At 69.9% G+C, this 53,825-nt stretch carries 64 protein-coding genes and 1 pseudogene (1 of these 65 running past the window's edge); 48 read left to right on the top strand and 17 right to left on the bottom strand.

The window, feature by feature from the left end; translation table 11 throughout:
* Both ACZ4XJ_RS34490 and ACZ4XJ_RS34485 read left to right on the top strand, forming a co-directional pair.
* Positions 1-287, top strand: partial view of an SLATT domain-containing protein gene (locus tag ACZ4XJ_RS34490; protein ID WP_468498514.1) — the 3' portion only. Its footprint begins 79 nt before the window's first position; only the last 287 of its 366 coding nucleotides appear in the window; its start codon lies beyond the left edge, outside the window; it ends in the stop codon at positions 285-287.
* 220 nt (positions 288-507) lie between these two features.
* A complete protein-coding gene (locus ACZ4XJ_RS34485; protein WP_468498513.1) occupies positions 508-1,245 on the top strand; it encodes a hypothetical protein in 738 nt (245 codons plus the stop codon).
* Between the two features lie 52 nt (positions 1,246-1,297).
* On the opposite strand, the gene ACZ4XJ_RS34480 is transcribed toward ACZ4XJ_RS34485, so the two are convergent.
* The 3 genes from ACZ4XJ_RS34480 to ACZ4XJ_RS34470 form a co-directional block, all read right to left on the bottom strand.
* A complete protein-coding gene (locus tag ACZ4XJ_RS34480; RefSeq protein WP_468498512.1) occupies positions 1,298-2,170 on the bottom strand; it encodes a DciA family protein in 873 nt (290 codons plus the stop codon).
* Between the two features lie 9 nt (positions 2,171-2,179).
* Positions 2,180-3,622 (bottom strand): helix-turn-helix domain-containing protein, encoded by a 1,443-nt coding sequence (locus tag ACZ4XJ_RS34475; protein WP_468498511.1) that lies wholly within the window; start codon positions 3,620-3,622, stop codon positions 2,180-2,182.
* Positions 3,623-4,535: 913 nt separating this feature from the next.
* Complete coding sequence (locus tag ACZ4XJ_RS34470) at positions 4,536-4,841, bottom strand: helix-turn-helix transcriptional regulator (protein WP_362740835.1); 306 nt, start codon at positions 4,839-4,841, stop codon at positions 4,536-4,538.
* 114 nt (positions 4,842-4,955) lie between these two features.
* On the opposite strand from ACZ4XJ_RS34470, the gene ACZ4XJ_RS34465 reads away from it, so the two are divergent.
* Positions 4,956-5,603, top strand: coding sequence for an HAD family hydrolase (locus ACZ4XJ_RS34465; protein ID WP_468498510.1), 648 nt, complete (start codon positions 4,956-4,958; stop codon positions 5,601-5,603).
* Positions 5,604-5,607: 4 nt separating this feature from the next.
* A complete protein-coding gene (locus ACZ4XJ_RS34460) occupies positions 5,608-6,447 on the top strand; it encodes an NAD(P)-dependent oxidoreductase (RefSeq protein WP_468498509.1) in 840 nt (279 codons plus the stop codon).
* Positions 6,448-6,454: 7 nt separating this feature from the next.
* Here ACZ4XJ_RS34460 and ACZ4XJ_RS34455 read toward each other — a convergent pair whose 3' ends face one another.
* The 4 genes from ACZ4XJ_RS34455 to ACZ4XJ_RS34440 all read right to left on the bottom strand — a co-directional run bounded on the left by ACZ4XJ_RS34455 (position 6,455) and on the right by ACZ4XJ_RS34440 (position 9,867).
* Positions 6,455-7,024, bottom strand: coding sequence for a phosphotransferase-like protein (locus ACZ4XJ_RS34455; RefSeq protein ID WP_468498508.1), 570 nt, complete (start codon positions 7,022-7,024; stop codon positions 6,455-6,457).
* The gene (locus ACZ4XJ_RS34450) at positions 7,021-8,058 is read right to left on the bottom strand and encodes an AAA family ATPase (protein ID WP_468498507.1); all 1,038 of its coding nucleotides are present in this window, start codon (positions 8,056-8,058) and stop codon (positions 7,021-7,023) included. The genes ACZ4XJ_RS34455 and ACZ4XJ_RS34450 overlap by 4 nt, the downstream gene beginning before the upstream one ends.
* Before the next feature lie 199 nt (positions 8,059-8,257).
* Positions 8,258-9,511: a helix-turn-helix domain-containing protein gene (locus tag ACZ4XJ_RS34445; protein ID WP_468498506.1), complete on the bottom strand. Its 1,254-nt coding sequence runs from the start codon at positions 9,509-9,511 to the stop codon at positions 8,258-8,260.
* Entirely contained in the window at positions 9,508-9,867 is a 360-nt protein-coding gene (locus ACZ4XJ_RS34440) for a putative quinol monooxygenase (protein ID WP_385585320.1), read from the bottom strand. Before ACZ4XJ_RS34440 ends, ACZ4XJ_RS34445 begins: the two co-directional genes overlap by 4 nt.
* 189 nt (positions 9,868-10,056) lie before the next feature.
* Here ACZ4XJ_RS34440 and ACZ4XJ_RS34435 point away from each other — a divergent pair, with 189 nt between their 5' ends.
* The 30 genes and pseudogenes from ACZ4XJ_RS34435 to ACZ4XJ_RS34290 all read left to right on the top strand — a co-directional run bounded on the left by ACZ4XJ_RS34435 (position 10,057) and on the right by ACZ4XJ_RS34290 (position 29,924).
* Positions 10,057-10,437: a hypothetical protein gene (locus ACZ4XJ_RS34435; RefSeq protein WP_468498505.1), complete on the top strand. Its 381-nt coding sequence runs from the start codon at positions 10,057-10,059 to the stop codon at positions 10,435-10,437.
* A gap of 610 nt (positions 10,438-11,047) precedes the next feature.
* Positions 11,048-11,833, top strand: a complete 786-nt coding sequence (locus tag ACZ4XJ_RS34430; RefSeq protein ID WP_468498504.1) for a hypothetical protein — start codon at positions 11,048-11,050, stop codon at positions 11,831-11,833.
* Between the two features lie 225 nt (positions 11,834-12,058).
* Entirely contained in the window at positions 12,059-12,316 is a 258-nt protein-coding gene (locus tag ACZ4XJ_RS34425; protein ID WP_468498503.1) for a WhiB family transcriptional regulator, read from the top strand.
* A gap of 257 nt (positions 12,317-12,573) precedes the next feature.
* Positions 12,574-12,777: a hypothetical protein gene (locus ACZ4XJ_RS34420; RefSeq protein WP_468498502.1), complete on the top strand. Its 204-nt coding sequence runs from the start codon at positions 12,574-12,576 to the stop codon at positions 12,775-12,777.
* 126 nt (positions 12,778-12,903) lie between these two features.
* The gene (locus tag ACZ4XJ_RS34415; protein WP_468498501.1) at positions 12,904-13,365 is read left to right on the top strand and encodes a hypothetical protein; all 462 of its coding nucleotides are present in this window, start codon (positions 12,904-12,906) and stop codon (positions 13,363-13,365) included.
* Positions 13,365-15,509, top strand: a complete 2,145-nt coding sequence (locus tag ACZ4XJ_RS34410; RefSeq protein WP_468498500.1) for a hypothetical protein — start codon at positions 13,365-13,367, stop codon at positions 15,507-15,509. The genes ACZ4XJ_RS34415 and ACZ4XJ_RS34410 overlap by 1 nt, the downstream gene beginning before the upstream one ends.
* A gap of 169 nt (positions 15,510-15,678) precedes the next feature.
* Positions 15,679-17,175, top strand: coding sequence for a hypothetical protein (locus ACZ4XJ_RS34405; RefSeq protein ID WP_468498499.1), 1,497 nt, complete (start codon positions 15,679-15,681; stop codon positions 17,173-17,175).
* Positions 17,172-17,354 carry a hypothetical protein gene (locus ACZ4XJ_RS34400; protein ID WP_468498498.1) on the top strand — a complete coding sequence of 61 codons (183 nt, stop codon included), beginning with the start codon at positions 17,172-17,174 and terminating at the stop codon, positions 17,352-17,354. Before ACZ4XJ_RS34405 ends, ACZ4XJ_RS34400 begins: the two co-directional genes overlap by 4 nt.
* A 151-nt stretch (positions 17,355-17,505) precedes the next feature.
* The gene (locus ACZ4XJ_RS34395; protein WP_468498497.1) at positions 17,506-18,009 is read left to right on the top strand and encodes a hypothetical protein; all 504 of its coding nucleotides are present in this window, start codon (positions 17,506-17,508) and stop codon (positions 18,007-18,009) included.
* On the top strand, positions 17,996-18,433 hold the full coding sequence (locus tag ACZ4XJ_RS34390; RefSeq protein WP_468498496.1) for an RRQRL motif-containing zinc-binding protein: 438 nt from the start codon (positions 17,996-17,998) through the stop codon (positions 18,431-18,433). The genes ACZ4XJ_RS34395 and ACZ4XJ_RS34390 overlap by 14 nt, the downstream gene beginning before the upstream one ends.
* A 127-nt stretch (positions 18,434-18,560) precedes the next feature.
* Entirely contained in the window at positions 18,561-18,704 is a 144-nt protein-coding gene (locus tag ACZ4XJ_RS34385) for a hypothetical protein (protein ID WP_468498495.1), read from the top strand.
* Positions 18,701-19,300 carry a hypothetical protein gene (locus ACZ4XJ_RS34380; protein WP_468498494.1) on the top strand — a complete coding sequence of 200 codons (600 nt, stop codon included), beginning with the start codon at positions 18,701-18,703 and terminating at the stop codon, positions 19,298-19,300. The genes ACZ4XJ_RS34385 and ACZ4XJ_RS34380 overlap by 4 nt, the downstream gene beginning before the upstream one ends.
* A 98-nt stretch (positions 19,301-19,398) precedes the next feature.
* Complete coding sequence (locus ACZ4XJ_RS34375; protein WP_468498493.1) at positions 19,399-19,863, top strand: Pycsar system effector family protein; 465 nt, start codon at positions 19,399-19,401, stop codon at positions 19,861-19,863.
* Entirely contained in the window at positions 19,860-20,000 is a 141-nt protein-coding gene (locus tag ACZ4XJ_RS34370) for a hypothetical protein (protein WP_468498492.1), read from the top strand. The genes ACZ4XJ_RS34375 and ACZ4XJ_RS34370 overlap by 4 nt, the downstream gene beginning before the upstream one ends.
* Positions 20,001-20,002: 2 nt before the next feature.
* On the top strand, positions 20,003-20,554 hold the full coding sequence (locus ACZ4XJ_RS34365) for a hypothetical protein (protein ID WP_468498491.1): 552 nt from the start codon (positions 20,003-20,005) through the stop codon (positions 20,552-20,554).
* Positions 20,555-20,662: 108 nt separating this feature from the next.
* Positions 20,663-21,043, top strand: coding sequence for a hypothetical protein (locus ACZ4XJ_RS34360; protein ID WP_468498490.1), 381 nt, complete (start codon positions 20,663-20,665; stop codon positions 21,041-21,043).
* A gap of 99 nt (positions 21,044-21,142) precedes the next feature.
* Positions 21,143-21,844, top strand: a complete 702-nt coding sequence (locus ACZ4XJ_RS34355) for a hypothetical protein (protein ID WP_468498489.1) — start codon at positions 21,143-21,145, stop codon at positions 21,842-21,844.
* Positions 21,845-21,941: 97 nt separating this feature from the next.
* On the top strand, positions 21,942-22,511 hold the full coding sequence (locus ACZ4XJ_RS34350; RefSeq protein WP_468498488.1) for a hypothetical protein: 570 nt from the start codon (positions 21,942-21,944) through the stop codon (positions 22,509-22,511).
* Positions 22,512-22,597: 86 nt separating this feature from the next.
* Positions 22,598-23,170: a hypothetical protein gene (locus ACZ4XJ_RS34345; RefSeq protein WP_468498487.1), complete on the top strand. Its 573-nt coding sequence runs from the start codon at positions 22,598-22,600 to the stop codon at positions 23,168-23,170.
* Positions 23,170-23,682: an AAA family ATPase gene (locus tag ACZ4XJ_RS34340; RefSeq protein ID WP_468498486.1), complete on the top strand. Its 513-nt coding sequence runs from the start codon at positions 23,170-23,172 to the stop codon at positions 23,680-23,682. Before ACZ4XJ_RS34345 ends, ACZ4XJ_RS34340 begins: the two co-directional genes overlap by 1 nt.
* Positions 23,683-23,720: 38 nt before the next feature.
* Positions 23,721-24,329, top strand: coding sequence for a hypothetical protein (locus ACZ4XJ_RS34335; RefSeq protein ID WP_468498485.1), 609 nt, complete (start codon positions 23,721-23,723; stop codon positions 24,327-24,329).
* A gap of 274 nt (positions 24,330-24,603) precedes the next feature.
* Positions 24,604-25,017, top strand: coding sequence for an NUDIX domain-containing protein (locus tag ACZ4XJ_RS34330; RefSeq protein WP_468498484.1), 414 nt, complete (start codon positions 24,604-24,606; stop codon positions 25,015-25,017).
* A 104-nt stretch (positions 25,018-25,121) separates the two neighbouring features.
* The gene (locus tag ACZ4XJ_RS34325; RefSeq protein WP_468498483.1) at positions 25,122-25,424 is read left to right on the top strand and encodes a hypothetical protein; all 303 of its coding nucleotides are present in this window, start codon (positions 25,122-25,124) and stop codon (positions 25,422-25,424) included.
* An 88-nt stretch (positions 25,425-25,512) separates the two neighbouring features.
* Complete coding sequence (locus ACZ4XJ_RS34320) at positions 25,513-26,193, top strand: GGDEF domain-containing protein (protein WP_468498482.1); 681 nt, start codon at positions 25,513-25,515, stop codon at positions 26,191-26,193.
* Positions 26,190-26,647, top strand: a pseudogene (locus ACZ4XJ_RS34315) (hypothetical protein). The gene ACZ4XJ_RS34320 and the pseudogene ACZ4XJ_RS34315 overlap by 4 nt, the downstream one beginning before the upstream one ends.
* Positions 26,644-27,204 (top strand): WhiB family transcriptional regulator, encoded by a 561-nt coding sequence (locus ACZ4XJ_RS34310; RefSeq protein WP_468498481.1) that lies wholly within the window; start codon positions 26,644-26,646, stop codon positions 27,202-27,204. Before ACZ4XJ_RS34315 ends, ACZ4XJ_RS34310 begins: the two are co-directional and overlap by 4 nt.
* Entirely contained in the window at positions 27,204-28,046 is an 843-nt protein-coding gene (locus ACZ4XJ_RS34305) for an Lsr2 family DNA-binding protein (protein ID WP_468498480.1), read from the top strand. Before ACZ4XJ_RS34310 ends, ACZ4XJ_RS34305 begins: the two co-directional genes overlap by 1 nt.
* A 2-nt stretch (positions 28,047-28,048) precedes the next feature.
* A complete protein-coding gene (locus ACZ4XJ_RS34300) occupies positions 28,049-28,540 on the top strand; it encodes a hypothetical protein (RefSeq protein ID WP_468498479.1) in 492 nt (163 codons plus the stop codon).
* Between the two features lie 7 nt (positions 28,541-28,547).
* Entirely contained in the window at positions 28,548-29,264 is a 717-nt protein-coding gene (locus tag ACZ4XJ_RS34295) for a hypothetical protein (protein WP_468498478.1), read from the top strand.
* 63 nt (positions 29,265-29,327) lie between these two features.
* Entirely contained in the window at positions 29,328-29,924 is a 597-nt protein-coding gene (locus ACZ4XJ_RS34290; protein ID WP_468498477.1) for a hypothetical protein, read from the top strand.
* A gap of 402 nt (positions 29,925-30,326) precedes the next feature.
* On the opposite strand, the gene ACZ4XJ_RS34285 is transcribed toward ACZ4XJ_RS34290, so the two are convergent.
* Positions 30,327-31,394, bottom strand: coding sequence for a ParB/RepB/Spo0J family partition protein (locus ACZ4XJ_RS34285; protein WP_468498476.1), 1,068 nt, complete (start codon positions 31,392-31,394; stop codon positions 30,327-30,329).
* Positions 31,391-32,536, bottom strand: a complete 1,146-nt coding sequence (locus tag ACZ4XJ_RS34280) for a ParA family protein (RefSeq protein WP_366148961.1) — start codon at positions 32,534-32,536, stop codon at positions 31,391-31,393. Before ACZ4XJ_RS34280 ends, ACZ4XJ_RS34285 begins: the two co-directional genes overlap by 4 nt.
* 149 nt (positions 32,537-32,685) lie before the next feature.
* Between ACZ4XJ_RS34280 and ACZ4XJ_RS34275 the strand changes: the two genes are divergently transcribed.
* The 5 genes from ACZ4XJ_RS34275 to ACZ4XJ_RS34255 all read left to right on the top strand — a co-directional run bounded on the left by ACZ4XJ_RS34275 (position 32,686) and on the right by ACZ4XJ_RS34255 (position 38,791).
* Entirely contained in the window at positions 32,686-33,627 is a 942-nt protein-coding gene (locus ACZ4XJ_RS34275) for a hypothetical protein (RefSeq protein WP_468498475.1), read from the top strand.
* A complete protein-coding gene (locus tag ACZ4XJ_RS34270) occupies positions 33,627-34,625 on the top strand; it encodes a restriction endonuclease (protein WP_468498474.1) in 999 nt (332 codons plus the stop codon). The genes ACZ4XJ_RS34275 and ACZ4XJ_RS34270 overlap by 1 nt, the downstream gene beginning before the upstream one ends.
* Positions 34,626-35,145: 520 nt before the next feature.
* The gene (locus ACZ4XJ_RS34265; RefSeq protein ID WP_468498473.1) at positions 35,146-36,306 is read left to right on the top strand and encodes a dsDNA nuclease domain-containing protein; all 1,161 of its coding nucleotides are present in this window, start codon (positions 35,146-35,148) and stop codon (positions 36,304-36,306) included.
* Entirely contained in the window at positions 36,282-36,866 is a 585-nt protein-coding gene (locus ACZ4XJ_RS34260; protein WP_468498472.1) for a hypothetical protein, read from the top strand. The genes ACZ4XJ_RS34265 and ACZ4XJ_RS34260 overlap by 25 nt, the downstream gene beginning before the upstream one ends.
* Positions 36,863-38,791 carry a hypothetical protein gene (locus ACZ4XJ_RS34255; RefSeq protein WP_468498471.1) on the top strand — a complete coding sequence of 643 codons (1,929 nt, stop codon included), beginning with the start codon at positions 36,863-36,865 and terminating at the stop codon, positions 38,789-38,791. Before ACZ4XJ_RS34260 ends, ACZ4XJ_RS34255 begins: the two co-directional genes overlap by 4 nt.
* 55 nt (positions 38,792-38,846) lie before the next feature.
* On the opposite strand, the gene ACZ4XJ_RS34250 is transcribed toward ACZ4XJ_RS34255, so the two are convergent.
* Both ACZ4XJ_RS34250 and ACZ4XJ_RS34245 read right to left on the bottom strand, forming a co-directional pair.
* On the bottom strand, positions 38,847-41,363 hold the full coding sequence (locus ACZ4XJ_RS34250) for a helicase associated domain-containing protein (protein ID WP_468498470.1): 2,517 nt from the start codon (positions 41,361-41,363) through the stop codon (positions 38,847-38,849).
* A gap of 5 nt (positions 41,364-41,368) precedes the next feature.
* Positions 41,369-42,229: a hypothetical protein gene (locus ACZ4XJ_RS34245; protein ID WP_468498469.1), complete on the bottom strand. Its 861-nt coding sequence runs from the start codon at positions 42,227-42,229 to the stop codon at positions 41,369-41,371.
* Between the two features lie 162 nt (positions 42,230-42,391).
* On the opposite strand from ACZ4XJ_RS34245, the gene ACZ4XJ_RS34240 reads away from it, so the two are divergent.
* Entirely contained in the window at positions 42,392-42,868 is a 477-nt protein-coding gene (locus tag ACZ4XJ_RS34240) for a hypothetical protein (RefSeq protein WP_468498468.1), read from the top strand.
* Between the two features lie 128 nt (positions 42,869-42,996).
* On the top strand, positions 42,997-43,446 hold the full coding sequence (locus tag ACZ4XJ_RS34235) for an SRPBCC family protein (protein ID WP_468498467.1): 450 nt from the start codon (positions 42,997-42,999) through the stop codon (positions 43,444-43,446).
* Positions 43,447-43,607: 161 nt separating this feature from the next.
* Here ACZ4XJ_RS34235 and ACZ4XJ_RS34230 read toward each other — a convergent pair whose 3' ends face one another.
* Entirely contained in the window at positions 43,608-44,009 is a 402-nt protein-coding gene (locus ACZ4XJ_RS34230) for an STAS domain-containing protein (protein ID WP_468498544.1), read from the bottom strand.
* A gap of 147 nt (positions 44,010-44,156) precedes the next feature.
* The gene (locus ACZ4XJ_RS34225; protein ID WP_468498466.1) at positions 44,157-44,396 is read right to left on the bottom strand and encodes a hypothetical protein; all 240 of its coding nucleotides are present in this window, start codon (positions 44,394-44,396) and stop codon (positions 44,157-44,159) included.
* Between the two features lie 167 nt (positions 44,397-44,563).
* On the opposite strand from ACZ4XJ_RS34225, the gene ACZ4XJ_RS34220 reads away from it, so the two are divergent.
* Positions 44,564-44,821, top strand: a complete 258-nt coding sequence (locus tag ACZ4XJ_RS34220; protein ID WP_468498465.1) for a hypothetical protein — start codon at positions 44,564-44,566, stop codon at positions 44,819-44,821.
* Between the two features lie 406 nt (positions 44,822-45,227).
* Positions 45,228-45,443: a hypothetical protein gene (locus ACZ4XJ_RS34215; protein ID WP_362882484.1), complete on the top strand. Its 216-nt coding sequence runs from the start codon at positions 45,228-45,230 to the stop codon at positions 45,441-45,443.
* 100 nt (positions 45,444-45,543) lie between these two features.
* Here the strand turns inward: ACZ4XJ_RS34215 and ACZ4XJ_RS34210 are convergent, their stop codons facing one another.
* A complete protein-coding gene (locus tag ACZ4XJ_RS34210; RefSeq protein WP_362882486.1) occupies positions 45,544-45,879 on the bottom strand; it encodes a DUF6233 domain-containing protein in 336 nt (111 codons plus the stop codon).
* A 378-nt stretch (positions 45,880-46,257) separates the two neighbouring features.
* Between ACZ4XJ_RS34210 and ACZ4XJ_RS34205 the strand changes: the two genes are divergently transcribed.
* The 3 genes from ACZ4XJ_RS34205 to ACZ4XJ_RS34195 all read left to right on the top strand — a co-directional run bounded on the left by ACZ4XJ_RS34205 (position 46,258) and on the right by ACZ4XJ_RS34195 (position 48,270).
* Positions 46,258-46,578, top strand: coding sequence for an STAS domain-containing protein (locus ACZ4XJ_RS34205; RefSeq protein ID WP_362882487.1), 321 nt, complete (start codon positions 46,258-46,260; stop codon positions 46,576-46,578).
* 423 nt (positions 46,579-47,001) lie between these two features.
* Positions 47,002-48,021, top strand: a complete 1,020-nt coding sequence (locus ACZ4XJ_RS34200; RefSeq protein ID WP_468498464.1) for an ATP-dependent DNA ligase — start codon at positions 47,002-47,004, stop codon at positions 48,019-48,021.
* Positions 48,022-48,108: 87 nt separating this feature from the next.
* Positions 48,109-48,270, top strand: a complete 162-nt coding sequence (locus ACZ4XJ_RS34195; protein ID WP_468498463.1) for a hypothetical protein — start codon at positions 48,109-48,111, stop codon at positions 48,268-48,270.
* 130 nt (positions 48,271-48,400) lie between these two features.
* Here ACZ4XJ_RS34195 and ACZ4XJ_RS34190 read toward each other — a convergent pair whose 3' ends face one another.
* Both ACZ4XJ_RS34190 and ACZ4XJ_RS34185 read right to left on the bottom strand, forming a co-directional pair.
* The gene (locus tag ACZ4XJ_RS34190) at positions 48,401-48,634 is read right to left on the bottom strand and encodes a hypothetical protein (protein ID WP_362882491.1); all 234 of its coding nucleotides are present in this window, start codon (positions 48,632-48,634) and stop codon (positions 48,401-48,403) included.
* A gap of 93 nt (positions 48,635-48,727) precedes the next feature.
* Positions 48,728-48,988 (bottom strand): hypothetical protein, encoded by a 261-nt coding sequence (locus ACZ4XJ_RS34185; RefSeq protein WP_362882492.1) that lies wholly within the window; start codon positions 48,986-48,988, stop codon positions 48,728-48,730.
* Between the two features lie 482 nt (positions 48,989-49,470).
* Between ACZ4XJ_RS34185 and ACZ4XJ_RS34180 the strand changes: the two genes are divergently transcribed.
* Complete coding sequence (locus tag ACZ4XJ_RS34180) at positions 49,471-49,725, top strand: hypothetical protein (protein ID WP_468498462.1); 255 nt, start codon at positions 49,471-49,473, stop codon at positions 49,723-49,725.
* 760 nt (positions 49,726-50,485) lie between these two features.
* Entirely contained in the window at positions 50,486-50,659 is a 174-nt protein-coding gene (locus ACZ4XJ_RS34175) for a hypothetical protein (RefSeq protein ID WP_362882496.1), read from the top strand.
* A 162-nt stretch (positions 50,660-50,821) separates the two neighbouring features.
* On the opposite strand, the gene ACZ4XJ_RS34170 is transcribed toward ACZ4XJ_RS34175, so the two are convergent.
* Positions 50,822-53,332, bottom strand: coding sequence for a helicase associated domain-containing protein (locus ACZ4XJ_RS34170; RefSeq protein ID WP_468498461.1), 2,511 nt, complete (start codon positions 53,330-53,332; stop codon positions 50,822-50,824).
* Positions 53,333-53,825: the final 493 nt, after the last annotated feature.

Genomic DNA, 53,825 nt, shown 5'->3' with positions numbered 1-53,825 from the left:
CCGCCATCACCTTCGCCATCACGGTGGCCGCAATGTTCACCGGCTACTACAAGTTCCGCGAGCGCAGCTACTTCCTCCAGCAGACCGCCGACGCCATCGAGCAGGAAGCCAACGCCGTCACCCTCGGCATCGGCCCGTACAGCGAGTACGGGTCCGACCGGGAGGACGAGGCGCTGCAGAAATTCACCCAGCGCGTCGAAGACCACCGCAACGAGCAGCGCCGCCGCCAGCAGCAGCTGGACCAGCCCGCCGACCAGGCCACGCCCTCCAGCCAGCCACTGGCATGAGTCCCCGCTGGGTCGGCTTGGAAGAGCTGCTGAGTAGATGGCCGGAACCTCTCCTGCGCGAAAAGGCCGGTGATGGGATGGTCGCTCCTCGTGACCAACTTGAGGGGGGCTCGTGGCTAGCACACCGCGGCGCAGCTATAGCAACGCAACAATCGCAGGACTGATGACACTCGCCCGAGGCGGGTGCTACTGGCCCGACTGTGGCGTGCCGACCATTCGAATGATCAACGGTGCACCCCGTCTGAACTTGGAGATCGCGCATGTCCGGGCGTTCGAGGAAGGAGGTAAGCGCTACGACTCGGACTGGTCAGTCGGCGAGCGCAACAGCTTCGCCAACCTCATCCTGCTCTGCCACCCGCATCACTCCGAGATCGATGGAACGAACAGCGACCAGTACCCGGTGGAGCTGTTGGAGCGCTGGAAATACGAGCGCGAAGCCGATGGACTCAGCGCTCTGGCAGGGCTGAGCAACCTGACCGAAGATCGACTTGGCGAGATGATCAGTGGCGCGCAAACGGCACTGGTCACCCGCCTCGAGCCGGCCCTGGACGAATTTGCGAAGACAGCTCCCGAGCTTGCGGCGTTGCTGAAGGTCACTGTCGAAGAGCTTGCCAACCCTCGCGTCCATGGGTTCGGTCTCTCCGCAGACGAGATCAACTCGCTGAGTCGCTCCTCTGACCAGCTCGCTCACCTTCAGGACACTGCCTTCCTTCTCGTTGATGCGTCGCAGAAGCTGGCACATCTACAGGACACAGCGAGCACGCTGGCCGACGCCGCCAGCGACCTCGTAGGGCTGTCTGACGACGCGTCGACGTTGCATCAGGCCGCAGCCAAGGCCGAGCGAGCAGCAAACCGGCTGATGGACAGCCTTGGGGGTCTCCCCGACAGCACTCGGCTCCTTCAAGTAGCTGCAGACAAAGCTGCACGAGCTGCGGAGCGTATGGGAAACGGCTACTGAGCTTCCAGCGCCGCCGATCACACAACCTCGCCTACGTCGTCACGGCGTCGGCTCATGCCACTTCACCGGCTGCCTGCGGAGCGTGTGACAGATCGGGGACGGTTCGCCCGGCACGCTCGGCACGGGCACGGCGCAGGGCGGCGGCCTCGGTCACCGCGGCCTGGCGGCGGCGCTGGAGACGGGCCTGCTCGATCGGGGCCGGCGCATCGTCTGGGACGACGTCGGCCTCGGGGAACGCGCGGCGGCTGAGTTCGCGCATCGCCCGGTTCTGCCGCTCGATCGCCTCGGTGACACCCGAGCTGACGTGTTGGGCGCGCGGGACGGCCTGGTGGGCGGTGAGTGCGCGGTGGAAGCCGGGCGGGGCCATGTCGCGGGCCTTCACCGGCGCCTCGGGCGCGGCCGGCATCGACGTCGCGGTGACCGCCTCGCGGGCCGGTGCGGCCGTGGCGCCTACGGCCAGGACCAGGATGGTGCGGACCGCCTGGGTGCCGATCGCGTCGTTCGCCGCGGCAACGATCCGGGAGGTGATCAGGCGCAGCTGCGTCGCGTAGGCGGGCGAGTCGGGGCGCAGGTCCAGTTGTCCCGTCTCCGCGTGGAAGGTGACCGCCTGGACGTGCGCGGCGAGCTTCGGGGAGAGGGCGGCCGCGATGGCCGGCCACTGGTCCAAGATGCTTCCGCCAGCGGCCGAGATATCCCAGGCCCGGTCGGCCATCAGGTCTTGGAGCACGGCGGCGAACCCGGTCGGCTCCCGGCCGTCACGCCGCACCGTCGTCCGGAGGGGGCGCTTCGTCTTGCGGATGCCGCCCTCGCCGCGGGTCTTGGCGGCTTCGCGCGCCTGGTGCAGCGCGACCCGGGCCAGGTCGACGCCGGACAGCTCCGGAGCCGGCTGCTCGCTGCTGCTGGTGGTATTCAGGGTCTCGGTCATCACGGCCTCCTACCGGCGTCCGACGGTCATCAGCGAGCTGCTGCTCGCCAGCTTGCGAGTGCGGCGCACCAGATCGGCGCCGAAGATGTGCACGGCGGCGGCCGGGCCGAGGGCGTCGTAGGTGGTCATGACGAGCGTGGTGTCGCCCGCCATGAACTCGCCCCAGCCCGTGACTCGCATGTCCGCCACGTCTTCCGGCCTCAGGTCCTCGACACCGCCCAGCTCGGGCAGCGACTCGCCCTGGCCGGACGGCTGCTCCTGCGGGGCGAACGCCTCAGCGACCATGCGGCGGACCGCCATGTTGCGCGGGGCCTGCCAGGCGCCCTCCCACTCCTGGTGGCGGGCCTTCTCCGCGCGCCGCGAGTCCCGGTACGCCTGGACAGCGCGCTCCCGACCCTCCTCGGTCGGCCACAGGGCCACCGCACCGGCCAGCCGCCCGGCGAGGAACCCAGAGGGCCGGTGGACGGTGCCTGGGGCGTCGCCGCAGTCCAGGAACGCGATCACCTGGTCGGCCGTCCAGCCCGCATCCGCAACGTCCTTGAGGATCCAGGCGATCCGGGGCACCGCGGCCCGTCCCATCCACGGCACCTGGCGGATCAGCTCCGAGGCCAGCTGGAAACGGCGCCCGACGCTGTTGAGCTTCCGGTGGCCGCGCTTGACCTTCTTCGGGGTGGGGGACTTGCGCTGCCCGCTTGCGAGTTCGCTCTCAGGGGGGAAGGAAGTAGTACCCGCAGAAGAAACACTGCGGGAACTACCCCCCATTGGGGTGCAACGGGCCTCATCCGAAACAGCCGCCCCAACACCCTGGTCAGCACCCTTCCGGGCACCCTGTGCCGGGGCCTTCGAGGACGACTTCGCCCGCCGCCGACGGACCTTGTGGGCCGCCTTCGCCGCCAGCTTCGTCATCAGCTCCCGGCTGGCCTCCGCGATCCCCGTCATCCGCCGCCCGGTGCCCTCACCGGCCGTACGGATGCCCAGCGCCACGTCGAACTCCACCGGCACCATCCGCGCGAACTCCGACGCCAGCGCGGCCGCACCGCGGACCCGGGTGCCCCGCACGACGTACGCGAGCAGCCCGGCCTCTCGCAGCATCCCCAGGTGGTACTCCACCGACCGCTCCGACAGCCCGGTGCGACGCACCAGGTACTCGATCCCCGGACGGCAGGGGAACAGCTCCGCCAGCTCCTGGGCCACGAGCACTGTCGTCGGCCCGAAGTTGCGCGGCCCGTGCGCCCGGTGACGGCGCGGCTCGTACAGCCCGGACCCAACGAGCCAGTGGACTGCCTGCATCCAGGAGTAGCCGTCCAGCGCGACCCGGCCCGTCGACGTCGACAGCCACTGCGACGCCTCCGGCACGTACAGCGTCGCGGGCAGCACGGAGATCGCGACGTCGTCGACCGACGGGCGCGGGGCAGGAATCAGCGCGGCGACCGGTGCCGCCGTGCCGCTCATCGGCTCACCGTCCCGGCCGGGCTGGTGAACATCGCCTGTGTCATCAGGCCGGTGTACACGCCAAAGCGGACACCCCCCTCAGCAGGCAAAACACGCTCTTTGAGATCCATCCGCCGACCCTGCAACACGCGGCCTGTGGACAGAGCCCGCTCAGCGCGGATCACCCCCCGCGCTCCCGCACGGCGGGCAGAAATCTTGGAACCCGTCCCGCCACACGGGAAGCCGCCCTCGCGGACACCGCCGTCGACGCAGTTGTTGATGAACTCGGAGAGCGGGTGGACGAGCCGGGCGGCCGACATCGCGGCCGGGGCCGACGAGACCGTTTCGAAAGTGCTGCTCTTGTGACTTCCTACCGGAAACCACTCTTCCGGTACGGAACGGGAAAAGAGGGGCGAACGGTACGCCGATCCCGTCACACGGGAAGGCCGCCGTGCCTGAACCGGGGTGAAACGGACAAGGTCAAGCTGACAGGGGACACCACTCTCAGGCACTATGAGAAACGACCTGCCTTCCATATAGCTGGACCGATCAAGCCCTCTGGGCTGGACCGACCTCCATCTGCGGATGCGTCAGGGGCCGCCCCCTTCGTGAGAAGAGGGCGGACACCGATCGGGTGGGGGAGATTTCTCCGTCCCTCCCGGTTCTCGTGAAGTGCGAAGCCCCTGTGGTGGGGGCTACGCGGTGAAGCGAGTCGGTACTGATCTGGCTGTGGTGGCCTTGGTTAGTGGCCGGTGGTGCAAGTGGCCCTGGTAAGGGGCCGATGGGAAATGTGCGGCTCGGTGAGCCGCGGCTCAGGACCAGCAGCAACTGGGACCTGAGCGGCCGACACGGTGGTAAGCCGGTCGGTAGACGGGCCGCGCGAGGCCAGCGGGTGGTAAATCCGCTTCTCGGCGCGCGCGGCCGATGACCTAGGTCATCCCGACCCCCCTTCGGAGGCCGGCGTCGGCATACCCTCATCCGCCTTCGCAGCCTCGGGGAAACGCTCCGCGAGCCGCTTGAGCAGGTGAATGTAGGCAGTGCGCTGTGGGCGCCGGGGGTGACTCTTTCCCAGCTCCCAACGAACTACGGCAAGGCGCTTCACACCGACCGCGTCCGCAACGTCCTGCTGCGTGAGGTTCGCGGCGAGGCGTAGCTGAGCGCGCACGTGCGGCGGCGGCAGGACGTCGTCCAGGCCGTCGAGCAGGGCATCAACCCGCTTCAGGCGGTCCGGGTCGGACATAGCGCAGGCTCCCATGATCGATGAATCTCTGAAACATACACCATTTGATCTCCGGTGAGGGTGCGCTGCTGCCGTGAACGGCGCTGCGCCCACCGCCCGGTAGGGTCCGAGACCGTGAACCGACTCGCGCTCTTCGACTTGGACGGCACGTTGGCCGACCGGCAGTCGGCGCTCAGCGACGCCGTGACCGCTCTGTGCCGTACCCATGCTCTTACCTGGGCTGCTGAACAGTGGCTGCGCAGGGAGCTGGTCGACCGCGCGAACGCCGAGGACTTCGCCCGACTGCGAGAGGTCTTCGGCCTGGATGCCCCGGCCGCGCAGCTGTGGCAGGAGTACGTCAGCCTCATGGCGTCCGCCGTCACCTGCCGGCCGGAAGTCCTCGAGGGCCTCGCCCGTCTGCGCCAGGCCGCGTGGACCATCGGCATCATCACCAACGGGGCCGGCGACATCCAACGCACCAAACTCACCGCGACCGGCCTCGCGGACCTGGTCGACGGTGTCGCGGTCTCGGGTGACCTGGAGATCCGCAAACCGGACCTGCGCCTCTTCGAACTCGCGGCTACACGTTGCGGAGTGAACCTCGCGGGCGGCGGCTGGATGATCGGCGACAACCCCGCTGGGGACATCGGCGGCGGCCACAAGGCCGGCCTGCGCACCATCTGGCTGCGCGGCCGCCCCTGGCCTGACGACCTGCCCGCCGCGCACCACGTCGTGGACGACGTCACCGACGCCATCACCATCCTGCTCAACGAGACGGAGTAGCACCGTGGACCAGCCGACCGTCGGCATCCTCCACCCCGGCAGCATGGGCGCCGCCGTCGCCGCCTGCGCCGCAACCAACGCGGCTGCGGTCCTCTGGTGCGAGACGGGGCGCAGCACCGCGTCGGCGGCGCGCGCCGCCCGGTTCGGCCTGACACCGGTGGCCGAGCTGGCCGAACTGCTGGACCGCAGCGACATCGTCATCAGCCTCTGCCCGCCAGCCGCGGCCGAGGACCTCGCCCGCGACGTCGCCGGGCACCGATTCGCCGGGGTGTACGTGGAGGCGAACGCCATCAACCCCGTGCGGACGCAGCGAATTGCCGCCCTGCTCGCATTGGACGCGACCGTCGTGGACGGCGGCGTCGTCGGCTCCCCGCCGGTCGGCCGCAAGACGCCGACCCTGTACCTGTCCGGGCCCGCCGCCGCGACCGCTCCCATCGAGGCGCTGTTCGCGGACACCGCCGTCCAGACCTCGGTGCTGGGCACGGAGGTGGGGAAGGCATCCGCGCTGAAGCTGTCGTACGCCAGTTTCCAGAAGACGTCGCGAGTGCTGGTAGCGCTCGCGATCGGCATGGCCCGCGAGCACGGCGTCGACCAAGAGCTCATCGAGGTCGCCTCGAAGCGCACCGACTCGTACCTGTCCGAGCCGCAGTACGTCGCCAAAACCGCGGCCCGCGCGTGGCGCTGGGGCCCGGAGCTGGAGGAAGCCGCCGACGCGCTCGCGGCCGCCGGCCTTCCGCCGGAGATGCTGCGCGCGGCCGCCTCCACGCTGGCACGGTGGAACGACGCCAAGGACAACTCCGAGCTGACGCTCACCGATGCCTTGGAGCGACTCGCCCAGCCGTAGCCCGCGCTCATGCCGTCGCCGCTCCTGCCCGCTGCGCCAGCAGCTGGTCGATGAGCCGCGCCGCGTCCTGCGGGGCCACCGCCGTGGTGTCGACGGTCAGGTCCCAGGCCGTACCCGGGTGCGCGTCCAGGTCCTCGCGGGTCGCGTCCCATGCCGCCAGGCGCGCCGCGGTGTCGCTGTCGCCCCGCCCCGCCGACCGCTGCTCGGTCACCTCGCGCGGGCACCACAGCAGCACCACAGACCAGTCGGCCGGGTAATCGTCGACCAGCGCGCGGATGCCGTCGATCTGCCCAAGGTGCACCACGGGCACCCCGGCCGCGAACGCCGTGTCGACGCCGGGCCGGTCGATCACGTACGTGTTGCCGTACCGCGCGTTCGCGTAGACCACGCCTCCCGCGGCCTCCAGCTCGTGCAGCTGTTCCGGTGTACCCATCCGGTAGCCAGCGGCCTTACCCGTCCCCACCTTGAGCCGCGCGAACTGCGCGTACCTCGAGTGCAGCGTCGTGAGCGCGCTGGTGACGGTGTCCTTGCCCGAGGCTGGCGGCCCGTACAGGATCACGCCCTGCTTAGCGGTCATGCGGACATCGCCCCCATCGCCTGGCGAGCCTGATCCGCGAGCGTCACCGCGGTCCCCAGCCGGTTGTCCACCACCAGGTGCGGCACCGCCGGGCGCAGCTCCAGGTCGATCGTCGCCATGTACTCCTCCCACCGCGTGAGCTTCCACGCGTCCCGAGCCGCAGAACGGAATTGGATGTACTCGCGCATCGACTCCTCGTCGCAGCGCACCCACACGGGGAAGACATCGACTCCCATCGCCCCGGCCCGGTTGGCCAGGCGCTGCATCCAGGCCGGGTCGGTCATCTCGGCAATGAACGGCGCGGAGAGCACCGTGGAGATGCCGCAGCGGATGTTGGCCATGGCCGACTGCATCAGGCAGTCGTACTCCACTGGCCGTACCTTCTCGCGGTAGAGATCGGTGTGCCGGTCGTTTGCGTCGCCGCCCAACGCGACCAGGAGGCGCTCCACGAGGGGGCGGGTCAGCGGGTCCTTGTCGAGCAGGGGCCAGCCGGTGAGCTGAACGAAGAAGCGGGCGAGCTCGGTCTTGCCGCTGCCGGCGAAGCCGCCGACCAGGATGAGTACGGGGCGGTGCGGGTCGCCGCCCGTGTGCCGGCGCTTCCATGCGTCGATGATTCGCTGCTGCAGATCGAAGTGGTCAGCCTCGTCGGAGCCCGGCGCAATGCGATGAATGGCGCGCTCAACAGCCAAAACGTGCGATCCGTTAAGGCGGTCGTCCAGCGGCGTGAGCTTGAAGGAGGACTCCTCACCCGGCAGGGCATTGCGGAACCCCAAGTCGGGTTCCGTGGCCCGGTAGAGGAGGCAGTAGGCGCGCCGGTAGTGGGGACCGGGGAAGACCTCGCCCTGTTCGTGTTGCCACAGGGTCTGAGGATTCGCGGCGGGGATGCCCTTGAGCTTGGCCTGCTCGGCAACCGCCCGGAGGCGCTCGCCGGCCTTCTCCAGGGTCAGGCCGTGGGCCTCGCGTTGCTCTCGAAGCCGGTCCGGCCTCCACCCTGCTCGCTGCTTCCCCACCCTCTGCCCCTCCGTCATTGTCATGGCCGCGAGCCTAGAGCTCGGGCCCCAAATCCCATGTGTACGTGGATGTTGAAAACCCGTGAACGGAAGTGTGCACGGGCTTCGACAAGCCTCTGTGATGTTCCATCTCTGCCGCCGCCGGTGTGATTGCCCCCACACACAACGACGCGGTTGGCGGGGGTGCAGACCAGTGGCTATCGACCATCACAGCGGATCCGAACTAGTCCAAGGCGGCCGCCCTTTCAGCGAGTTCGAGCAGTTCACGCGATGCGTTCGGACCTGCCACCAAGACGAGCTCGCGGATGGCTGCGCGGGCGGCCTGGTGGGTCTGGATGATCTCGGGAGCGATGGTCTCAGCGTCCAGCAGGCAGCGGAGAGCCTCGCCGCCGTGGCGCCTCTGCGCGTGGGCGCGGCCCAAGTCCATCAGGAGTCGGCCCTGGCGCTCGGGCGAGAGTTCGGTGGCGTCGATGGTGAGGCCGATGTCCAGTGCTTCGCCAGCGTCGCCCAGATCCACGGCGGTGCTGACGGCCTGGATCTCGACGTTGACCGGGCCGAACTCCAGGTTGAAGTCGTTGCGGTTCTCACCGAGCTGCGCGGCGATGGCGCGGGCCTTGGCGATTTCCTCCTTGGCTTCGGTCCGCGCGCTGGCACGGGCTCGGACGAGTGCCAGGGCCAGGTGGAGGGAGCCGAGGACGGACAAGGATTCCGGCGACTGGCTGCTCTGCTCTCCCAGCGCGTCGATCGCGGTCTGGGCAGCATGTTCGGCCTGTCCGAGGCTGTGCAGACGCACGAACGCCTGCACCATGCGGAACACGCTGGCGCAGACGTGCAGAGGGTCACCGGACCGTTCGGCTGCGAGGACCGCGCGGTCGGCGGCTACCCAGGCGGCATCTGCCTCGTCCTGTCGCACGAACGCCGCGGACAGGGCCTGGTAGGCCCGGGACAGCAGCAGGTACAGCTCGCCCTGGTGCTCGCCGGAATCAGTCCGGACCGTGCGCTCCAGCTCGGGGAGCAACTGCACCGCAAGGGTGCTCACCTGCGCCAGGTGACCGGCGTGGGTCAGGTCCCAGAGGTCATCGACGTCGCTCTGCAGAAGGTCAAGGGCTCGCTTCGGTCCGGAGTCGTCCGCGTCGGCCAGCAGAGTCTGAAGTGCAGGGTGGCCGGACAGCAGCCGGCGGGTCTCGTCCAGATCGTTGGAGAGCGACTGGGCGGTGGGTGCCTGTGATGGCCCGTCTGCCGGAACGCCGGGACGCAGCTGCTGGACGGACACACTCAGCTCGTCCGCGATCTGTTGGAGCAGGTCCATTCGCTGGACCGGCTGCACACCGCGTTCGACCTGGGAGAGCCAGCTGCTGGTCTTCCCGAGCGCTGCCGCGAACTCGGCTTGTGTGCGTTTCCGTTCCTTCCGGAATTTCTGGACACGCTGCCCGAAGGCCCGATCCTGCGGATCGACGTCCTTGCCGCTCGGCTTCACGACTGCTCCGTTCCGGGGCGCTTGCTCAGAGCCTCCAGCTCGTTGAGGAACGTCACTTCGACGTTGCTCAGGAGCTCCTCCCGGGCCGCGAGAAAGCGCTGGGTGTGGGCCTGGTCTTCGTGTGCCTGGAACGCGTCGCGGTCGGCGTACAGCTCGTAGAAGACCCGCACCAGGGGCTCGTCCACCGGGGTGTGCACCGCGTAGACGAGCGTGCCGGCCTCGGTCCGGATCCCCTCGATGGTCTGGGCGACCAGGTCGTCGAACTGCAGGGCTGCCGAGGTGTCTCGGAGGGTGAAGCGCACCACGAGTGCGTATCCGCTGGTCACGAAGTCGTCCTCTCCATGTCGCGTAAGCATGCACACATTCTCACACCTAAAGTCATGGTGCTATGTCGCAATCAAAGTATTGACTCGCACTTACAGTGCTAATACTGTCCTAGGTGTTCCACCCCGCAAGGGATGGACCGCCAGAAGGCGCTTATTTGGCCTGCTCAAACGCACCTGACCCGCTTCTGCGCGGGCTCCTACCGAAGGGAGCACCACCCCATGAACACCACCCGCCGCCCCGCCGCCAGCCTCGCCACCGAGACCTTCGACGCGGAGACGCTCGCGCTCCTCAAAGCGGTCGAGGTGCCGCTCCCCGACTTCGCCGACATCGACGTGGACGTCGCCTTCGGCACGCCGCTCGAGATGTACGCCGCCGGCCCCCTGCCCCACGAGCGGCTGGACGGCCTGGACATCACCGCCGCCATCGCCGCGATCGAGGCCCGCGAGAACCGCATGCTCGCCGCCCGCGACATCACCGCCACCGACCCGACCGCCACCGACCTCGTCCGTGAGCGCCTGGTCGACGTGCTCCTCCCCTACGCCGCGCAGCTGCGCATCACGAGGGCGGCCGCCGCGGCGCCCCTGCCGCTCGCGGCCTGACCCTCCCCGCACCACGCCGGGTCTTCGGACCCGGCTCCTTCACCCGGAACCGCCCCTGGCGGCGCCGGATGTGGGAGCCGAAAGCGGCCCCGACACCATCCGCCCGGACCTGAACGCGAAAGCGGGATGGAAAGGAAGCGGCCGGTCCTTGAGAACTCAACAGCGTGATCCACCACCGCAGTCCCGGCCGTGACCACACCGGCCGGGGGTGAGTGGAAACCCGTCGTGTGGCGCCATTACCCCTGGTGATGGCAGTCGGCACGTGCGATGACCCATCAGGCGCTGCAGTTTGGCGGCCTGGAGGCGGTAACACCCGCCAGGTGCTCATTACTGATGGAGAGCCCGGAGGGCTGACATCCACACGACGTAAAAGAACGACGCGACACGCTCCCAGACCCTCGGCAGCCGGTCCCGGCCGAGGCGAGGAGCCGCGTCGGGACTGAGGGCACCTCGCCTCCCTCCAGCTCAACAAGGCGAGCAGCGCGGCGGCAGAGGTCGCGCCCCCTGTTTTTGCAGCCCCGCGTTGCCCAGTCGCCCGCCGCCCGGCCTTCGGGTCGGTCGGTGGGCGGTGGAGAGCGCGGAGGAGCAGCCGTACATCAGCAGCTCATACGTGCCCGACCAAGCAGCCTCCACGAAGGAGATCGACATGCCGCTCGGATACAGCTTCCGGATCACCCCGGAAGAGCTGACGGAGATTCTCGCTCGCCTCCAGCCGTACCTTCCGAAGTACCTGAAGAAGATCGACGCCAAGGGACACAGCCTCCGCTTCGAGTTCGAGCCGTTCACTGGCCGTGAGGGGGAGCCGTGGTCGCCCTCCACCCTCGAGGATCCGAAGCTCTCCTGGGTGCTGGAGTCGGACGACGAGGCGGAGCACCTCCTCCGGGAGAAGGCCCGGGTCGTCCTGGACAACCTGTACGAGGACGCCCGGCGGGAATGGAAGGACGCGGCCTACGTCGCGGACCTGAAGACGACGGTCAAGGACGCCGGCGCCCGCTGGAAGACCTACCAGCACGAGGCCAAGGCCCTGGACACGGCGTACGAATACCTCCGCACCCCCGACGCCGCGTCGGAGTGGCCGTCGGCGCTCTCACGTCTGATCGACGCTCAGGACCGCACCAAGGCCGCGGCCGTCGCGTTCGACGAGCGAGGCCTGGAGATCGCCCGAGTCCACAACAAGCACCTCTACGCCGACCTGGGCCACGACGACGCGCTGGCGGCCGCCGGCTTCCCGGAGGCCAAGGACTGGCCCGTCGCGGACGCCGACCACTACGACCGGATCCACTACAGCGCCTGGGACCACCCCCCATTGGAAGAGCGGGTCCGGCGCCTGGTCGAGGAGCAGAACGCCCACGTCGCCAAGGTAGGCCGACTGTCCGGCTCGATCGCCGGCCACTAAGACGAGGGACCACGGCGGTCCCCACCAGCTCAACCGGTGGGGGCGGCCGTGGCTGCTCGTACGACAGCCGAAACGACGACAGCCCCAGGGGGCCATCCCTGGGGCTGTCTGACGGACCTATTTGGAGGCCCGGATGTACGACAACAGCATCGCACGCACCAACGGCGACTCCGACACCGACATGGACGAGGCCCTGCGCCGCGTCCGGCAGGGGAAGTGAGCGCCGTGGACTGGCGACACCACGCGGCCTGTCGAGAGACCGACCCTGAACTCTTCTTCCCGATCGGCAACACCGGCCCCGCGCTCCTGCAGATCGAGGAGGCCAAGGCCGTCTGCCGCCGCCGCTGCCCCGTCATGGAGCAGTGCCTCCAGTGGGCGCTGGACACCAACCAGAACGACGGTGTCTGGGGCGGCCTGTCCGAGGACGAGCGCCGCGCGATGAAGCGCCGGGCCGCCCGCAACCGGGCCCGCTCCGCTGCCTGATCCCTGAACTGCTACCGGAAGTAGGAGACATGAAGTTCCTCTACCTGCTCGGCATGACCGGCCCGCTCATCGTCATCGCCGCGGTGCTCCTGACCCGCTGACCCACACGCCGCGCTTCCTACGTTGCCCAGTCGCCACCGGCCCGCCCCGCGCGGTCCGGTGGCGGTGGAGAGCGAAGGAGCACCCGCTTCCCCCGCTCGGCTCGGCCCTCGCGGCTGGAGAGCACTTCCCCGACTCCCCCGTCCCTGGAGGACCTCATGATCAGCATCCCCGTGTTCCTGCTCGCCGGCGGCGCGACCTGGCTGTTCTGGCGCGCCGACATCCGGGCCGGCGTCCTGATCGCCGCAATCGTCTGCGGCTACGCCCTGGCCACCTCCCCGCTGTCCGGCGCAATCGACGGACTCGGCAACGGCATCTCGGTGGCGGTCGAGAACGCGAACGGCAACGCCGCCAGCAACTGACGGTCCTGCCGCTTGCCCGTGGCTCCGCGCCCTCCTGGTGCGGGCCCGCGGGGAGGTGACAGCCCCCGATCCGTACGACTCCCGACCCGCCAACCCGACTCCCACCCCGGAAGGACCCACCCCGACATGAGCGACAGCGACAGCGGCGAGAAGCTCGGCTCGAACCTCTCGGAGCTCATCAAGCAGCTGGAGAAGATCGAGTTCACCAGCGACCGCGACCTCTACCAGTACGCCCGGATCCTGCGGGCGATCGGCCTCGAGCTCCACATGCGGATCGGCATGGACGCGGACATGGTCGGCGCGATCCTCTCCCAGTACAAGGGCAAGTGGTACACGTTCGGCGTCCAGTCCAAGATCCGCGCGAAGCTGGTGTCCGCGCACCTCAAGGGCGGCGCCGCCGCCGCGAAGGTCCTCGGACTGTCCGGCGTGAAGATGTACGCCTCCTTCGTCAAGCACTACATCCAGCCCGAGATCGAGGCGGAGCGGAAGGCGCGCGAGGGCAAGGGCGCGAAGAAGCCCGGATTCTCCATCGGCGACAAGCCCAGGGGCGGCGCCGGCCGTCCGGGCGAGACCGGAAGGGCAGCGTGATGGCTCGCCGCATCTCCTCCCGCGCGAAGAAGATCGACACCCGTACCGAAGAGGAGCAGGAGTCCTCGAAGAAGGCATGGGTCACCTACGGCGGACCGTGGGGCATCAACATCGGCGGCTGCATCGTCGCCGAGACCGCCCACGTACTCCTCGCCACCACCCCGGCCTCCCTGGCGCTCGCCGCGCTCGGACTGGCCGGCACCGGCGCGGCCCTGGCCAAGTTCATCAACCACATGGACCACAAGGCCAAGCGCGACAAGGACGTCCGCTACCTCCACCAGGTCAACGCGGTCGCCACCACGGCCGGCGTCACCCTGGGCACCGTGGTGGGCCTGGAGTCCGGCGCCTCGCTGGGCGCCTGGATGCTCGCCGGGTCCGGCCTGTGCATCGCCAACCACCTCTGGTCGGCGCTGTACAAGAGGGGCTCGGGCGAGAAGGCCGACGGCAAGTGGGCCAAGCTCGAATCCGAGATCGGCCTGGCCAAGCACGAGCTGAAGGAAGCCCAGTCCAACGGCAAGGGCACGGTCGTCGCCAAGATCGAGGCGAAGGACGGGGCGACGGCGGACGAGTTCGCCCGCCGTATCCCCGCCATGACCTCCGCGCTCAAGCTCGGGCAGGGCCGCATCACCCACACCGTCGACGACGACGACGCCTCGCTGATCACCATGCGGGTCCAGGTCGCCGACCTCCTCAAGGAGGGCTTCGCCTGGCCCGGCCCGAGCGCGTTCGGCGCCGGGTTCGGTGACCTGCCGATCAACCTCGGACGGTATGAGGACGGCGAGACGCTCAAGCTCAACCTGCCCGGCATCCTCAACGACTTCCAGGAGGTCGAGGGCGGCCAGAACGTCGAGCACTGCGTCGCCCAGGGCGTCAACGGCGCGGGCAAGACGGTCGGCAACTCGATCATCGTGACCGAGGCCGCCACCCGCACCGAGGTGTCCGTCATCGTCATCAACTGCTCGAAGTTCATGCAGGACTACGGGCACGTCCGGCACGCCGCCGACATGGTCATCACCACCGAGAAGGACGCCCGCCGGTTCTTCAAGCAGATGCACACGGTCATCAAGGCCCGCGGCGAGTACCTCGCGGCCAAGGGCCTGGCCAAGTGGAAGCCGGGCTGCGGCCTGAACTTCCTGCTGATCATCGGTGAGGAGGCCGCCGACTTCGCCGACGGCGAGGCGTACGGCAAGGTGCTGCGCACCCTGCGCTCCACCGGCGGCTGGTTCCTCTCCTCCATCCAGCGCGCCACGCACGACCAGATGGACACCACGGCGCGCTCCAACCACCCCGCCGGTATGGCCTACGGCCTCTCCGACGGGGCGGAAGCCCAGTACGTCCTGCCGCCCGAGGCGATCGACGCCGGCGCCTTCCCCGGCTGGGCGAACAGGAAGCCCGGCTACCTGTACACGGCCGGGATGGGCATCGCCGAAGACCGCTGGGCGGTGACCGCCCGCACCTACAACGCCGACCGCCCCACCCTGGCGGCCGCCGTCACCGCGGGCATGAACGTGCGCACCCCCATGGACGCCACGACCGCTGAGGCGTTCGGCGCGCTGTGGACGAACCGCACCTTCTACACCACCCCGCTCCTGGAGGGCGACGCCGACGGAACCGGCGCCTTCCCCCAGCAGCCGGCCGTCCCCGCTGCCCCGGCGGCGGACACGGACTCCGAGTACGACGCCGACGACGAGTACGAGGAGGACGAGGACGTGGAGATCGACCCGGACCTGCTCGCGAAGGAGACCGAGGACTTGGACGAGGAACTGCGCCGGATCCTGGAGGCCGACCCCGAGCCCGGCGCGTACGACCACCTCAGCGTGGAGAACGACATCGAGGCGCCGGCCCCCGACGCCCCGGTCTTCCAGCTGCCCGGCGCCGTGGCCGACGAGGACAAGCTCTCCCCCGAGGACACCAAGGACGCCATCTTCGCTCGCCTGGATTCCTGGGTGCGCGAAGGCAAAGACAGCTTCGAGCCCAAGGAGCTCAACGACCTCTGGATGCGGGTTAACAAGAAGGGCGCCCGCGACTGGTGGAACCGCCTCAAGAAGCAGCTCCTGGACGACGGCGTCATCGCCAAGGACGAGACCGAGGAGGGCTACGGATCGTACGACCTGATCCGCTCCCCGCTCGAAAACGACAACTAAGAGTCACCAACCCGGGAGGGGCCGCACACCGCACAGCGCACTGTGCGATCCCTCCCTCCCTCTAGGGACTTTCCAGTGTGCAAGCCCGCACACAGGTGATTGATCCCGGTTTGCACCCTGTGCAGTGTGCGCCGCACACTCCCCCCGCACACTACGGAAGGTAATCACAATGAGCGCCCCGACCGCGCCCCGGCCGACGCAGGCCGGGCCGCCCAGGAGCCCCGCCCCCGTCAGCGCCGACGGCGCCGCCAAGGCCAAGAAGTCCATCGCCAAGCTGGACGAGGTCCTGGCCATGGTCACCAGAGCGCTCCTCACCCTCGGTGGGGGCGCTTTGATCTTCACTTGTGTGAATGTTACCCTCTTCGGCATCTCCCACGAGATCCCCTGGTACATCGCCTGGATGCTGGACCCGCTGGCCAGCCTCGCCCTGATCACCGTCCTGTACGTCGACGGTGTCCTCGCGGAACACGGCGGTGACTACAAGCCCGGCGGCTGGCCGTTCCTGCTGCGCTGGACCGCCGGCCTCTCCACCTGGGTGATGAACTGCTGGACCTCGCTCTACCCCGACGGCCACTTCCACTTCGTCCCGCAGAAGCCGGACGCCGGCGGAATCCTGCTCCACTCCGTCGCCCCGGCCCTGCTGATCCTGCTCGCGGAAGCCGCCACCGGCTACCGCAAGTACGCCACCCGGCGCCGCGGCGAACTCGCCGCGATCATCGCGCGATTCGAGACCGCGAAGATCGCGGAACGAGAGGCCGCCGAAAACCGAGCCCGCGAGAAGGAAGAACGCGAGGCCGCCGACAAGCGCGCGGAGGCAGAACGCGAGGCCGCTGCGAAGCGCGAGAAGGAAGAACGCGAGGCCGCCCGGCTCGAACGCGAGGAAATCGCGAGGCTCGAAAACGAGCGGCGCACCGCAGAAAACGAGGCGGCCGACCGCACCCGCCGCGCAGAAATCGAGGCAGACCGCGAGCGGCTCGCCCTGGCCGAACGCACCGCAGAAATCGAGACGACCCGCCTCAAGACCGAGGCAGACATCGAGGACCGGCGGCGCCGCGAGCAGTGGGAGCTGGAGCAGGCCGAACGCGACCGTGAAGCCGTCCGCAAGGCCGAGATCGTCAAGGCAGAAGCCCAGGCAGAGGCGCTGCGCAAGGAAGCCGAAGCCGCAGCGGAGGCGGTGCGCAAGGAGGCCGACGCCGCTGCGGAAGCCGAGCGGATCAAGGCCGAAGCCGAAGCCCGCGCACTGGAAGAGGCCGAGAAGATCAAGCGGCAGCGCGCCCTGGAGCGGGCCGCCGCCAAGACTCGCGGAACCTCGGAAAGTGGCATCGCCCGCGCCTCGATCTCTTCGGGCCGCACCTCGGAAAGTGGAGTCGCGCTCAGCGCGGTGCCCGCCCTGACCGCCTCGGAAAACGCCGGTCGCATCCCTCGCGAAGTGCGCGAGAAGCAGCGTGACGAAGCCGAGCGGTACATCGCGAAGTGCTCGCTGTCCGGCATCGCACCGGACCTGGAGCGCCTCGCGAACGAGTACGACAAGGGCGAGACGTGGGTCGGAGACCGCGTCCGCGCCGCCAAGAAGCGCCTCGCGGAAGAGGACGGATTCGAGGAGTCCGTCATCGCCGACGCCCTGGACGTCTTCGAGGACGACAACGACAGCGCCGGTGCGGCATGACCCACCGACCCGACGACGAGGAAGAGGACACCGTGGACACGGACATCGAGTTCGACTTCACCCACCTGGGCACCGAGCCGGTCCCCCTGCTCCCCAAGGCCGGCCCCGAGCACCCGCCGACGATCCTGCTGCGCCGGGACGAGCTGCTGCCGACGCGGTGGCGCCACCTCACCGACTGAGCGGCGCACCCACCGAGCTTCGACGGCTCCACTGGCCTCCGGGGATGAAGAAAGCACCCCCGGAGGCCGGTGAAGAGGCCGAAGCCTCCCCGGGCGATCTCACGCCAAATGACATTCGCCCGACCTCCCCAAGCAGAGGAGAGACCCCATCATGCCGTCTTACGGCGAGCAGCCCCAGCCCACCTACTACCCGACCCCGCTGCCGCCCCAGTACGGGCAGACGCAGGCCCCCGCGTACGGGCAGCACGTCGTCCCGATCCCCCAGGGCGCGGTCGTCTACCCGCCGACCGCCGGCCTGGACGGCGTCGTGGTGATGCCCGGCCCGAACGGCCACCCGGTCGCGTACTACACGGCGCCGCCCGCCCCGGCTCCGCAGCCCTACATTCCCCCGCTCCTGGTGAAGGCGGCGCTGGTCGCGGTCATCCTCGGAATCGCCGGGGTCGGCGTGTACTTCCTGGCCGCCGCTCTGCTGGAGCTCGCCAAGGCACTCGCCATCCTGGCCGGCCTCGGCCTGGGCGGCTTCGTCGTGCTCAAGATGCTCGTCACCGGCCCCGGCAGCGGGAAGGGCGGCTCGATCAACGTGACCGCCCGGGGCCGCGCCAAGGTGCAGGTCCACACCGGCCGCGGACACAACCGAGGCCGTGGCCGCCGCTGAACCGGCGTCCCCGCCGGCCGTCCGGGACGTCGACGTCTACGCCGACCCCACCGGCGCCCTCCCCATGCACCGCTGGAGGCAGGCCCCGAAAGGGCTCGCGACCAGGCGGCAGTTGCGGGAGAAGCGCTTACGGCCCGGCGGCCAGGACCCGGTCGCGGTCATCGAATGCCGGGGCGGCAAGCGCAGGGCCTGGCTGTACGAGATCGCCAAGGCCAAGCCAATCCGGCCGATGACCTTCGCCAAGGAAGTCGCCCTCGACAAGGCGATGGCCGCCCGGCAGACCTGCCCGAAATGCTCGCGCCGGTACTACCACTGCCTCCCTTTGCGCACCCTCGGCTCGTGCGTGGAGTGCCACGACGGCACCCCGGCCGCGCCCGGCAGCTACATGCACCACACCGTCGGCCACCTGGCCGCCGCAGCATGACCGTTCACCCCTGACGGCTGCCTGATCCACCCGTACCGCGCATCGCGGCCCGGGTGGTGAAGGGGAGCCGGGCAGCCGGCCCCGCGCACCCGACCTGTCCCCTCGTGTCCTGGGAGCCCACCTCTTGATGGCGAAGAAGCCGCCCACCGTGATCGGCGCCCTCACCACGCCCGCCCCGCCCACCTGGCGGAAGGCCCACCGCCACCAGGTCGCCCTCAGCGTCACCCCGTCCGCGACGCCGTCGACCACCGCGAAGGAGAACCACCGGTGAGTGAGCCCGACCAGCCCCACGAGCCCGACCCCACCGTCCCGCCGCTGGACACCATCCCCGACAGCCAGCGCATCCCGCCGCCCCGGCGGCCCGCCCCGCCCCGGCCGCAGCCGATCAAGTCGAGCGACGACGTCCCGCCCGCCGCCATCGCGGCGATAGGGGTCCTCGGCCTCATCGCCGTGATCCTCGCCCTCAAGTGGGGGCTGCCGAAGGGGATCGACTGGGCGCACCGCCAGGACTGGGCGTGGGCCACCCAGTGGCTCGCCACCGTCACCGACCCGGTGCACGCCTACCTGACCGCACACACGGTCAGCCTGCCGCTGACGGCGACCAGCGCATTCGTCATCTGGCAGGGCGTCGGTGCCGCCTCCCTGGTCCTGTCCTGGCTCACCGGCGCCGTCGGCGCCCGGCTGACCTGGGTGGCACACGGCGTCTGCTCGGTCCTGATGGTGTGGGACGCTTCCCCTACCGCCGGCCGTCCCGTCGCCGCGGCCCTGGCCGTTCTCGCCTGGACGATCGGCTCCTTCTTCGCGCTGCGCGGCCTGTCCCTGCGCCCGCGCATCAACATCCACACCCACAACCACCCCGCCCGCTGAAGGATCTGGCGGCTGCCTGATCCACCCGCCCCGCGACCTGCGGGCCGGGTGGTGAAGGGGAGCCGGACAGCCCGGCCCGGACAACCCGGGAGACGCCCGTGACCACAGCCCCCGCCACGACCGACCGGAACCTGGACGCCGCCTGCACCACCGTCTCCGGCGAGATCGCCCGCACCGACAGCAAGGCCAGCCTGCTGCTCGCGTTCGACGGCGCGGTCCTCGCCGGTCTGGCCAGCGTCGCCGACAAGGACCTGCCGCTGTTCACCCAGGCCGTCGGCGGCCTAGCCGCGCTAGCCCTGGCCGCCGCGGCTGTCTTACTCCTCCTGGTCGTCCGCCCCTGCCTGACCGTGCCCGGCCGCGCCGCCGCCGGGACGTTCCCGCAATGGGCGCGTATGGAGGAGACCGTTCTGCAGGAGTCGATGACCGAGGACACCCGCCCCGCCCGAATCAAGGCGCTGTCCATCCTCGCGGTCCGCAAGTACCAGCGCCTGGCCCGCGCGGTCGACGTCATCCTCACCGCGCTTGCCCTGCTGGCCATCGCGGCGATCGGAGCGCTGGCGTGAACAGCTTCCAGCAGGTCGCCGCGACGCTCGTCTTCCTCTCCAGCATCGCGGCCGCGCTCGCCAGTCCGTTCGTCATCATCGCCGCCCGCCGCACCGCCGCCCGCATCCACGCCCAGTCCGACCAGAAGGAGCAGTAGCCATGGCCTTCACCCTGTTCGCCCGCCACCCCGAGCCCGTCGAAGCGCCGGCCCCCGAGCCGTGGCCCGAGATCGGCGAGACCTGGCAGCCCGAGGGCGTCACCGTCGTCGAGCGGTACTACAACCTCGGCAACGCGGTCGTGCTCGTCTTCCGCAGCGCCGGGTACCACGTGGTGTCCTGCCTCGGCTGCCACTACCAGGCGACCGCGTACCGGAAGCGCCACATCAGCCCGCTCACCCTGGAGCAGGCGGCCGAACTCGCCAACGCCCACGCGGCCGGCTGCCGGGCGCTGCCCCGCGAGATCCCCGCCCGCCGCGACGACGAGTCCGCCCGAGACCTGCTGCGCACCCTCGTCCGCGGCCTGCGCTGCCGGGACGAGGGCCCGCGTTTGTGCCTGTACCACCTCGACACCCACCGCCTGAGCCTCCAGCGGACCAACGAGTGGATCGTGGGCGAACTGGAGCGTCTGGCCGACGACGAACCCGCGGTCCTGAAGGTCTCGGTCACCCAGTGGGGCACGGAGTTCTACCTGCAGAAGCTCCCCGAGAGCTGACCGGCCGCTCTCCGTGCGGTCCCGCCCGCCGCGCGTCGGCGGCCGGGACCGCGCGGTGTCCGCCCGGTCAGCCGAGACCGGACGACCGGCCCTCCCCCGGAGGTCCCCGTGTCCCTCGCCCGCCGCACTCTCCTGGACGCCGCCGCCACCCGCTTCGGATGGCGCCGCGCCTACGGCGACACCCTCCAGGTCGACGCGCTGCTGAACGAGCAGACCGAGACCGCGTACACCGCCGCCGCCGACCACGCGGCCCAAGCCACCGCGAAGAACGCCGACGTCCTGCACGTGCAGCCCGGCGTCCTGGACGTCCGCGGCCGCGTCCTCGCCGACGTCCTCTACCTCGAGGGCGTCCTGACCGGTGCCCGCAACAGGGACCTGGCCCCCGAGCTCATCGAGCGCCTGGAGGACGCCGTCGACCACGGCCACGAGCTCGCCGTGCTCCTCGCGGACACCGTCCGCACCACCGCCGCGCTCCATGCGGCCAGCTGAGCGCCCGGGGCGGCCGCAGGCATCCAACCCGGCCGCCCCGGAGGAGCAGTACCCCTCCCCCTCCCAGAGCGCACTGACAGAAGAAGGAGCCCCATCATCATGACCGCAACCCTGCGCCAGACGGCCACCAGCGTCGCCAACTCGGCGATCGAGGGAGCCAGCATGGCCACCGCCCTGATCGGCGGCGCCGCCGGTGCCTACCTCGGCTACCAGCTCTCCCCCACCACCTGGACCGAGGGAACCCGCGTCCTGCTCGCCGGGGCGGTCGCCGTCGTCGGCGCCGTCGCCATCGACGGCCTTGCCGAACTCGTCCTCGCCCCGCTGCGCCGCCTGATGCGCACCCGCAGCTCGCTGCCCTCAACCCGCCGGACGGCCCCGGCCCCGGCCGCCACGCTGGACAAGGCCCTCGCCCAGGTCGTCACCGCGACCGAGGAGGACGCCGCGAACCGCGCCGCCAGCGCCGCCTTCCGCATCGACGACGGTGACAACTTCCTGCGCAGCGAGGACCGGTGGCGTGGTTACGAGGACGGCGAGGCGTCCTTCTACCTCGCCCCCGGAGTGGTGCTCCACCACCGCGCTGACGTGGGCAAGTACGGCCGCAAGCACCACTTCACGCTGCTGACCGGCGACGGCGAGCAGCCGGGGGCCATCACCGGCATGGAGCAGATCCGCCACCACCTCGCCGCCCGCGCCGCCGGCCTCCCCGCCATCCCGGCGACCGTCGCCACCGAGGACGGAGACGACGAGCACAAGGTCGCGATCACCGAGCTCGACAACCATCTCAAGGCCCTCGGAGCCTGACGGGCTACCCGTTCCGCCCCGGCCCTCCCCGGCCGGGGCGGTGCGGTGGCCAATCAGCCCACCCCAACTCCCCGCTACCGAGAGGACCGCATCGACCATGCCCGCGACCAAGAGCAGGCCCTCCCAGCTCAGCGTGCTGCGCTACGGCGCCTTCGTCTCCCGCACCGCCGAACAGCGCGTCGTCTCCTACGCGCCGACCGTGCGCAACGCGGTCCACGACCACTTCGGCCGCCGCCCGCTGGGTGCGGTCACGATCATCCTGACCAAGCCGCGCCTGCTGCTCGGGCTCGCCGGCCAGGCGCAGGGCGAGGCCGCCGGCGTCCCGGAGAACGTGTGGAAGTCCACCGGCGTCCAGCAGAGCATCATCGGCAAGCCCCACACCTTCCGCGTCGCCACCGTGATCGCCCCCAAGGGCGCCATGTGGCTGCTGCTCAGCGCCCCGAAGATGCGTGACCCCAAGCAGCTCAAGCTGAGCCTGCTGCGCGGCTTCGTCGAGGTCGACCAGCTGATCCGCTCCGGCGCCCGCGAGCGCCGTGTCGCCTGGGTCCGGCACGAAATGAACGTGACGCCGCTCAGCAAGCGGCAGGCCAACAAGCTCCAGGCGCAGATCCTCGCCGACGTGGACGAAGCCGAGCGCATCACTGCGGAGCTCGCCCGGCGCCTGTGATCTGACGTGCCGCCGTGCTGCCCCGGCCTCTCCGGCCGGGACGGTGCGGGGGCACGTCAGCCCGCAGTCACCGTCAGGAGCCGCCCATGCCCCCTCCCGCCGCGCACGCCCCCGACCGCTTCATCGCGGTCGTCGCTGAGATCGTCGGAAGCGAGTGGAGTCCGCCCAGCGTCCCCAACTGGCCGGTGAACTTCACCCGCACGGCCGCCGACCGCGCCCTCACCGTCTACCCGGACCGGAAGAACAGCCGGATCATCTTCACCACCGCGTCCCTCGCCGCCCCCGACCGGCGGGGACACGCGAAGTACACGCCCGACCTGGCAGGCCACGACGGCATCGACGCCTGGCTCGCCGACGGCGACCTGGACGACGCCGCCGATGCCCTCGCCGTGGTCTTGCGGCGGCTGATCGACCAGCCGCTGCCCGAGCCGGTCGCCCCGCACCCCGACCCGGTCGGCCGGGAGCTGGAACAACTCGCCAAGCACGCCCAGGAGCTGGCCCGGCTCACGGCCCGCTTCGCCGCCGGCCTCATCTGCGGCGAGCCCGTCGCGGACGCGGCCAGCCGGATCCGCGCCCTTGCCGAGCAGACCGAGCAGAGCGCCACGCGCGTGGACGAGCTGCGCGGCCCGGCCCCCACCCACACTGTCGGACGGATCTGATGGAGGACCTGCTGAACCTCCCCGCCGGCGCCCTCTGCGCCCTGGTCGGCCCGCCCGGCAGCGGCAAGTCGACCTTCGCCGCCCGCTACCCGGACAGCTGGCGCGTGTGCCTGGATGTCTACCGACGCCTGGCCACCGACTCCGAGGCTGACCAGTCCGCGACCCCGGTCGCCGCCGAGATCCAGGGCCTGCTCCTGGACGCCCGGCTCTCCCGGGGATTGAACGTCCTGGTGGACTCCACTAACACGTTCGCCCACGTCAGGGCTGGCCTGCTCGCCCGCGCCCGCTACTGGCAGAGGCCCGCCGTCGCCGTCCTGTTCGACGTCCCGCTGCCAACGGTGGAGGCACAGAACGCCGGACGCGACCGGGTAGTCCCGCTGCACGTCGTGCGCGAGCACCACCAGCTGCTGCCCGACGCCGACCAGCTCCACCGCGAGGGCTTCGCCGTGGTGCACCTGATCTCCGAGCTCCTGGCCACGTCCGGCGCCCTGCGCCGTGGCACCCGCCGCTGACCCCACCCACCTGCACGGTCCCGACCTGAAGGAACTCCATGGCACGCAGCGTCCGGCCCCTCGTCCACTACATCGCGACCCGCCCCGACGGCACCGTCCCGCCCACCACCCCCCACCTCGCCGCGTACTACAGCGGCCTGGGCGAGACCATCCCGACCGTCAACCTCGCCGACCACATCGGCGAGACCGTCGACCACCCCAGCCCCGGCAAGAAGTGGTACACCGACAAGCCGTTCTCGTACTTCCACATGTACACCCGGCCCGGCGAGATCCTGGAGCGCCTGGAGGAGCGCTGGCCGGTGCGGCTGTGGGAGGTCGAGCCGCTCGGTGAGACCGGCAACTGGGGCAACGACTTCGCCCCGTACTGGCTCATGTCCCACCAGATCCGCGTCGTCAGGGAGGTCGAGGCGTGGCGTGCGTTCGGGCACCGCGGCATGCAGGTCCTGGCGGTCCTCGCGCAGCTGCCCGACCTCGCCCGGCAGTGGGCCGAAGAGTGGGCCGCCGACCCCCGAGGGCACGCGCCGCACGTACAAGGCGTGGGAGGAGCGGGTGGACGACACCCGGGCGCTGACCTCCTGGGCGTTCTGGCGGGCGCGGTACTCCCGGCGCGAAGCGGGCCTGCAGACGGCCAATCAGCTCGCCGGTGACACCGCCGCACAGGCCGCAACCGACGCCGGCGCTGATCCTCACGCCGTCGCCCTGATCCAGCTGCGGGCCCGCTGCCTGGTTGCCGGTCAGCTCATGTTCGACCGGATCCGCACCGGCGAGTACGAGCAGTCGATCCGCGGCCTGCTGCTCGGTGCCGGACTCGACACCCCGGCCCCTGTCCCGGCCTGACCACCCCGTCGACGTTCTCCGCGGCGCCCCGGCCCACCGGCCGGGGCGGCTTCCTTCATCCTCTTCGAGACCAGGAGACATCTAGTGATCACCGACACCACCGACGAGACGATCCGCTACACCGCCGACGTTGTCCTGCTCGCCGCCGGCCACGTCCTGCTGATCGAGCGGGGCTGGGACCCGTTCAAGAGCCGGTGGGCCCTGCCCGGCGGCCACGTGGACACAGGAGAGACCAGCCTGGACGCCTCCGCGCGCGAGCTGGAGGAGGAGACCGGCATCACCGTCCCGGCCGTCGACCTCCGGCAGGTGGGCGCCTTCGATGCTCCTGGCCGTGACCCGCGCGGCCGGTACGTCAGCGTCGCCTACACGGCCACCCTGCCCGCGCTGGTCGAGCCGACGGCCGGGGACGACGCCACCGCCGCCCGCTGGTGGCCCCTGGCCGCGCTTCCCGACCTCGCGTTCGACCACGCCGAGATCGTGGCGGCCGCGAACCGCTGATCCCTTCCCGCGCGAGCGCGGCGTTCCTCCGTGCCGCCCCGGCCTCACCAGCCGGGGCGGTCGCGGTGTTCCGCCACGACCAGCGACAGGAAGGAGAGGGCGTCATGCAGCACCTGGAGTTCTACGAGGTTGACGTCCCGATACACGACACCAGCCGGGCGCAGCACGGTGTGCACGTCTTCACCGGCAAGGCGTCCTCGGTCGACGAGGCCCTGATCCGCGCCCACCAGGTCTACGACGCGGCGTTCGCCGCGCGGCAGGCCGGGCTCGAGGTCCCCGGGCAGCAGGACGGCGGCTGGGGAGCGCGCGGGGTCCGCGACGGCTGGGAGCTGGACTGGGCGGCGGCGAAGGCCGGCCCCTGGTCCAACCCGAACAGCTGGACCCGCAAGAAGCTCTACGAGCTGTAGCTACGCCCCGGAGCAGGCGCACTAGGCGTCGAAACCGTCGCCTGCCCCGGGCCACCCATCCCGTACTAGACGAGAGGGAGGAACCAGTATGGCCTCCACCGTGCGCGTACAGGCCCCGATCGGGCAACGCGCTCTCTTCCTCACCACGTTCGCCGTGCCGCTGACCGGCTGGACCGTGCACGCGGTCAGCCTGCACCGCAAGCTTGCCGCCGCCCGCCGCGACCCGCTCACCGGGCTGCTCGGGCGCGACGGCTACACGGCCAAGGCCCGGCAGATCACCGACCGGTACGGCGCCGCCGCCTTGGTCGTCCTGGTGGACCTGGACCACTTCAAGCAGATCAACGACGGGCCCGGCGGGCACGCCGCCGGCGACCGCGTTCTGGCCGCCACCGCGACCCGGCTCACCGCCTGGGCGGGCAGCCGCGAGGCAGTCGGCAGGCTCGGAGGGGACGAGTTCGCGGTCGCGGTCCGGATCGGACCCGCCCGCCGCGAGCTCCGCCTCGCCCAACTCACGCAGATGCTCGCGCAGCCCGTCCAGGTCGAGGACGGCGCCTTGGTCGACGTCGCCGCCTCCGTCGGCGCCGCCTCCCCCGACGTCCTCGGCACGACGGACCTGGGTCTGCTCCAGCGGGCCGCCGACGCCGCGATGTACGCGGGCAAGCACACCGGCCGCGCCGTCCTCGCCGGACCGCAGCACGCCACGGTGCCCTCCATCAACGGCCGCCGCGCCGGACGGCCGGGCACCAGCACCCTGGGGCGGGCGGCATGAGCCAGACCACCACCGCCGACCCGGGCACCTGGATCCGGGGCATCACGATCCGCCAGCCCTGGACGACCTGCATCCTGGCCCGGAAGGACGTGGAGAACCGCCCGGCCGCCTGGTCCTGGCGCGGCTGGTGCTGCTGCACGCCGGACAGGCCACCGAGCGGACGCCGATGCGCGACTCGCTGGTCGCCACCGCGATCCGCGGCCGCGCCCTGCACACCCGGGCCGTCATCGGCGTCGCCCGCCTCACCGACTGCCACCAGGACGCCGGCGGCACCCCGCCGTGCTCGCGGTGGGCGCAGCCCGACGCCTTCCACCTGGTCCTCTCCGACGTCCACGAACTCGCGCTGCCGATCCCGTGGCTGCACGGACAGCTCGGACCGTGGCGCCCACCGCAGGACCTCGTGGACCAGGTCCTCCTCCAGCTCCCCCACCTCGCTCCGGAGGGCACCTCATGAGCGGCAACCGCACCGGCGTCCCGCAGTCGCCGACGTTCATCGCGGCCGACGACCGCATCCCCTTCCCCGAGACCGATGACCAGGTCCTGCGCTGCCGTACGCGCCCGGACCTGTTCTCGATCGAGGACATCTCCACCGACGAAGACCCCCGCGCCCGGGAGAAGGCGCTCGTCAAGGTCAAGCACGCCTGCTCCGGCTGCCCGATCGTCAAGGGCTGCCTGAAGTGGGCGCTGGCCAACCCCGGCCTGACCAAGACCGGAGTGTGGGCGGCGACCACCGCCCGCGACCGCACGCAGCTGCGCAAGGAGCTCGTGGCGCGGCTCGGTGAGGACTGGGTCGGCGTGGTGGCCGAACAGGACCGGCTCCGGCGGGAGCGGGCACGCGCGGCGCGCGTCGTGCCACCGAGCGCCCGCGAACTGGCCCTCGCCCGCCTGGAACTGGAGGGCATCCCCACCCGGCCCGCACCGTACAACCGCTGGAAGGAACCCATCACCCCGGCGCAGGCTGCGTCCAACCTGCGCGTGCTGGCGCTGGTCGCCAGCGGCAAGGCCGCGTGATGTTCACCGACTGGACCGAGGCCCTCGAAGCCGAATCGATCCCCCTGAACCCGAACCCGGCGCAGCAGCTCGCCGCCGCAGCCCGCATCACCGCTCGCAGCTCCCGCGACAAGGACGACATGGCGTTGCTCCTGGACGCCCTCGGGCTGCCCACCGACACCTACACCCTCACCGCCCTGCTCCCCCTCATCCCGGAACCCGGAGACGCACCCACCATGACGAACACCCCCGCCGCCCCGGCCCTGTCCGCACACGAGGCCATGGCGATCTCCATGCACAACAACGGCGACACCGAGCAGACCATCCGCGAGGCCACCGGCCTGAGCGAGACCGAGCTCAGCGACCTCATCGCCGACCGGGTCCTCGGACTGCCCCGCCCGGCCGCCGCCTCCCCGGTCATCGACGTCCCGGTCATCGCGCTGCCCGTCACCAACACGGTCCAGAAGCTGCTCGACTGGGCGGGCGCGCACCCGGCCGCCGGAGTCCGCAGCCGCGCCGCCCGCATCACCGCCGACCTCGCCGAGCTGTCCGAGCGCCGCGACAGCGAGGCCGCGCAGCGCGAGGCCGAAGCGAAGGTCGCCAAGGCCAAGGCCGAACTGGAGAAGGCGCAGGAGGAGCTGCGCACCGTGAAGGCCGGCACCCGCACCACCACCACGGCCGCCGCCGCGCCCACCCCGATCCGGGCGGGCCTGGGCAGCGGCCGCACCCGGGAGGAGCTCGCCACCATCAGGACGTGGGCGCGCGAGCACGGCCACCAGGTCGCCGATCAGGGCATGGTGCCCAAGCGGGTCCTGGAGGCGTACGACGCCGCGCGCCAGGCGCCGGTCCGGAAGGCCGGCTGACCGTGGCCGACGACGCGATAGCCCTGGACGGCTTCCTGGACGAGGAGACTGTGCCCGGCGACGTGCACGGCAGCACGGCCCGGTTCCGCCTCACCGTCTCCCCCACGGACGAGCGCACGGACGAGATGATCCTGCCCTGCAGCGTCGCCGACTCCGAGCTGGCACACGCGGTCATCCACGACCTGGTCCCGGGCGACAAGCTCCGCGTCACCGGCTACCTCCGGCTGCCCCGCACGCCGGACGAGCCGATGTGGCTGGCCGTCAACACGCTCGCCGTGCTGGAGACCGCGCCGGAGCTGTCCGACCTGGCCGCCGTCGCCACGGCCGTCATTGAGAGGTATGGCCCGTACGTCTGCTGGTTCGACGCCGAGGACTCCGGTGAGATCCCGGTGTGGACCGAAGCGGGGGTCTGGGTCGGCACCGCCGGTGACCCGAGCGCGCTGGACGAACTGATCGAGGCGTTCGAGCAGCGCCAGGCCGCCGGCGGTGAGTGACCCGGCCGTGCCCATCCGTCCCGAGAACCTGCACCGCTACCCGCGCGACTGGAACGAGATCAGCGCACGGATCCGGTTCGTGAGGGCGGGCGGCCGCTGCGAGTGCACGGGCCACTGCGGCCTGATGCACCCCGGCGGCCGCTGCCCCGCCATCCACGAGGAGATCCACCCCGACACCGGGTCCGTGGTCGGCCTCACCACCGCCCACCTCAACCACACCCCCGAAGACGTACGAGAGACGAACCTGCTCGCCGCCTGCCAGCTCTGTCACCTACGGATCGACCATGGCCACCACCGGGCCACCCGCTCGATCACCCTCGCCGCCCGCGCGGCCGCCGCCGGACAGCTCGGACTCCTCCCCGAGACCACGCTCACCCGCACCGAGCCGCCCACCCCGCCGCGCCCCACCCGGAGCCCCGCCCGTACGGCCGCGCTCCACCAGCTGCCCTTCCCGGAACCCGAACAGGAGCCCATGCCCATGGCCCGCATCACCGTCAAAATCGCAGCGCTCCACCCGGACGGAACCGAATGCACCCACGCGGTCACCTCCACCGGCAAGCCCCGCGACGCCGCCTCCGGCTGCACCGGGCGCCGCAGCTACTCCGTGGTGTGCAGCTCCTGCGGCCCGGTCGGCGATCCGCGCAACCTGCGGGTCCTCGCCGAGCCGACGCAGAGCGCGCACCGCGACCACCACCGGGCCGCGCTCACCCCGGCCCCCCACTGACCCCAACCGCCTCGGCCGCCGGGACCACCACGGTCCCGGCGGCCCCGTCGAAACCGAAGGCCGATGCCCACCACCGTCTTCGACCAGTTCACCCGCCGCACCGCCGACATCACCACCCAGCTCACAACCCTCGGCATCCCGCTCACCGCGCCAGCCCCGCCGCCCGCCGCCGCCGACCCGACCGACCCGTGGGCCAGCAGCTACGCCGTCCCGGTCGACCGCTCCAACCTCGCCTGGTGCACCGCCGTCCAGATGCTCGCCGACCACCACGACACCGGCATCGACCGCCAGGTCCTCGCCGCCGACGCCCTGCTGCGCGAGCTCGGAGTCCGCAGCCTCGCCCAGCTCCACTCAGACCTCCACTACGGCGCCCCCGTCGACTACCGCTTCACCCGCTGCCCGTACTGCTCCGGCATCGGTGAGGACCCCACCCGGCCGGACTGCCACGACGTCGGCTGCGCGCCGTGGCACGAGTTCGACGGCCACGAGCACCTGTGCCCGGTCTGCCAGGGCGACGACTATCAGCCCCAATGGGTCGCCGAAGAGCACATGACCGAGCTCGAGGAACTGCTCGCCGCCGCCATCGAGGAGGACGAAAAGCGCGCATCGCTCCGCTACTGGATCCCGACGCTGCTGCGCCGCCGGACGGCGCGCACGTGACGGCCCGCTTCCGCAGATGCGGACACGGCAGCGGGCCGATGCACCCCGGTGACCAGAAAGCCGTCGCGGAGTTCACCGCGATGCTTGCCGCGCGGCAGAGACCGGCCCCCTGGACCGGACGCGGCGACGTCGCCGTACGGATCGGCGAGCGCAGCCCGCAGAGCAGCCAGCAGCCATCTGATCCGAAAGGCTGAGCAAGAGCTAAGGGCCCGTACTCCACGCACGCGCGTGGAGTACGGGCCCTTCTGTGCGTTCAGTCCAGGCCCCTAGCGTCGGGCCCACGCGTTGCCTCGCGAGACCTGCAGTGATAACGCCGTTATCAGTGCAGGCAGTGGAGCTCATTAGCTCGGCCTGGCGCGCGCTGGCCACGGGAGTGGTCAGCGCGGACTGATAACGGCGTTATCAGTCGTCGTTGCCTTCGGTGTCCTTCGCCGGGCTCCCGGACAGGGCGTCATAGAGCCGCTGGAACAAGATCTCCTGTTGTTCCACACCCATCTTCTCCAGGACGAGGTCGGCAACGCCGTTACCGTCGTGCCACGGGACTCTCTGAATCCGACGCATGTCCACCAAGATGGCGCCGGCTTCCTGCTCGACAGCCGGATCCTTGATAACGCCGTTATCAGTGGAGGCGCTGATCTGGCCGCCATCAGAGGGTGTCGGAGCCGCACTTGCTGTGGGCCGGCTGCGGCGTTCCTTGCGAGCTGCGGGCACCTCCGCGCGCCGTGCGTCTGCCGCCGTGCGCTGCTCGCTGTGGCTGAGCTTCGCCAACCCGCGTACTTGCTCGACCGTGCGCCGGCCTTCTACAAGGTCGGCTTGAAGGTCGGGCGCCAGCGCGATCAGCGAAATCCGCTGTGACACGTACGGCTGCGTGAGGCCCAAGCGCTTAGCGACCTTGTGCTGCGAGCCGTAGTGCTGGACCAGCCGCTGGAGAGCGTGGGCTTCCTCCAGCTCGGTGAGGTCCTCACGCTGAGCGTTCGCGACGAAGGCAGCTTCAAGGAGCGACTCGTCCGTGGCCGCGAAGGCGTCGTTGACGGTGACCTTGAGCTTGGAGAATCCAGCCTCACGCGCCGCAGCCAGTCGGCGGTGCCCGTCCACGACGACGTACTGGGCGCCCGGCTCCAGCTCACCCTCTCGTGTGGGGCGACCCTTGAGGTAGGCGTCGACGCTGGCCACAGTGATCGCTGTCACCTGGCCGACTTCCCTCAGGCTGCCGACCAAGCCTTCGAGGTCGCCGAGGACCTCACGCGGGTTCTCGGGGTTGGCGCTGACGAGCTCCAGTGCCAGTTCGGACGGGATCGTCTGCCCGGACAGCCGCTGTTGCTGCTGCTCCTCCCACTCCCGCATCTCCTTCTCGCGGGGGTCCTCGTCGACAGCACCGGAAATGCCGTAGTGCGCCAAGATCTCGTTGCGTGACGGACCGGCAGTCTCAACGGCGCCTGCGTAGCGGGGGACAGAGTCCTTCTTGCTCACGCCGCCAGCTCCTTCGCCAAGGTCCGCAGACCGTTCGACAAGGAGCAGTCAGGCTCCCATTCAAGCAGCGGCGTCTGGCGGTCCTGGGCGTCTCGCTGCTCCTTGAGGTCAGGGAACACAGCCAGGACGCCAGGGGTCGACCGCTCCTCCCACTCCTCACGCCTTATCTGAACGGAGGCACCACGGCGACCGTCGTAGGCGTTGACCACAAAACCGACCTCGTCCACCTGGATGCGCGCGAGTTTCTCCAACTGCTGACGCTGCGCGTTGAAGAGGTCGTACGCCTCGAAGCTCGGAAGGTCCGCCCACACCGGCATCAGCACGCCGGAACGATCTGCGAGCTCACCTTCGCGGCGCTGGACGTAGTGCATGCCGATGTCCATGGCGAGGCCCAGGCTCGGAGGGCCATCGAGGATGACGATGTCGTAGTCCTTCTCGACCGGCTCCAGCGCACGAGCCAGCGACTCCTCGCGGCCGGCGCGCATCGTGCTCATCACGGCGTCGAATAGGAAGGCGTCGTTGCACGCGGGGAGCAGGTGCAGGCGTTCTCCGAAGCGAGCCTGGGGAAGGGCCACGATGGAGCGCCGGATGTGCTTGGTTGCCTTCCCCAGCATGTGCTCGAGCAGACTGCCGCCGCTGTCCATGGCGATGAGCTTCTCGCCCAGTCGCCGAGTGAGGTGGCCCTGCGGGTCGTAGTCCACCAGGAGTACTCGCAGACCCAGCTCGGCGAGTGCCTGTGCCAGGCCCCCGGCCAGGAAAGTCTTGCCGACGCCGCCCTTCTGGAGGGCGACAAGAAGGCGCCTAAGCACGCGGGGCCGCGGGGGGAGTGCTGGCTGGTCGCTGCTGATCCACAGCGACAGGGCCTGCGCGATGCCCTGTACCTTCGTCAGCTCACGCCGCTCACACTCTGCGTAGAACTGTGCAACGCCTCCGGTGGGGAGCCATGTACCCCACGACTTGGCGTCCTTGACCTCTATAGCCGGCGCATCCGGCGTTTGACGCCAGAGGTCGAGCGCCTGCCCGGTGGCTTCGGAGATGTTCAGGCCACGTCCGGCGGAGACGCTCCGCAGACGCATGCGCAGCTCTGCAGTGAGGTTGACGTTTAGTTTTTCGTTCTCGGAGTCGCTGTTCCCTGCGGTCATGAAGGCAACTTACCAGTGACGAAACGCGTAGCGGGCTTGGGAAGTGGCGGTTCGTCCAAGTTTGTTGTTGCCTCAAGAGCGGCAGGCCAGTCGGCCCTGTGGCTTGAGGTGCCCGCCGAGCCGTCAGCGGTGATGTGTAGCCTCACCCGGTGATGATTGACCGGAATGCGGCTGTAACACCGAACCGCTACGAAAGTCCCCTACTGCGCCGCACGATCGGCAGACGGATAGGACGTGCCGACCGCGACGACATGCTGCGCGCGTTCCTGTGGGCAAGCGAAGTTCGCATAGCCGACGAGGTCGCAGCAGCCTGGCGTGAGCTCCACGAAGACCTGAAGAGAGAGGTCCGTGAGGCCGAGCGCAGGGAGGGACGGCTGGAATGGAAGCGAAGCGATCAAGTAGCTATCGACTGTCATGCCGCAGCCGGTGAGCTGCTCACCGGCCTTCGAGAGGAGAGCCAGAGCGCAGCCGAGGCAGTCGAGCACTGCGCCGAACTCACCGGGGAGTTCCAAGACTGCCTGGGCCTAGATCTAAAGGTCAGGCGGGACACGCTGGCCGACGTCCGCGTAGCCCTCGCCGCGCTGAACGATGACCTGCTGGCCGCCAGGGAACGCTTCAGAGAGCTGCTCAACGGGGACAGGACGGAACTCCAGGAGCTAGCTGACCTGGAGAGAACGCGGCTCGACGCTACCGGTCCAACACTCCAACAGATGGACGAAATGCAGCAGGACCAGTTTGACGCCATCGTGCGTGCGGCAATGGAGCGCTCCGGCTTCCAGGCACTGCAACGCGCACCACGGGTCATCGAAGTCTTCCGTGACGATGCGAAGTGGGGGCTGGTCTACTGCGCGCACACTCACAATCCGGGCCCTGAAGGGAAGATCGACGTCCGCGACCTCGCAACGGCACAGCGCCTGGCCGCAGACGGCGATTTCGACGGCGTTCTCATGGTCAGCAATCTTCGGTACATCTCACGGGCAGGCCTTCGCTACATCCCGGGCATGACCTGCTCGGTCAAGCGAGTGCACCGCTTCGAGCTCCAGCAGTGGATCGAATGGAACGTGCCCCTGCGCGCTCTGAAGGTCGCCTGATGCACATCAACTGGACAACGACCGCAGCGATGCCCCAGTACGCCAGCCCCCAGCTGCAGGAAGCCCTCCGGCGTCGAATCGCCGAGGCCACCGACGACGAGCTACTTGCGGCCCATCTTCACTGGACAGAAGGGCAGGTGGTCCTGGACTGGTTTGGTGAGGCGTGCGACCTGGCTGTCCAACTCCAGCGCGAACTTGAGGCAGTGGACGCCCTCGTTTCACCGTCGAACAGCCCCTTCAGTCGCGACTACCAGCTGGTCCACGCAGCCCTCCGCCAAGCCCTCAATGAGGAGAGCACCACGGTCAACCGTGCGAAGAAGCAGACCGGGGACAACTGGCGTCAGCTGCGAGTGCAGACAACCGGTGACCTGGCGCCTCGGTACTGGATCCACGCCGATACCGCGGGCTCCCCCGTCAACAAGATAGGGACGGTCAAAGCTCAGCTCGCTCGAGCAGCACAAAACATGAATGACGCTTTGGCACGGCACAGGAACGACCTGCACCAGCTGGCCTTGCTCGAGGCAGATCTGGACCGGTTCCTCCACACCGAAGACAGCATCTCCGTCGAGGAGATACACGGCATGACGCCAGCCGCCTTCGAGCGGGCAGTGGCCGCACTGGCCAGGCGCGATGGCTGCCGCATCCTGAGAGAAGGCGGGGGAGCACGCGACCTTGGCGCAGACGTCATCGCGGTGGCACCCGACTCCAGGCGCATCGTCTTTCAGTGCAAACACCGCCAAGCCGGGTTGAAGAAGGTGGGGTCACCTGAGATTCAGACCCTCAACGGCACCGCCCGTCCGGAGCACCGAGCAGACATCGTCGTAGCCGTGACTAACGCGACGTTCACCAAGCCAGCTACCGACTTCGCCCACGATCACGAGATCCACCTTGTGGACCAAGCCCGGCTGCACCGCTGGGCCCGTTGGGGTGAACCCCTCTTGGCCGTCCTGGGAATCGACGAGACGGGACCACGGACCGTTCTCTCTTGCACAGCTTGAGCGGACCAGCTCGGGTCAACGGGGCAGACCGAACTTGGGTCATCCGTCGATGCGGCCTTGCGGTCGGTGAGTCACCAGCGTGCGTGTCACCGCGGGTGGTGAATGAACTGGTGAGTCACCGGCGCGTCAGGGCTGGTGAGTGGCGGCTGAATTGGTGAGTTGCTGCTGTGTGGGGCAAGGGCCGGAGAGCGATGACATTCGCTTCCAGTCAGGGACCGCTTCCCGCCTGGCGGGCGCCGGTTCCGTCCCGGGCAAGCTCCAGGCGACCCTGGGCAAGCCTCCTGATGACTGGGTAAGCCTTCCGCTGGCAGCGTGGGCAAGCCTTAGGTGACCCCGGGCAAGCCCGCGCTGGCCGCACCTGGTCCCGCGAGCAGACGGTGTGAAGCGTCGATAGAGGACAGCGGTTTGGGGTCGGGTCCTTGCTCTTCTGCGAGTGCCGCGGCCGGGATCTCCCCGGCTGTCGACGGGAGATCACAGACCTCCTACGCTGCGTGGTCGGGGAGTAACGAGATGGGGGCCGATGACCGATCCAATCGATACTGAAGCACCGGATGACACAGGGTCGGGCACGGTACGGCGGTTCGAATACCAGGTACACGTCTCCGTGCAAGGAGTCCTGGAGATGCTCGCGGGCGGAACGGTCGTCCACGTGACCTGTGAGCACATCGAGGACGTGACCGTCGCCCGCCGGGGCGATCCACGGTGCGCGGACGATGTGTTCTGGGACTTCCAGCAGATCAAAACGAGGGATGCCGTCGGGCCCTGGACGCTCACGGACGTACTCGCCAGTAAGCCCCTGAAGAGCCTGTGGCGCACGCACGGAAGCGTGGCGGGCACCGGCCTTACCTATCAGCTGACCGCCGGTCTTGAGGGCCATCTCGACCCAGCCGACGATGCAGTCATGGCCCTGTCGAAGGGCCAAGGCGGAGACAACGCGGCGTGCCGCAAACGGGTCGCGACGCACCTGAAAGTCAAGGAGGACGGACTCACCGACTTCCTTCCCCTGGTGCGCATCAGACCGCTGCCACGCCGCGGTGACATCGAGCTGCGCAACACGCGAGTCCTGGCTGATCTCGGCCCCGGGCTCACCATGGCGACAATCGACGCCCTCTACTACGAGTTGCTCCGACGTACCCGCGATGCCACCCAAGGTCTTCCCGTAGCCCGGTGGACAGAGCTCCTGGTCCTCGACAATCCGCCGCCGGCCGTGCTGAACAAACGCCTCACCGCGGCGGCGATCGCCGATATACGCCAGCGCCTGACCCATCCCCACCACGTTCTGCTGGAAGACCTTTCTCAGCAACTGCATGGCCCGGAGACCGCTCTCGTTCGCAAGCTCCGGGCAGGCGCGGCCTCCAAGGAGGTCATCGAAGACGCGCAGATGCTCCGTGCTCAAGCGGAGCGCCACCGCTTCCGGGAGCTGGCCATGGGAGCCTGGCAAGGCGACCAGGCCATCGAGACGGACCTTGACCAACGTCTGCTCTTGCTCGCTCGCCGCACCGGACGGGCCCACAAAGGACAGCCTCAGCCCGCGGACGCCATCTTCGACGAGCTGCAGCGCATGCTCGATGCTAGCCCCGGCACGTACGACCGCCACCCCCTCTACGCCCAGGACGGTGTACTCCTGATGGGCAGGGCATGCGGGATCTCGGACGAGTGCAAATTCGACTGGGGGAGCTGATCGAGATGGCTCCTATCCCGACCGCGCCCACCGCCGCCGTGCCGCCCACAAGGCCGCCCTCGGCCGATGCCCAAGCACGCCTTCTGCTTCTCATCGACGTCTTCTCGGAAACCAAGGCAAGCAAGGGCATCGAGGGGCGCATGAAGCTGGCCAAGCTCGACTTCCTGCTGCGCTACCCGGACCGCTTTAACACGCTCATGGCTGTTCGACGGCCCAACGTCGATGCTGGCGAGAACCCCTGGCTGACCGGAACGATCGAGCAGAGCATGATCCGCTACAGGTATGGGCCGTGGGACCCCGCCTACTACGCGCTGCTTGGAGCCCTCACAGGCAAGGGGCTCATCGAGCCCAAGCACGAGGACGCCGTTGCGACCTACTGCACTACCCAAGTCGGGCATGAGGTGGCACGTGCTCTCGCGGAGAGCGAGAGCTGGAGCCCGGTGCGCGATCGGGCAGTGCTGCTGCGCCGGCACTTCAACCTGAGCGGCATCACCTTGAAGAACCTGATCTACGAGACGTTCCCCGACATTGTCGAGGCGGACTGGGGGACCCACCTATGAGACTGCGTATCGAAGAGATCACCCTGGTCGGCACCAGCCGCACGATCCGCTTCGAGCCCGGGATGAACGCGATCATTGGTTCCATGAGCGGTGGCAAGACTGCCACCGTCAGCTGCCTCCGGGCCCTGCTGGGCGCCGACGTGAGCGTCGTCCCCGAACTTCGTGGACGGACGATCGCCGGCACCGTGCTCGTCGGAGAGCGCCGTTTCCGCATCGTCCGCCCCCTGGTCACCACCCCGAACGCCATGGTGGAGATCGCCGAAATCGAAGGCCGCCGGGAAGTCTGGAGGCTGCCCGCCAGCCAGCTCCAAGCCGGGTACGACGAGACGTTCCGTGACTGGTGGCGCGACGTACTAAAGCTCCCCCGCCTCCGCGTTCCGCGGGCTCCGAACGACGACACGAGCCCCCTAGTTCCCGTCACGATCAGCGACTACCTCATGTACTGCGTCCTCCGGCAGAAGGAGATCGACTCCTCCGTCTTCGGAACCCCGGACAACTACTCCAAGAACATCAAGCGCAAGTACGTCTTCGAGATCCTCTACAGCCTCTACGACCCCGAGGCAGCAGGACTACGAGACCGCCTGCGTCAGGTCACCACCGAGCTGGCAGCCCTCACCGCGGATGCGAACACCCTGGAACGGATCCTCCTGACCACGGCCTTCGCCTCCCGTGCCCAACTGGAGGTAGAGCGGCAGCAGACCGAGCAGGAGCTCACGCACGCTCGCCGAGCCGACGTCGACCTCAGCGGCAAAATGAACATCACCCGGCCGACGACCGTCACGCTCCGCGAGCTGATTGCCGAGGCGGAAGCCGAGATTGCCCGGATCGCCGGCGCGACCGAGGCCGAAGCCGTCTCCGTCACCAACCTTCGTGAACTGCACGGACAGCTCATCGCCCAGAGCCGCCGACTCACCCGCGCCCTCGTCGCAGAGCGACTCCTCAACGACTTCGAATTCCACACCTGCCCCCGCTGCGGAGCCGGCGTACCGGACAGAGGAGACGAGCACACCTGCCGCCTCTGCCTGCAGACCCCGCCCAACCTTCCGGCGCCGTCCTCCCTCGCAGCGGAACAAGACCGAGTCATCGAGCAGGTGACCGAGACCGAAGAGCTCATTGCCCGGAGCACTCACCGCCTCGCTCAGCTCCAGACGGCCCTGGCGGCCCAGAACCAAAGCCGGACGGACCTTGGCGCCCAACTGGACCGCGCGACGTCCACATACATCACCGACCAAGCCGACCGAATCCGAAGCATTGCCGCCCAGCAGGCTCGACTCGAGGAACACCTCGCCCGCCTGGACGACGGCCTGGCCCTCCACGACCGGCTCGCGGGACAGGCCGAGCGCGTAGCGGAACTGGAACGCGAACAGGAAGACCTCAACAGCAAAATCGACGCCACCCGCCACAGCAACCAGGCCGTCAGCGACCGCTTGCGGAAACTCGACGACGCTTTCGAAGCCGCCCTCCGCAGCTTCGACGCACCCCGCTTCGACAATGAGCCAGGCTCCTACATCAACAAGAAGACGTACATGCCCGTCGTGGACGGCCGGCCCTTCGGTGACCTGCAATCGCAAGGCGTCGAGGTACTGGTCAATGTCGCCCACGTCCTCGCACACCAGCGCACGGCACTAAACGACCCCGACATCCCCCTGCCCAATCTCCTGATCATCGACGGCATCAGCAGCAACGTCGGCCACGAAGGCATCGACCTCGAACGCCTGCGCAAGATGTACGCGAGCCTCCTGCGCACCGCCACCGAACACGTCGACCGGCTGCAGATCATCGTCACCGACAACGACTCCCCTCCGATTGAGGGCATTCACAGGCCGCTGGAGCTGTCCGACACAGACCGACTCGTTCCGATGCCTCCTGCCGAACCTGGTGTCGAGCAGCCTGCAGACGCACCGCCAGAGGAAGCTGGCGCGTGACGACGTGCGGTGGGGCCGGACAGGATCAACCCTGTCCGGCCCCACCGCAGGCCCCCTACGGCTGCGCCCACCGCATGCCGACCTTGGACAGCTGCTCGACGCGTTCGGGTGCCAGCGCGGCGCCGCGCCGGCGCTGGTTGTCGATCCACATCCCGAGCTTCAGCGCCACGTCCTGCTGTGCCTGGCCGTCGCCGCCGGTGGTGATGGTTTCGACGTGCTTACGGGGCACCGTGAGGTGGCCCTCGCGGGCGTAGAACTGCTGGGCGGCGGCGTAGTGCATGGCCCACTTGTCGGCCTGGCTGGTGCGCGCCTTCGGCTTATCGGCCTCGGTCGCGGGCTGGATGCCGAGGATCTGTTCGCACATCCACTGCTGGACTGGGGTGAGCTGGTCCCAGCCGTGCCGGACCGAGGTGACCCACCGGCCCAGATCCTCGCCCTGGCGCACCGTTTCGCCCACCACGGTGGGAAGTGCCTGGCCGGCGTCCAGGTGTTGGCGGACGAGGTGGAAGCAGCGCTGCCACGTCACCGGCCATACCGGGCACCAGGAGGGGTCGATGTCCTCGAGCTGCTCCCGCCGCTTCCGGGTCATCGCGCCGGCCGACGACTCCACGGGCAGGCCCTCGGCCCGCCGCTGCTCGATCTCCCGCCCCTTCCGCGCGGCGACCCGCGCGTTCTTCAGCCAGATCCCCACCTGCGCGCCCTGGTAGGCGGCGTCGACCCGCGCCAGGAGGTGCCCGTGCTCGGCGGCCCACCCGCGCGCGGCGGCCAGCCCTTTCTCCCACGCGACGTCGAAGTGCGACCAGACCATGCCGAGCTTCTCCAGCTGAGCGACGCGCTCCTCGTCCATGTCGCCGCGGGCATAGAAGCTCCGGGCGTCGGCGGTCCACTGCCCCAGCGGGAAGTTCGCCAGTGAGGCCGGCCACCCGGCCTTCTCCGCCTCCTCGGCGGCCGGGACGCGGAACGTGAACGGGACGCGCAGGTCGCCGTGGGCGCGGGCGTAGATGACGGCGGCTTCCACCCCGCGCCGCCAGTGCTCGTGCTCCGGGTTGAGGACGCGCAGGTTGATGAATGCGGCGAGCGCGGCCGGGTCGCGGGGCGTGGAGAACTTCAACAGCGCCTTCGCGGGCCCGCTGACACTTTCGGAGCCGTTACCAGTCCCGTTGCCGCTCTTACCACGGCCCTCGTCGCTGACGGGCTTGTAGCGGCTCGGAGCCTGCTGCTCCGCGAGGGTCTCCACGATCCGCGCGTCGTGGGCCCGGAGGGCTTCGAGGAGCTTGGCGAGCCCGCCGTACGCCCGGGAGGTGAGCATGTTGTCTGCTGTCTCGCCGGGGCCGAGCAGGATCGGCACCACCAGTGAGGCCACCTTGCCCTCGCCGGGCTGCATCCGCAGGGCGCGCCCCACGGCCTGGACGAGGTCGGGCATGGAGCCGCGGACATCCGCCCAGTAGACGGAGTCGCAGTTCTTGGTGTCGACTCCCTCGCCCAGCACCTTCACGGAGCCGAGGTAGCCCTTCTCCACGACGGTGCCGTCCGTGGCGATCCCCTCGGCGAACTCGGCGAGGACCCGGCGGCGGTGGAGCGGCTTGTGCTCACCGCACAGCCAGTCCGCCCAGATCGTGGCTGGGTACAGCTCGCGGTCGCTGGCATGCAGCTGTTCGGCGACGTCGGGAAGGCCGGCCGCGAACGCTTCGGCTTCCTTCACCACGTGGTGGAAGACCAGCGTCCTGCGGAAGCCCTCCTCCGCCGACGCCTTCACCAGCGCGGTCTGCAGCGCCGCGAGCCGCGCCCCGCGGACTTCGGCCGAGCTGCTCTCCGCGCCCAGGAGCTGAGCGGCCTGGAGCTGGGTGTCGGTGACGTCCACGCATACGACCTGGTAGGGGGCACAGATGCCCCTGCCGATGGCTTCCGAGAGCGACAGGGTGAAGCACCTGCTGCCGAACGGGCCGTCCGGGTCGTCGTCCATGCTCGCGACCAGCTCGCCCGGCGAGCCGGCCTCGTCCTCGTCTCCGAGCTGCCACATGCGGGGCGTCGCCGTCATGTACAGCCGGCGCAGGGCCGGGATGCGGGTGTTGTCGTGGATGACCGCCCAGGGCTTCCCGATCCGGCCAGAAACGCGGTGGGCCTCGTCCACGACGATGAGGTCCCAAGCCGCCAAGCCCCTCGCGTGCGCCCGCTCCAGCGTGCCGAGCCCGAGGCTCGCGTAGGTGGCGTACACGGTGACCTTGTCCAGGCCCCGTGTCCACTCCACCAGCTCGTCCACATCCGTGGTGTTGGGGAAACAGACATCCTCGCCCCGGAGTGAGGACACCCCGATCATCGGGCCCTGGCGGCCCCCCGCGCGCCACGCGACCTCGGTCTGTGTCAGGAGGTCCAGAGACGGCACAAGCACCAGCACACGGCCCGCGTGGAGCTCTTCCGCGCTGCTGGCCGCCACCCGAGTCTTCCCGGACCCGGTCGCCATGATCACCTGGGTCCGCATCCCGCGTTCGGGGATGGTCTGGACGGCGGTCAGTTCCAGGGCGCGGACGACTGCGTCGGCTGCTTCGCGTTGGTGGGGTCGAAGATTCGTCACGGACGTCACAGTGGGTCCTGCCTGTCGCGGTCGGGCGAGCTGTCAGGCGCTTTGGTGTGCGTCTTCGCGGGCTGGCCGGAGGCGGCCTGGCGCTTGCGGCGCCGGTGCTCTCGCTGAGCCTGGGACCGGGCGCACTCGCGGGTGCAGTACTTGATTCCGCTCGTGCGGTTCTGCCCGTACTCGGCGCGGCCGCGCTGGCGGACGAAGGAGCCTCGGCAGGTTTCGTTTGCGCACTCGCGGAGGGTGGCTTCCTCAGCCAGGTGGTTGTAGAGCTGCAGGAAGGCGACGGACAGGACCGAGGGTCTGCGGTCGCTGAGGCTCCCCAAGCCGACACTGAATGGCTTGAGGGCATGTTGCAGTTCTGTTCGAAGCTGGGACAGCCGAAGGGAAGCGGTGGCCGTGCGCAGGTCGTCGAGGGTCGTGGGGTACTGGGCCTCGGGGTTGTCGCTGTTGCCAGCTCGCAACTGGGCGAGGTGAGATTCGGACACCTCGGTTTCGACCAGTGCGTCGAAGCCGCCTTCGCGGTGGAGAGCGACCCACGTGGCGATGGCCTGCTGCGCCTCGCCGATGTAGACGCGCACCAGTTCGCCGTGCAGTGACCACGGCCCGTTGCGTGGGTGTTCGCGCTCTTCCAGTTCCTGTAGGCGTTCGTATTCGTCGTAGTCCCAGCCGCCGGTGTCGATGCTGCCGCCGAGTCGCCCGTAGGCGGCCATCCAGCCGGCCACGGTGACCAGGTCGCCGGGATCCACGGTCATCAGCTCGCGCAGGTAGAAGTCTTCGGGCAGCATCGCGCTCGCTGGCTCGCCCTGCCGCGGGTCCCCGATGTTCCAGACGATCCAGTCTCCGTCGGCGCGCGCGCTGCTCATCGGGGTCATGCCAGGCTGCGGGACCGCGGTACCCGGCCATAGAGTAGGACGAAATCGTGGGTCAACGTATGCCGCCATGTTGGGCATCATAGCCCTACGGAGGAATACGAAAACTGAAAGTCTCGTATCACTGTCCCTGAACTGGTGTGACAAGGAGCCGTAGTGACGAGCTGGCAGGAACGCAAGCCGGTCGGAGATGTCCATGAGCAGCGCGTCGCGACCGCGCTGCGTCAACACGGCTGGACCGTCCAGCTCTGCGGCCAGGGAACTTACCCGCCCACCATCCAAGTCGCCCTGCGCCGAACACGGTCAGCCCTGCGCCAGTTCCCCGACCTCATAGCGGCCCGCGAAAGCGAACTCATCACCATCGACGCCAAAGACCGCATGCCCAGCACCCACACCGACCGCTACGCGATCAGCACCGCCACCCTCAACGCCGGTCTCATCTTCACCGCCGCCCACGCACCGACCCCGCTCTACTACGTCTTCGGAGACCTCAAAGTCCTCACCCCCGCCGAAGTCCTCCACTACACCGACCACGCCCTACGCCACTCAAGCGGCGCCTACCACCTCGTCAGTACCCACCGTGCCCACGCGTTCGACGACGTCTTCGGTTCCGCCGCCCCCCGAGCGGCTTGAGTCGGGAACGCCGGCCTGCGTCTGTTCGTGGGTCATAGGTCCGGGAGCGCGGGCAGGTGTGCGGTAGGGGGAAAGCCTCCCCGGTGTGGTCGGGCGCCGTCCGGCTGGCGTAGAGGAGGGATGCTTTCGTGTCGAAGGTCGAGGAGTCCGTCGAGGTCGACGTTCCCCTGCGTACGGCTTACAACCAGTGGACGCAGTTCGAGTCGTTCCCGCACTTCATGGAGGGCGTGGAGCGTATCGATCAGCTCACCCCCACGCTGACGCATTGGGTGACGAAGTTCGGTGGCGTGGACCGGGAGTTCGACGCTCAGATCACCGAGCAGATTACTGACGAGCGGGTCGCCTGGACCACCGTGGATGGCGAGCTGAAGCAGGCGGGTGTGGTGACCTTCCACCACCTGGCCGACAACAAGTCGAAGGTGATGCTGCAGCTCGACTACGACCCGGAGGGCTTCGCCGAGAATGTCGGGGACAAGCTCGGGTTCGTGAAGCGGCAGATCACCGGTGACCTGAAGCGGTTCAAGGAGTACATCGAGGCCCGCGGCAGCGAGACCGGTTCCTGGCGCGGAGAGGTCTGAGCCCCACGCCCCTTCGCGTCCGTGACGTTTCGTGTCCCAGAGGTGGGGTCCGGCCGCTGCCGGGAGACCGCGGGCCGGGATGGAACGGCCTGCGGCACCATGTCCAGCGTGCCCACCTTTGGGATGGGTTACGCATGCGCCCAGGTCGTCGACGGCCGGGTTCAGCCGGCCGGTTCGGCCACCATCGGTCGGTCGGATTCGGTGTCGCGGGCCTGGTGGGCGCGTTCCTCGATGAGTCGGCGGAATCCGGGGAGCGCGTAGCGTTCCCCGGCCGCCGCGTGGCGGCCGGGAATTTTGGCCAGGTCGGCCATGACCTGCTGGGGTTGGGCCTGCCAGCCCACGACCAGGACGCGCAGTCCCTGACATTCCGCCCTGTGATGCAGGTCCAGCAGATGCAGGAGCCCCTCACGGTCCATCAGGATCACACCGTGCAGGTCCAGCATGAGGACCCGCTCCCCGACGATGTCCCGCTCCAGCACCCGGCCCAGGACGCCGCCGCCGCTCTCGTCGAGTTCACCACCCACGATGACCCAGAGGGTGCGGTCCCGGTGCTCGACGTCCACAGTGATCAACGCTTGCCTCCCGTCACCCCGCGAGCCGGTGCTTCCGGGGGCCTCATCCTGACGCCGAGGCGACTACGCCGCGTCCATGGCACGCCGGCACCCACGCCCTGTGTTGGGCACCGGCTGCGTGGGGCCTGCACGCACCGGTCAGAGTGTGGCCGCCGCCGGGGCCGCCGCTGGGTCGGGGTGGTCGGTGGGAAGGGCGAGGCGTGAGCCGAGGCGGAACCGCATCTCGCCCGCGGCGGCACGTACCTCTTCGGAGCGGGTCTCTTCCTCGAGGGCGCCGAGCAGCATCATGACCGCCCTGGCCTCGTCGCCGGTCAGCAGCTTGAGGCGGCTATCGGTCACGGCGTCCAGGAGTACGCCCAGAAAGTCTTCGTCGTCCATGTCCACGCCTGCACAACGCCGTACCGCCGCCACCGGTCACCACCCCCTCACCGACCCGCGGCAAAGGACGCTCCACCGCCGGGCAGGAGCCTGGTTGTCAGTGCCCGTCCGTACCGTCGAAAAAGCAGGGGCTGGACCGGCCGGCCCGCGGCGGGAAGGGAGCGGAGATGGGCAAGATCAGCGTGAGCGGGGAAAGCCTGGAGCGACTGCTCACCGACAGCTCCGGCACGTACCGCGCCCCCTATCAGCAGGCCTTCGCCGAGCTCGCGCGCACGCACCGCGGCCGGCCCGCCGCCGAGATCCTGCCCCTCCTGGCCCACGCCGCGGATCGGGCGCTTCTCGGCTTTTCTCGCGGGGACCTGTGGGAGCAGGCCCGCGCGATCAGCAGCGGGGAGCCCTACGTGCTGCGTGTCATCGTCACTTGACACTCGGTACCGTGGTTGGCCGGACCGGCCAACCACGGCACGCAGTCTCACGTGCGGCCGTGAGGTCCGGCGGGCGGCTTCCCCGCCAAGAATGGTTCCTACCGCTTCGGATGGTGGGACCGCACGGTCGGGGGCGGCAGTGCCCTTACGCCGGCCTTGCCGGCGTATGCGGGCCGGGGCGTCGGTCGTCTCGCCGACTCCGTCGCCAACATCGAGCCTCTCCGGGGAGCCGACCCCGGCGGCACAACGCGCTGACCGACGCAGCCGCGCACGTGCGGGCCGTCACCCTCACGGGGTGGCGGCCCGCACTGCTGCGCCACGGCCCGCACTGCTGCGCCAGCCCTTCTTCACCTGGTTGGTGGCGGGCGGGGTGCCGGCGGCGGGGCGGGGGCGGAGTGTGGGGGGCATGGCCGCGAAGCTGATCGTGTATCCGCCTGATGAGCATGGTTGGCGTCGGGTGCGCTATGACGGGACGGCTATCGGGGTGGCGCACCGGCCCTCCGATATCCGGGTGTTCCTTGAGATGGCGGGGCTCCAGGACGCGGAAGACATCGACCTGACCGACCCGGACGTTGCGGAGTGGCGCGGCGGCGGTCCGGAGGTGTGGGACCCGCTGACCTGACGTGGGTGGGCACCTGCACAGTGGGGGAGGAGCGGGTGCCCACCGGGTGACGGCCGGGGCCGCTCACCGGCCGGCCGCCGTTTCCAGGGTAGGCCGGTAGTCAGTCGATGATGCCGAGCGCGGTATCGGGGCGGCAGTGCGGGCACGCGCGGATCCCCTCGGCGAGTGCCCGCCGTGCTTCGTCCAGGGTGGCCGGCTTGCATCGGGTGCGGGTGTCCCAGCAATCCCCGGTATGCACCCGGACCGCCGGCCGGCCGGCGCCGATCCCGTGCTCGACCAGCCATGCCGGAGGCGCCGGCGCGGGCCTGCGCTCGGCCGACGCCGCGAGGAGCTGCTCCTCGACGGCGATCCAATCCCGCGTGCGCTTAAGATCGCGCACCTGCACCCGCTCAAGGAAGCGGAGCAGGTCCAGACGCGCGGTGGAGGAATCGGACACGATCAGGTTCCGTACTGCGCCCGCCGCGCGGCTTTGCAGGACGTGCAGGTGGGCGAGGCGCCTACCCCGTATTTGCAGGTCGGAGCGTGGCAGATCGCACATGGTCCCGTCTGGCTCGGGGACCAGGTGGCGGGCTGTTGCCTGGACGGAGCGGCCGGGGCGAGGGTGGGGGACGTCATGATGCGCTCCTGACTGGGCGAATTCCCCTATTCCATCATGTGTTCGATTTACTGGCCTACCGCAGTGCACGCGAGGCACGCCCGGAGCGCCCCCGTACGGCGCAAGCCGCGACTGTCGGCCGCTCCCGGCGAGGAATGGTTTCTACCGCTTCGGGTGGTGGGCCCGTACGGTCGGGTGCATCAGTGCTGATGAGGGGAGATGGTGGTGGAGACGCCAAGGGTGGTCGTGCGATCCGATGCGGGTGGCGAGGTCAGAGTGGTGTGCTCGGGCGAGTTCGACCTGGACTCGGTGGGCCTGCTGGCGGATGCCTGCGACGGCGGGGCCGCCGAAGCCGAGCTCCTGGTCGTCGACGTCGCCGGGCTGGAGTTCGCCGATTCGTCGTTCCTCGGCGTGCTGGTCCATCTGCGTAACACCCGGCATTTGGTTCTTGCGGGTCCGGTGCCGAGTCAGCTTCGTCGGCTGCTGGAGATGACGGGCGTCCTGCCCCTGTTCGAGATCCGGGACGGCACCGCGGCCTGACCGGGCGATGGCGGGGGTGTGAGTCCCGGCGGTGGGTGTCCGGGCAGGGCCCCACCGCCGGGAGAGCCGCGCCGGGGATGCGGGGGAACATCGGCCGCACGGCAGGTAGGCAACGGCACCGGGGCCGTGATGGTCACGGCTGAGCCCTCGGCCGGTTGACGGCCGCTCGGCTCCGGACGCGGACGCGTCCGTGGGGGTGGACTCGTCAGCCATCCGCCACAGCCGGCGAGGCGCCGGGGACCGGGGCGTGGGACGGTGCGAGCGGGAACCGTAATCGACGACGGGCCTCTCTCAACAGGACCCGGCCGGCGCGCCCCGTAGTCACGCCGGCCGGGTTCTGTCATGAGCGGGAAGGGCCCGTGCCCCGGGGCGGTGCGCGGGCGGTCCGGGGTCCGGCCCGTGGGACGGGCGGAGGGTGGGGAGATGGTGTTGCGGCCGCCGGTGGAACCGATGCTGGCGCAGGCCGCCGAGGCGGTCCCTCCCGTACGCCCCCACGCCGCGGTGGCCTATGAGCAGAAGCTCGACGGGCACCGGATGCTCGTGTTCACCCCGGACGGCCCCGGTGGGCGGGTGCTCCTCCAGACCCGCCGCGGGAACTTGGTCCAGGGCGCGTTCCCCGATCTGGTGGCGGCGGCCGAGCAGCTCCCCCACGGCCTGGTCCTCGATGGCGAAGTGCTGGTGTGGGACCCGGAGGCCGGCGCCCTGTCCTTCGAGGGATTGCAGCGCCGGGCCGCCGCCCGAGCCCGCACCGCACCCGCACTGGCCGCACGCCTACCCGCCTACTACATGGCCTTCGACATCCTCCAGCAGGACGGCACAGAACTCCTCACCCTGCCCCAGCGGGAGCGACGCCGACGCCTTGAGGTCCTGTTCGCGGCCCGCGCCCTGACCGCCCCGTGGACGCTCTGCCCGATGACCACGGACGTCGCGACGGCCCGGGAGTGGCTGGAGTCGTGGACCGACGTCTCAGGCGTCGAAGGCTTGGTCGTCAAGAGCCTGACGGGCCGGTACACGCCCGGATACCGCGGCTGGACCAAGGTCAAAAGACGCGACACCACCGAAGCGATCATCGGCGCCATCACCGGCACCCTCACCCACCCGCAGCTCCTGATCCTGGGCCGCCACGACACCACGGGCCGCCTGCGCACCGTCGGCCGCACAGTGACCCTGCGCCCCGACCAGGCCCGCCAGGTCGCCGAACACCTCACCGCGGCCGGCCCCGGGCACCCGTGGGCCGGCGCCAAGTTCGCGACCGCGTGGGGCAGACGCGACGTCCTCGACCTGACGGTGGTGCGTCCCGACCTGGTCGCGGAGATCAGCGCCGACCGGGCCGTCGACCACGGCGTGTTCCGCCACCCCGTGCGGTTCACGCGGCTGCGCCTGGATGTGGGTGTGGATGACGTGGCCCGGCTCGGGGAGGGGCCGTCCGCCGTCGCTGGATGACGAGTAGGCCCCGGGCGCGACGCGTGGACGGAGCCGGTCGAGCGTGGCGAGGAGATGGTGTCGAGGCGGCGCCGGGCGCTCGGGCGTGTGCTGCTGGGCCGGCTGTCCGCCGCTGTGCTCGGCGCGGTGGTGGAAGCCGTGGTGACCGTGTGGGTGCCGCAGTTGCCGGAGGTCGGGCGGTTCCTGGGGGTGGTTGTCGAGACGGTCGCCGGGCGCCGCTGGGGCCGTGGAGGATATCCGCGCGGCTGACGGAGGAAGCGACGGCCTGGGCGCGCGAGTTCGACCGCTGGCTCAAGCTCGCGAGGTGCGGGTTCTCGGAGCCCGCTGACCTGCACTGGGGAGGTTATCGGTGAGGTTTTCGGTGAGGTTTTCGGCAACCTCACCGGGCACTCGGTGAGGTCACCGCGGGGGTCGGGCCGGTACCCAGGATGCGTCGGCCGGTGCCGCGGGCGGTGGGAGCGGTGACGGCCTGGACGTCGGCCGCCCGCTCGGCGGCGAGCCGGCCGCGCGGAACGCCCTCCCGGGCGCGGGACGGCTGCGGATCATCGGACTCGGGGCGGGGGCCGGTGCCGAGCCGGCTGTCCGGTGACAACGAACCTGGACCGATTGCCATCGAAGTTGGACCTCAGCCAGCCTCTGCGCCCAGGCGCGACACAGCCCCGGTCAGGCATCACCTGCTGGACCGGGGCTGTCGAACCTGCTGTCCCTACCCGGCGTTGCTCGGCTCCCCGAAAATTGGGATGCCGCCGAACGTGCCGAGGCCTCCGAAGCCTCCCACGTTGTCGTCGTTGAAGCTCGCTTGGTTCATTCCGTTCTGTCCGTTGGTGCTCGCGTCACCGGTGTTCCAGAAGACGCTGGACCCGTCGTTCAAACCGACGCCCGCCTGAGCGGGTACTGCAACGCCACCGACGAGGATCGCTGCGAGGGCGCCGCCGGCCGCCAGTTGTGACTTCCTGAAGAGGCTCATGCGTCGTAAACGATCACGGGCGGTCCGGGTTATCCCCGGGGCGGGGTACCGGGCCGCGCTCGCCTGTCCCGGCCGGGACCTCTCCTCGATGCGCGGGCCGGGGCTGGGCAAGCCCGGCCGGCGGCCGCCGCTCAGGGGTTGCACCGGAAGGGGGCTCCACAGTTGCCTGGAGAGGTGCTCTGGGCGGGGGACCGGGAGTGTGACCGGAGGTGGGACCCCCCAAAGTCGATGATCTTCCATCGCCGCAGGTCAGGGGCCGTGGGCAAGCCCCTTTCGTAAAACGACACCTCTTTTGTACGCGTCAGCCGGACGAAGAGATTGATCCGATGGGACCGGCCGGGGCGGCCCGCCCGGTCCGGCGGACCCGTCCCCTCATCCCCCGCGTCCGCCAGGAGTCGCTCAGGAACCGGTCCTGACCTCGTGTTCGCAACGGGCCCCCCCGGAACGGTCTGTGGGGGGAGCGTGGCGGGATGGAACGTGGGATGAAGCCGCGGGTGTACGGGTCGGGGCCGGGGGAGCCGGCGGGCCCGACGGCGGGGCACGAGTACGTCGACCTGGTCGGCGGCCCGCTCGATGGGCAGCTGCTCGACGTGACCGGCTGGACGGCCGCGGATCGGGCGGGAGGCGCGCTCCTGATCGCCGATCTCGGCCTCTACGGGCCGGGCGGCCGCGCCGACCACGCCCCCGACGACGATGCCGCCGGCGGCCCGTTCCGGTGGCGCGGCGACACCGCCTGAACCCCCGGCCTGTTCCTGAACGGTGGGGGGAAGCATCGGGGGAACCATGGGGGGAACCTAGTGGGGGAAGCATCCGGGGAACCTAGAGGGGGAACCATGGGGGGAAGGTGCTCCCGGTGAGGTTCCGCGTTGTGGCTGGTCAGGTGCCGTTCCGCGGGTGGTGAGTTTCCGGACTTTCTCTTTGTTGGGTTCTTGTGGGTGGTTGATTGGTTGTTGGTCTCTGGCCGTGGGCTGTCCTGGGTGTTGGTCGGGGTGGTTCTGGTTCTCGGGCTTGGGGTTCGGTCCTGTGTTGAGTTCCTGGCGTTGTTGTTCGTGGGTGATTCCTTGGCCTTGGCTGTGTTGAGTCCCTGAGTCCCTGAGTCCCTGATTTCGTGAGTCCGTGGGTTCCTGGCGGGTGTGTCCGTGGGTGGCCGTGTACGGGTCCCTGACGGCTGTGCCTGGGTAGGGTCGGGTTCAGTCCGTGCCGACATGGGTGTGCGGGTCAGGACCGGTGCCCAGGCGCTCTGGGGCAGTACGACCGGACCGACTTCGGCCTCGGTACACCCACGGTGTGCCGAGGCCGCACTGCGTTCCGGAATTACCCACCCAAAATATTGAATGAGCTTTCGTCAGGTGATCAGGTGCCAGTCGCGTAGCGGTTGCGGGGCTAACCCCTCCCCGTCGCAACCTGCTCCCGACCAACCCGAGACGACCGTCCGGCTGGTCCGCGCTCCACCCCACCGCATGCCGACCCTCGGCATGCCCGACGAAGGGAACACCCGTGTCCTCGCTCGCCCTGGCCGTCCTGCTGCTCCTGGTCCTCGTCACGCTGCTCCTGGCGGGCGGCATCGGCTACGTCGCCCACCGCAACCCCGCCCTCGTCGCGCCGATCACGGCGGCCGGGACGGCCGTCGCCCTGGTCGTCGCCTGCCTCGGCCTCATCGCGGCCCGATGACCCGGACCGGCCCCGCCTACGGCCGACGCTGCGGTGACTGCAAGGGGGTCAAGGGCTTGCCCACCTTGCGAATGCCGGGTGGGCAAGCCCTTGACCCCGCCTGGGCAAGCCTCAGGCCTGCCTGGGCAAGCCCCCGCGCCGGCAGGCTTGCCCACCCCGACGTCAGGGGCCGGGCGCCGCCCACTCGACGCCCAGCTCGGCGAGCGCGGCCAGCTGCTCCGGGGCCAGCCGCTCCCGCCGCTGCTTCTGGTTCACGACCCAGACCCCGGTCCGGTGCGAGCTCCCGTCGGGGAGCTCCTCGACGTGACCTCGACCCGGAACGCCCCCGCCCTCGCGTTCCCGGTACTGCGCGAGGGCTTGAATGCCCGTCTGGAACGCTGCCGCGCCGCGCCCGGCCGGGACGGCCCCGGCCGGCTTCGCGGGCGTCTGACGGGCGCGTGGCGTCTTCTTCACCCCGAGCTCGGCGAGTCGGGCCCGCTGTCCCTCGGTAAGCCGGTCGAAGTCGCGGCGTTGGGTGGTGAGCCAGCGGCCGACGTCCTCGCCGTGTCGAGTCACCCCCGGCACGATCGCGGACAGCCGGGCCCCCTCGGCGAGGAGTTGGGCGAGGTAGGCCTGGTGGCGTTGCCAGTCGACCGTCCAGCCCCGTTCGGCCGGGTTCCAGTCCTCATCGATCGCGGCCAGCGCTGCGGCTCGACGTTCGGCCCGTACGGGGTCCTTGCCGAGTCCGCCGGGCCGGCGGACGTTGGTCAGCCACTGCCCCACCGCGACGTCCAGGGCGGTCGCGTGCCTCGGCGCGGCGAGCGTCCCGTGGAGTTCGTAGTAGGCCCGCGCGGCGCCCAGGTTCCGCTCGAAGCCGGCGTCGGCGGTGTCCCACACGATCCCCAGCGCCTCCAGTTCGGCCGCCCGTTCCCCGGACATCTGTCCGGTCCGGAAGGCGCGTCGCTGGTCGGAGAGCCAGCGTCCGAGGGGGTAGGCGCCCTCGACGTGGTCGTACGGGACCTCCAGCCCGCCCTCCCGTTCCCGGTACCGCAGGCCGGCCTCCAGACCCCTCCGCCAGTCCTGACGCTCGGTGTTGAGGACCTGGTACTGGATCCACTTCGCGATCAACGCCGGATCACGCGGAGCGGCGAACCTAAGTAGTAGACGTGATTCCGCTTCGCCATCAGCGGGCGGCTTTCCGATCGTCGGCGACGGCTGCACCACGCGCTTCTGATTCTCCTGGGGAATGGCCAGCATTTCCACCGCGCGTTCATCGTGCGCTCGAAGTCCATTCAGAACCCGAATCAGCGGCCCGTACGATTTCGACGTGAGAATGTCCTCGGGATCCTCATCCTCTCGCAGGAAGACGGGCACGATCAACGTGGCCATTTTCCCCTCGCCGGGCTTTTGCCGGAGCGCCCGGCCGATGGCCTGGACGATGTCGACAGCCGACCCCTTCGGGTCGATGAGCGCCACTGAGTCCACGGCCCGGATGTCGACCCCCTCACCCAGGACCCGACAGTTGGCGAGGATCGCGCGGCCGGCGCGGCGGCCGAAGTCGGCGAGGACGGCGGTCCGGTGCTCCATCTCGTGCTCCCCGCGCAGCCACCCCGTCCACACGGTTGCGGGGTGCCGGCCCGGGTCGGTGGCGTGCAGCCGGCGCGCCACCCGATCCAGCCCCTCGGCGAAGGCCTGCGCCTCGACCGTCCGGTGGTGGAAGGTGATCGTGGTTTTGAGGTCGTGCTCGGCCATGGTCTCCAGCAAGGTCGTCTGCACCGCCGCGAGCCGCTCACCCCGCAGCCGCTCGTCGTGCCGTTCCTCGCTGTAGAGCCGCTGCGGGGTCACCACGGGATCGGTGAGCTCGGCGACGACGATCTGATACCTGGCGAGCAGGCCTCGGGAGATCGCGTCCGCCAGAGACAGCTCGTAGACCACCGGCCCGAACACCCGGCTGTCGTCCATGGAGCAGGCCATTTCCTGGGGCAGGCGATCCCACCGGTACCTCGGGACGTAGGTCCGGCCCTCGGCCTCGGCCTCCTCGCGCCGTGCCTCCTCGGCCTGCCGGCGCTCCTCGTCGGCCCGCCGCCGCTCCAGTTCCTGCGCCGGCGTCCGGGGCGGACGCTCCATCCAGATCCTGGGGGTGGCGGTCATGTACAGCCGGCGCCGCGCGGGGATCACCTCCTGGCGGTGAACGTCCCCCCAGGCCTTTCCCGCCGACCCGGACGTCCGGTGCGCCTCGTCCACGACCACCAGGTCGAAGTCCTCCATCGGCAACCCGTACTCCCCGCCGAACGTCTCGGCGATCACTCCGAGGGAGGCGTACGTGGCGTAGACGGTCACCGGGCCCCGGCCATGCCACAGAGCGAGCTGCGGCGCCGACGTCGTCGTCCGCACCCGAAGCCCGTACAACTGCGCATCGCCATCCAAGGAGCAGGCAGCCACAGCCGGCCCGTCATGGCCGGCCGTCCTCCACTCCCGGGCGGTCTGGGCCAGCAGGTCGAGGGTGGGCAGCAGTACCAGGACCCGGCCACCCCGGGCCAGTCGCAGCGCGGCCGCGGCGGCGATGAACGTCTTCCCGGTCCCGCACGCGGCCACCACGGTCGCCCGAAGGCCGGCCTTGGGGATCCGCTTGCCCGGCGGGATGTCGAGCCCCCGGACAATCGCCTCAACCGCCTCCTCCTGATGAGGCCGCAAGCTGATACCGCCGAACTGCTGCATTCGCTCTCTCCGTCAGCCAGAGGAATTCCGGAACATTCCCTGTCCCGGGGGAGTGGAGGATTTCTCGTGTTGGTACACAACATCAGAATTCCAGTCGGATCCGCGTGGAACCAAGGCAGATCCGGCCGGTAGGTAGTGCCAGGTTCCTCGGGATACTACACACTTACATCAGGGACTGATGTAGCCTCGACTCTAGCCTTGGTCCTGGAGGCGGAGCCGGAAGGGCCTGGGGTGGGAGCGGAGCGGACACCCCAACGGGCCGTAGGCCCGGACCCCGTGAAACGGGGTCATCTCGCCCGGCGCAGCCGGGCGTTCGGGACAGGGCGGAGCCCGGTCCCGAACCCGTCCCGAGCGCAGCGCGGGACGCCGGCCCGAAGGGCCGGCCACGGCCCGGCGCAGCCGGGCCCGTCGAGCGCAGCGAGGCGGTTCGCTTCCTGTGCGCGCAGCGCACAGGGTCCCGCTCCGCGGG

The sequence above is a fragment of the Streptomyces sp. NPDC029836 genome, assembly GCF_055574495.1.
Note: the sequence above shows the minus strand (reverse complement) of the source record. Positions and strands in the feature narration are given on the sequence as shown.

What these genes read in the sequence shown, in the direction of transcription:
- ACZ4XJ_RS34355 (WP_468498489.1), top strand. Translation starts at nt 21,143, where the DNA reads ATGACCGCAACCCTGCGCCAGACGGCCACCAGCGTCGCCAACTCGGCG.
- ACZ4XJ_RS34220 (WP_468498465.1), top strand. Translation starts at nt 44,564, where the DNA reads ATGGGCAAGATCAGCGTGAGCGGGGAAAGCCTGGAGCGACTGCTCACC.
- ACZ4XJ_RS34325 (WP_468498483.1), top strand. Translation starts at nt 25,122, where the DNA reads ATGCAGCACCTGGAGTTCTACGAGGTTGACGTCCCGATACACGACACC.
- ACZ4XJ_RS34320 (WP_468498482.1), top strand. Translation starts at nt 25,513, where the DNA reads ATGGCCTCCACCGTGCGCGTACAGGCCCCGATCGGGCAACGCGCTCTC.
- ACZ4XJ_RS34345 (WP_468498487.1), top strand. Translation starts at nt 22,598, where the DNA reads ATGCCCCCTCCCGCCGCGCACGCCCCCGACCGCTTCATCGCGGTCGTC.
- ACZ4XJ_RS34475 (WP_468498511.1), bottom strand. Translation starts at nt 3,622, where the DNA reads ATGAGCGGCACGGCGGCACCGGTCGCCGCGCTGATTCCTGCCCCGCGC.
- ACZ4XJ_RS34255 (WP_468498471.1), top strand. Translation starts at nt 36,863, where the DNA reads ATGAGACTGCGTATCGAAGAGATCACCCTGGTCGGCACCAGCCGCACG.
- ACZ4XJ_RS34180 (WP_468498462.1), top strand. Translation starts at nt 49,471, where the DNA reads ATGAAGCCGCGGGTGTACGGGTCGGGGCCGGGGGAGCCGGCGGGCCCG.
- ACZ4XJ_RS34485 (WP_468498513.1), top strand. Translation starts at nt 508, where the DNA reads ATGATCAACGGTGCACCCCGTCTGAACTTGGAGATCGCGCATGTCCGG.
- ACZ4XJ_RS34395 (WP_468498497.1), top strand. Translation starts at nt 17,506, where the DNA reads ATGCCGTCTTACGGCGAGCAGCCCCAGCCCACCTACTACCCGACCCCG.
- ACZ4XJ_RS34405 (WP_468498499.1), top strand. Translation starts at nt 15,679, where the DNA reads ATGAGCGCCCCGACCGCGCCCCGGCCGACGCAGGCCGGGCCGCCCAGG.
- ACZ4XJ_RS34480 (WP_468498512.1), bottom strand. Translation starts at nt 2,170, where the DNA reads ATGACCGAGACCCTGAATACCACCAGCAGCAGCGAGCAGCCGGCTCCG.
- ACZ4XJ_RS34200 (WP_468498464.1), top strand. Translation starts at nt 47,002, where the DNA reads ATGGTGTTGCGGCCGCCGGTGGAACCGATGCTGGCGCAGGCCGCCGAG.
- ACZ4XJ_RS34225 (WP_468498466.1), bottom strand. Translation starts at nt 44,396, where the DNA reads ATGGACGACGAAGACTTTCTGGGCGTACTCCTGGACGCCGTGACCGAT.
- ACZ4XJ_RS34340 (WP_468498486.1), top strand. Translation starts at nt 23,170, where the DNA reads ATGGAGGACCTGCTGAACCTCCCCGCCGGCGCCCTCTGCGCCCTGGTC.
- ACZ4XJ_RS34215 (WP_362882484.1), top strand. Translation starts at nt 45,228, where the DNA reads ATGGCCGCGAAGCTGATCGTGTATCCGCCTGATGAGCATGGTTGGCGT.
- ACZ4XJ_RS34435 (WP_468498505.1), top strand. Translation starts at nt 10,057, where the DNA reads ATGAACACCACCCGCCGCCCCGCCGCCAGCCTCGCCACCGAGACCTTC.
- ACZ4XJ_RS34205 (WP_362882487.1), top strand. Translation starts at nt 46,258, where the DNA reads ATGGTGGTGGAGACGCCAAGGGTGGTCGTGCGATCCGATGCGGGTGGC.
- ACZ4XJ_RS34415 (WP_468498501.1), top strand. Translation starts at nt 12,904, where the DNA reads ATGAGCGACAGCGACAGCGGCGAGAAGCTCGGCTCGAACCTCTCGGAG.
- ACZ4XJ_RS34245 (WP_468498469.1), bottom strand. Translation starts at nt 42,229, where the DNA reads ATGAGCAGCGCGCGCGCCGACGGAGACTGGATCGTCTGGAACATCGGG.
- ACZ4XJ_RS34420 (WP_468498502.1), top strand. Translation starts at nt 12,574, where the DNA reads ATGATCAGCATCCCCGTGTTCCTGCTCGCCGGCGGCGCGACCTGGCTG.
- ACZ4XJ_RS34280 (WP_366148961.1), bottom strand. Translation starts at nt 32,536, where the DNA reads ATGACCGCAGGGAACAGCGACTCCGAGAACGAAAAACTAAACGTCAAC.
- ACZ4XJ_RS34335 (WP_468498485.1), top strand. Translation starts at nt 23,721, where the DNA reads ATGGCACGCAGCGTCCGGCCCCTCGTCCACTACATCGCGACCCGCCCC.
- ACZ4XJ_RS34190 (WP_362882491.1), bottom strand. Translation starts at nt 48,634, where the DNA reads ATGGCAATCGGTCCAGGTTCGTTGTCACCGGACAGCCGGCTCGGCACC.
- ACZ4XJ_RS34385 (WP_468498495.1), top strand. Translation starts at nt 18,561, where the DNA reads ATGGCGAAGAAGCCGCCCACCGTGATCGGCGCCCTCACCACGCCCGCC.
- ACZ4XJ_RS34440 (WP_385585320.1), bottom strand. Translation starts at nt 9,867, where the DNA reads ATGCTTACGCGACATGGAGAGGACGACTTCGTGACCAGCGGATACGCA.
- ACZ4XJ_RS34305 (WP_468498480.1), top strand. Translation starts at nt 27,204, where the DNA reads ATGTTCACCGACTGGACCGAGGCCCTCGAAGCCGAATCGATCCCCCTG.
- ACZ4XJ_RS34450 (WP_468498507.1), bottom strand. Translation starts at nt 8,058, where the DNA reads ATGACAATGACGGAGGGGCAGAGGGTGGGGAAGCAGCGAGCAGGGTGG.
- ACZ4XJ_RS34310 (WP_468498481.1), top strand. Translation starts at nt 26,644, where the DNA reads ATGAGCGGCAACCGCACCGGCGTCCCGCAGTCGCCGACGTTCATCGCG.
- ACZ4XJ_RS34185 (WP_362882492.1), bottom strand. Translation starts at nt 48,988, where the DNA reads ATGAGCCTCTTCAGGAAGTCACAACTGGCGGCCGGCGGCGCCCTCGCA.
- ACZ4XJ_RS34290 (WP_468498477.1), top strand. Translation starts at nt 29,328, where the DNA reads ATGCCCACCACCGTCTTCGACCAGTTCACCCGCCGCACCGCCGACATC.
- ACZ4XJ_RS34350 (WP_468498488.1), top strand. Translation starts at nt 21,942, where the DNA reads ATGCCCGCGACCAAGAGCAGGCCCTCCCAGCTCAGCGTGCTGCGCTAC.
- ACZ4XJ_RS34265 (WP_468498473.1), top strand. Translation starts at nt 35,146, where the DNA reads ATGACCGATCCAATCGATACTGAAGCACCGGATGACACAGGGTCGGGC.
- ACZ4XJ_RS34410 (WP_468498500.1), top strand. Translation starts at nt 13,365, where the DNA reads ATGGCTCGCCGCATCTCCTCCCGCGCGAAGAAGATCGACACCCGTACC.
- ACZ4XJ_RS34400 (WP_468498498.1), top strand. Translation starts at nt 17,172, where the DNA reads ATGACCCACCGACCCGACGACGAGGAAGAGGACACCGTGGACACGGAC.
- ACZ4XJ_RS34270 (WP_468498474.1), top strand. Translation starts at nt 33,627, where the DNA reads ATGCACATCAACTGGACAACGACCGCAGCGATGCCCCAGTACGCCAGC.
- ACZ4XJ_RS34470 (WP_362740835.1), bottom strand. Translation starts at nt 4,841, where the DNA reads ATGTCCGACCCGGACCGCCTGAAGCGGGTTGATGCCCTGCTCGACGGC.
- ACZ4XJ_RS34455 (WP_468498508.1), bottom strand. Translation starts at nt 7,024, where the DNA reads ATGACCGCTAAGCAGGGCGTGATCCTGTACGGGCCGCCAGCCTCGGGC.
- ACZ4XJ_RS34365 (WP_468498491.1), top strand. Translation starts at nt 20,003, where the DNA reads ATGGCCTTCACCCTGTTCGCCCGCCACCCCGAGCCCGTCGAAGCGCCG.